The 57,016-nt window shown below is 70.4% G+C and carries 48 protein-coding genes and 1 pseudogene (2 of these 49 cut by a window edge); 30 read left to right on the forward strand and 19 right to left on the reverse strand.

What is annotated here, in order from left to right; translation table 11 throughout:
* On the reverse strand, positions 1-491 hold the 5' end (the start) of the coding sequence (locus OOK40_RS22800) for an acyl-CoA synthetase (RefSeq protein ID WP_266485045.1). It extends 1,132 nt beyond the left edge of the window; the window shows 491 of its 1,623 coding nt (coding positions 1-491); its start codon is at positions 489-491; its stop codon lies off the left edge, out of view.
* 166 nt (positions 492-657) lie between these two features.
* Between OOK40_RS22800 and OOK40_RS22805 the strand changes: the two genes are divergently transcribed.
* The 8 genes from OOK40_RS22805 (at position 658) to OOK40_RS22840 (ending at position 9,476) form a co-directional block, all read left to right on the forward strand.
* A complete protein-coding gene (locus OOK40_RS22805) occupies positions 658-1,467 on the forward strand; it encodes a crotonase/enoyl-CoA hydratase family protein (RefSeq protein WP_266485048.1) in 810 nt (269 codons plus the stop codon).
* A gap of 341 nt (positions 1,468-1,808) precedes the next feature.
* Positions 1,809-2,768, forward strand: a complete 960-nt coding sequence (locus tag OOK40_RS22810; RefSeq protein ID WP_266485051.1) for a Zn-ribbon domain-containing OB-fold protein — start codon at positions 1,809-1,811, stop codon at positions 2,766-2,768.
* On the forward strand, positions 2,768-3,829 hold the full coding sequence (locus OOK40_RS22815) for a thiolase domain-containing protein (RefSeq protein WP_266485054.1): 1,062 nt from the start codon (positions 2,768-2,770) through the stop codon (positions 3,827-3,829). The genes OOK40_RS22810 and OOK40_RS22815 overlap by 1 nt, the downstream gene beginning before the upstream one ends.
* The gene (locus OOK40_RS22820) at positions 3,822-4,988 is read left to right on the forward strand and encodes a thiolase domain-containing protein (RefSeq protein ID WP_266485057.1); all 1,167 of its coding nucleotides are present in this window, start codon (positions 3,822-3,824) and stop codon (positions 4,986-4,988) included. The genes OOK40_RS22815 and OOK40_RS22820 overlap by 8 nt, the downstream gene beginning before the upstream one ends.
* A 117-nt stretch (positions 4,989-5,105) precedes the next feature.
* Positions 5,106-5,348, forward strand: a complete 243-nt coding sequence (locus tag OOK40_RS22825) for a DUF397 domain-containing protein (protein ID WP_266485060.1) — start codon at positions 5,106-5,108, stop codon at positions 5,346-5,348.
* 143 nt (positions 5,349-5,491) lie between these two features.
* A complete protein-coding gene (locus OOK40_RS22830; protein ID WP_266485062.1) occupies positions 5,492-5,836 on the forward strand; it encodes a hypothetical protein in 345 nt (114 codons plus the stop codon).
* A gap of 144 nt (positions 5,837-5,980) precedes the next feature.
* The gene (locus OOK40_RS22835) at positions 5,981-8,908 is read left to right on the forward strand and encodes an AAA family ATPase (protein WP_266485064.1); all 2,928 of its coding nucleotides are present in this window, start codon (positions 5,981-5,983) and stop codon (positions 8,906-8,908) included.
* A 67-nt stretch (positions 8,909-8,975) separates the two neighbouring features.
* Entirely contained in the window at positions 8,976-9,476 is a 501-nt protein-coding gene (locus tag OOK40_RS22840) for a hypothetical protein (RefSeq protein ID WP_266485066.1), read from the forward strand.
* A gap of 98 nt (positions 9,477-9,574) precedes the next feature.
* Here OOK40_RS22840 and OOK40_RS22845 read toward each other — a convergent pair whose 3' ends face one another.
* Both OOK40_RS22845 and OOK40_RS22850 read right to left on the reverse strand, forming a co-directional pair.
* Positions 9,575-11,662, reverse strand: coding sequence for an N-acetylmuramoyl-L-alanine amidase (locus OOK40_RS22845; protein WP_266485068.1), 2,088 nt, complete (start codon positions 11,660-11,662; stop codon positions 9,575-9,577).
* A 397-nt stretch (positions 11,663-12,059) separates the two neighbouring features.
* Entirely contained in the window at positions 12,060-13,184 is a 1,125-nt protein-coding gene (locus tag OOK40_RS22850) for an aminoglycoside phosphotransferase family protein (protein ID WP_266485070.1), read from the reverse strand.
* Between the two features lie 232 nt (positions 13,185-13,416).
* On the opposite strand from OOK40_RS22850, the gene OOK40_RS22855 reads away from it, so the two are divergent.
* A complete protein-coding gene (locus tag OOK40_RS22855; protein WP_266485073.1) occupies positions 13,417-14,910 on the forward strand; it encodes a hypothetical protein in 1,494 nt (497 codons plus the stop codon).
* An 87-nt stretch (positions 14,911-14,997) separates the two neighbouring features.
* Here OOK40_RS22855 and OOK40_RS22860 read toward each other — a convergent pair whose 3' ends face one another.
* A complete protein-coding gene (locus OOK40_RS22860; RefSeq protein ID WP_266485075.1) occupies positions 14,998-16,440 on the reverse strand; it encodes a PP2C family protein-serine/threonine phosphatase in 1,443 nt (480 codons plus the stop codon).
* Positions 16,441-16,682: 242 nt separating this feature from the next.
* Here OOK40_RS22860 and OOK40_RS22865 point away from each other — a divergent pair, with 242 nt between their 5' ends.
* On the forward strand, positions 16,683-17,054 hold the full coding sequence (locus OOK40_RS22865) for a DUF4440 domain-containing protein (protein ID WP_266485077.1): 372 nt from the start codon (positions 16,683-16,685) through the stop codon (positions 17,052-17,054).
* Between the two features lie 76 nt (positions 17,055-17,130).
* Positions 17,131-19,248, forward strand: a complete 2,118-nt coding sequence (gene ligA, locus OOK40_RS22870) for an NAD-dependent DNA ligase LigA (protein ID WP_266485079.1) — start codon at positions 17,131-17,133, stop codon at positions 19,246-19,248.
* 13 nt (positions 19,249-19,261) lie between these two features.
* On the opposite strand, the gene OOK40_RS22875 is transcribed toward ligA, so the two are convergent.
* Positions 19,262-19,873, reverse strand: coding sequence for a GNAT family N-acetyltransferase (locus tag OOK40_RS22875; protein ID WP_266485081.1), 612 nt, complete (start codon positions 19,871-19,873; stop codon positions 19,262-19,264).
* Positions 19,863-21,938 (reverse strand): penicillin acylase family protein, encoded by a 2,076-nt coding sequence (locus OOK40_RS22880; RefSeq protein ID WP_266485083.1) that lies wholly within the window; start codon positions 21,936-21,938, stop codon positions 19,863-19,865. Before OOK40_RS22880 ends, OOK40_RS22875 begins: the two co-directional genes overlap by 11 nt.
* A gap of 88 nt (positions 21,939-22,026) precedes the next feature.
* Here OOK40_RS22880 and OOK40_RS22885 point away from each other — a divergent pair, with 88 nt between their 5' ends.
* A complete protein-coding gene (locus tag OOK40_RS22885; RefSeq protein WP_266485085.1) occupies positions 22,027-22,752 on the forward strand; it encodes a siderophore-interacting protein in 726 nt (241 codons plus the stop codon).
* Between the two features lie 82 nt (positions 22,753-22,834).
* Here the strand turns inward: OOK40_RS22885 and OOK40_RS22890 are convergent, their stop codons facing one another.
* Positions 22,835-24,019: an alpha/beta hydrolase gene (locus OOK40_RS22890; RefSeq protein ID WP_266485087.1), complete on the reverse strand. Its 1,185-nt coding sequence runs from the start codon at positions 24,017-24,019 to the stop codon at positions 22,835-22,837.
* A 207-nt stretch (positions 24,020-24,226) separates the two neighbouring features.
* Here OOK40_RS22890 and OOK40_RS22895 point away from each other — a divergent pair, with 207 nt between their 5' ends.
* The 5 genes from OOK40_RS22895 to OOK40_RS22915 all read left to right on the forward strand — a co-directional run bounded on the left by OOK40_RS22895 (position 24,227) and on the right by OOK40_RS22915 (position 28,413).
* Positions 24,227-24,715, forward strand: coding sequence for a GNAT family N-acetyltransferase (locus OOK40_RS22895; RefSeq protein WP_266485089.1), 489 nt, complete (start codon positions 24,227-24,229; stop codon positions 24,713-24,715).
* A 244-nt stretch (positions 24,716-24,959) separates the two neighbouring features.
* The gene (locus tag OOK40_RS22900) at positions 24,960-25,727 is read left to right on the forward strand and encodes an ABC transporter substrate-binding protein (RefSeq protein ID WP_266486523.1); all 768 of its coding nucleotides are present in this window, start codon (positions 24,960-24,962) and stop codon (positions 25,725-25,727) included.
* Positions 25,694-26,524, forward strand: a complete 831-nt coding sequence (locus tag OOK40_RS22905; protein WP_266485091.1) for an amino acid ABC transporter permease — start codon at positions 25,694-25,696, stop codon at positions 26,522-26,524. The genes OOK40_RS22900 and OOK40_RS22905 overlap by 34 nt, the downstream gene beginning before the upstream one ends.
* Positions 26,525-26,533: 9 nt before the next feature.
* Positions 26,534-27,382 carry an amino acid ABC transporter ATP-binding protein gene (locus tag OOK40_RS22910; protein WP_323136095.1) on the forward strand — a complete coding sequence of 283 codons (849 nt, stop codon included), beginning with the start codon at positions 26,534-26,536 and terminating at the stop codon, positions 27,380-27,382.
* Between the two features lie 248 nt (positions 27,383-27,630).
* A complete protein-coding gene (locus OOK40_RS22915) occupies positions 27,631-28,413 on the forward strand; it encodes a uracil-DNA glycosylase (RefSeq protein ID WP_266485093.1) in 783 nt (260 codons plus the stop codon).
* Positions 28,414-28,465: 52 nt separating this feature from the next.
* Here the strand turns inward: OOK40_RS22915 and OOK40_RS22920 are convergent, their stop codons facing one another.
* The 4 genes from OOK40_RS22920 to OOK40_RS22935 all read right to left on the reverse strand — a co-directional run bounded on the left by OOK40_RS22920 (position 28,466) and on the right by OOK40_RS22935 (position 31,781).
* Positions 28,466-29,365: a hypothetical protein gene (locus OOK40_RS22920; RefSeq protein ID WP_266485094.1), complete on the reverse strand. Its 900-nt coding sequence runs from the start codon at positions 29,363-29,365 to the stop codon at positions 28,466-28,468.
* Positions 29,362-30,372: an SPFH domain-containing protein gene (locus OOK40_RS22925; protein WP_266485096.1), complete on the reverse strand. Its 1,011-nt coding sequence runs from the start codon at positions 30,370-30,372 to the stop codon at positions 29,362-29,364. The genes OOK40_RS22920 and OOK40_RS22925 overlap by 4 nt, the downstream gene beginning before the upstream one ends.
* Positions 30,373-30,442: 70 nt before the next feature.
* Positions 30,443-31,402 carry an endonuclease/exonuclease/phosphatase family protein gene (locus OOK40_RS22930; protein WP_266485098.1) on the reverse strand — a complete coding sequence of 320 codons (960 nt, stop codon included), beginning with the start codon at positions 31,400-31,402 and terminating at the stop codon, positions 30,443-30,445.
* A gap of 82 nt (positions 31,403-31,484) precedes the next feature.
* Positions 31,485-31,781, reverse strand: a complete 297-nt coding sequence (locus tag OOK40_RS22935; protein WP_266485100.1) for a hypothetical protein — start codon at positions 31,779-31,781, stop codon at positions 31,485-31,487.
* 270 nt (positions 31,782-32,051) lie between these two features.
* Between OOK40_RS22935 and OOK40_RS22940 the strand changes: the two genes are divergently transcribed.
* Both OOK40_RS22940 and OOK40_RS22945 read left to right on the forward strand, forming a co-directional pair.
* Entirely contained in the window at positions 32,052-32,579 is a 528-nt protein-coding gene (locus OOK40_RS22940; protein WP_266485102.1) for an N-acetyltransferase, read from the forward strand.
* 183 nt (positions 32,580-32,762) lie between these two features.
* Positions 32,763-33,911, forward strand: coding sequence for a S1 family peptidase (locus OOK40_RS22945; RefSeq protein ID WP_266485105.1), 1,149 nt, complete (start codon positions 32,763-32,765; stop codon positions 33,909-33,911).
* Between the two features lie 425 nt (positions 33,912-34,336).
* Here OOK40_RS22945 and OOK40_RS22950 read toward each other — a convergent pair whose 3' ends face one another.
* A complete protein-coding gene (locus tag OOK40_RS22950; protein WP_266485107.1) occupies positions 34,337-34,633 on the reverse strand; it encodes a DUF1876 domain-containing protein in 297 nt (98 codons plus the stop codon).
* Between the two features lie 238 nt (positions 34,634-34,871).
* Between OOK40_RS22950 and OOK40_RS22955 the strand changes: the two genes are divergently transcribed.
* Positions 34,872-35,486, forward strand: a complete 615-nt coding sequence (locus OOK40_RS22955) for a hypothetical protein (protein WP_266485109.1) — start codon at positions 34,872-34,874, stop codon at positions 35,484-35,486.
* A gap of 57 nt (positions 35,487-35,543) precedes the next feature.
* Here OOK40_RS22955 and OOK40_RS22960 read toward each other — a convergent pair whose 3' ends face one another.
* On the reverse strand, positions 35,544-36,806 hold the full coding sequence (locus tag OOK40_RS22960) for a Tm-1-like ATP-binding domain-containing protein (RefSeq protein WP_266485112.1): 1,263 nt from the start codon (positions 36,804-36,806) through the stop codon (positions 35,544-35,546).
* Positions 36,807-37,094: 288 nt separating this feature from the next.
* Here OOK40_RS22960 and OOK40_RS22965 point away from each other — a divergent pair, with 288 nt between their 5' ends.
* From OOK40_RS22965 to tgmB, 3 genes are all read left to right on the forward strand, one after another.
* Positions 37,095-37,550, forward strand: a complete 456-nt coding sequence (locus OOK40_RS22965) for a lamin tail domain-containing protein (RefSeq protein WP_266485114.1) — start codon at positions 37,095-37,097, stop codon at positions 37,548-37,550.
* Positions 37,551-37,821: 271 nt separating this feature from the next.
* On the forward strand, positions 37,822-38,013 hold the full coding sequence (tgmA, locus tag OOK40_RS22970; protein WP_266485116.1) for a putative ATP-grasp-modified RiPP: 192 nt from the start codon (positions 37,822-37,824) through the stop codon (positions 38,011-38,013).
* A 16-nt stretch (positions 38,014-38,029) separates the two neighbouring features.
* Entirely contained in the window at positions 38,030-39,019 is a 990-nt protein-coding gene (tgmB, locus tag OOK40_RS22975) for an ATP-grasp ribosomal peptide maturase (protein WP_266485118.1), read from the forward strand.
* Positions 39,020-39,128: 109 nt separating this feature from the next.
* Here the strand turns inward: tgmB and OOK40_RS22980 are convergent, their stop codons facing one another.
* The 5 genes from OOK40_RS22980 to OOK40_RS23000 form a co-directional block, all read right to left on the reverse strand.
* The gene (locus tag OOK40_RS22980; RefSeq protein ID WP_266485120.1) at positions 39,129-40,061 is read right to left on the reverse strand and encodes a carbohydrate ABC transporter permease; all 933 of its coding nucleotides are present in this window, start codon (positions 40,059-40,061) and stop codon (positions 39,129-39,131) included.
* Entirely contained in the window at positions 40,058-41,398 is a 1,341-nt protein-coding gene (locus tag OOK40_RS22985; RefSeq protein WP_266485122.1) for a carbohydrate ABC transporter permease, read from the reverse strand. Before OOK40_RS22985 ends, OOK40_RS22980 begins: the two co-directional genes overlap by 4 nt.
* Before the next feature lie 12 nt (positions 41,399-41,410).
* Positions 41,411-42,742: an ABC transporter substrate-binding protein gene (locus OOK40_RS22990; protein WP_266485124.1), complete on the reverse strand. Its 1,332-nt coding sequence runs from the start codon at positions 42,740-42,742 to the stop codon at positions 41,411-41,413.
* A gap of 30 nt (positions 42,743-42,772) precedes the next feature.
* The gene (locus OOK40_RS22995) at positions 42,773-44,446 is read right to left on the reverse strand and encodes a glycoside hydrolase family 13 protein (RefSeq protein WP_266485127.1); all 1,674 of its coding nucleotides are present in this window, start codon (positions 44,444-44,446) and stop codon (positions 42,773-42,775) included.
* Between the two features lie 202 nt (positions 44,447-44,648).
* Positions 44,649-45,920 carry an ABC transporter substrate-binding protein gene (locus tag OOK40_RS23000; protein ID WP_266485130.1) on the reverse strand — a complete coding sequence of 424 codons (1,272 nt, stop codon included), beginning with the start codon at positions 45,918-45,920 and terminating at the stop codon, positions 44,649-44,651.
* A 167-nt stretch (positions 45,921-46,087) separates the two neighbouring features.
* Between OOK40_RS23000 and OOK40_RS23005 the strand changes: the two genes are divergently transcribed.
* From OOK40_RS23005 to OOK40_RS23035, 7 genes and pseudogenes are all read left to right on the forward strand, one after another.
* Positions 46,088-46,594 (forward strand): PadR family transcriptional regulator, encoded by a 507-nt coding sequence (locus OOK40_RS23005; RefSeq protein ID WP_266485133.1) that lies wholly within the window; start codon positions 46,088-46,090, stop codon positions 46,592-46,594.
* Complete coding sequence (locus OOK40_RS23010; RefSeq protein ID WP_266485135.1) at positions 46,591-47,382, forward strand: ABC transporter ATP-binding protein; 792 nt, start codon at positions 46,591-46,593, stop codon at positions 47,380-47,382. Before OOK40_RS23005 ends, OOK40_RS23010 begins: the two co-directional genes overlap by 4 nt.
* Before the next feature lie 2 nt (positions 47,383-47,384).
* The gene (locus tag OOK40_RS23015) at positions 47,385-49,694 is read left to right on the forward strand and encodes an FtsX-like permease family protein (RefSeq protein WP_266485138.1); all 2,310 of its coding nucleotides are present in this window, start codon (positions 47,385-47,387) and stop codon (positions 49,692-49,694) included.
* 238 nt (positions 49,695-49,932) lie between these two features.
* Positions 49,933-53,310, forward strand: a complete 3,378-nt coding sequence (locus tag OOK40_RS23020; protein ID WP_266485141.1) for a pyruvate carboxylase — start codon at positions 49,933-49,935, stop codon at positions 53,308-53,310.
* Between the two features lie 137 nt (positions 53,311-53,447).
* Positions 53,448-54,383 (forward strand): NADP-dependent oxidoreductase, encoded by a 936-nt coding sequence (locus OOK40_RS23025; RefSeq protein ID WP_266485143.1) that lies wholly within the window; start codon positions 53,448-53,450, stop codon positions 54,381-54,383.
* Positions 54,384-54,422: 39 nt separating this feature from the next.
* A complete protein-coding gene (locus OOK40_RS23030; protein ID WP_266485146.1) occupies positions 54,423-55,454 on the forward strand; it encodes an aldo/keto reductase in 1,032 nt (343 codons plus the stop codon).
* A gap of 103 nt (positions 55,455-55,557) precedes the next feature.
* A pseudogene (locus OOK40_RS23035) lies at positions 55,558-55,837 on the forward strand (DUF2087 domain-containing protein).
* A gap of 29 nt (positions 55,838-55,866) precedes the next feature.
* On the opposite strand, the gene OOK40_RS23040 reads toward OOK40_RS23035, so the two are convergent.
* Positions 55,867-57,016, reverse strand: the 3' portion of a protein-coding gene (locus OOK40_RS23040) for a YncE family protein (protein ID WP_266486527.1). It continues 71 nt past the right edge of the window; the window shows 1,150 of its 1,221 coding nt (coding positions 72-1,221); its start codon lies off the right edge, out of view; the stop codon is at positions 55,867-55,869.

Raw genomic sequence — 57,016 nt, forward strand, 5'->3', positions numbered from 1 at the left:
CCGCGCTCCGGTGAGGCGGCCGCCTCGGCCTCGGTGAAGGGGACGGCGTCCAGCTGCGGCGCATCGTCCGGGGGTGTGCCCACCCGTACCAGATGCCGGAGCTTGTCCGTCTGCGGCAGCGCGGCCGCGACCCGCTGCGTGAACTCCGCGTCGAAGACGAGCGCCGCGAGATCCGCGTCCCGGTAGAGATAGACCAACTCCTCCTCGACGTACCGGTAGTTGACATTGACCGGTACGACCCGGGCCTTGAGGCAGCCGAGCACGGACTGGAGATATTCGACGCCGTTGTAGAGGTGCAGGCCGAGATGTTCGCCGGGCTTGAGGCCGGCGTCGATGAGGTGGTGCGCGACACGGTTGGCGGCCGCGTCCAGTTCCGCATAAGTGAGCCGGCGCTCCGCGCCCGTGCCGGGATGGTCGATGTACACAAGCGCCTCGCGGTCGGGGACCACGTCGACGACCGACTCGAACAGGTCGGCAAGGTTGTACTCCACCGTTCCTCCTGACCCCGGCGAACTTCGGCCCGGCGGTCATTAGAGCGCCGGTGGGCACAACTGGGAAGGGCTGCCGCAGAAGAAATCTGACTGACTGTCAGAAAACTATTGAACTGGACCCCGGCCTCCTGCAACCTGTTCTAGGTCTTGAGACGGAGGTCCGCACATGGAACGACGTGGTGGTACCGAACACCTCACCGTGGAGCGCCAAGGCGCCACGCTGGTGCTCACCCTGAACAGGCCCGAGGCCAAGAACGCGCTCTCGCTCCCGATGCTGGTCGGCCTGTACGACGGCTGGCTGGAGGCGGACGAGGACGAGGAGATCCGCTCCGTCGTACTGACCGGAGCCTCAGGCTCCTTCTGCGCCGGAATGGATCTGAAGGCCCTTGCGGGCAAAGGCATGGAAGGAGAGCAGTACCGGGACCGGCTCAAGGCCGACCCCGACCTGCACTGGAAGGCGATGCTGCGCCACCACCGCCCGCGCAAACCGGTGATCGCCGCCGTGGAGGGGTACTGCGTGGCCGGAGGGACCGAGATCCTCCAGGGCACGGACATCCGGGTTGCGGGCGAGAGCGCCACTTTCGGCCTCTTCGAGGTCAAGCGCGGCCTCTTCCCGATCGGCGGCTCGACCGTACGGCTCCCGCGCCAGATCCCGCGCACGCACGCGCTGGAAATGCTGCTCACCGGCCGCCCCTACAGCGCGGCCGAGGCAAGGGACATCGGGCTCGTCGGCCATGTCGTCCCCGACACGACCGCGCTGGAGAAGGCGCTCGCCATCGCCGAACAGATCAACGCGTGCGGGCCGCTCGCCGTGGAGGCGGTGAAGGCGTCGGTCTACGAGACGGCGGAGATGACCGAGAGGGAGGGGCTGGCGGCGGAACTGGCGCGGGGGTGGCCGGTGTTCGACACGGCGGACGCGAAGGAGGGGGCGCGGGCGTTCGCGGAGAAGAGGGCGCCGGTGTATCGGCGGGGGTGAGTGTTCCCCACCCCGCCCTCCCCCTACGGCCTGGCGGCCGTGGGAGGTACCCCCATCCCGAACTGGGGGCAAGCCCCCAGACCCCGACGGGGCTTCACCCCGGACCCCGTATGCGACCTTCGGCCGCATGTCCTCAAACGCCGGACGGGCTGAATAATTCAGCCCCGTGGGGGTCCCCCCGGACGAAGTCTGGGGGAGTTTGAGGAGCGGGGGTCCGGGGGCAGCGCCCCCGCCGCGCGGCGGAGCCGCAAATCGATACAGCGGGAAGGGGCGGGGTGGGGTGAAGCCCGCCGCAGGCGTCCCCGCCGCACCCACCTCGACCCCCAGAAGAAGGAGCCCCCATGTCCCCCACCCCCGCCGCGCACATCCTCACCGCCCCCCTCATCGTCGAGTTCCCCTTCACCCGTTCCCTCGGCCCCGTCCAGTCCGCTTTCCTCACCGGGCTGCGTGAGCGCACCGTCCTCGGGGTGAAGGCCGCCGACGGCACCGTGCTCGTGCCGCCCGTCGAGTACGACCCCGTCACCGCCGAGGAGATACGCGACCTCGTCGAGGTCGCAGACACCGGCACCGTCACCACCTGGGCCTGGAATCCCGCCTCGCGCCGCGACCAGCCGCTGGCCGAACCCTTCGCCTGGGTGCTCGTCCGGCTCGACGGAGCCGACACCTCGCTCCTCCATGTCCTCGACGCCCCCGGCCCCGAGGCCGTACGCACCGGCATGCGCGTCCGTATCCGCTGGGCCGGGGAGCGCACCGGAGCGATCACCGACATCGCCTGCTTCGAGCCGTACGACAGCGAACCCACCACCCAACCGACCACACACAGCGGTGAGTTCGCCGACGCCGTGACCGGCATCGTCGCCCCCGCCCGGCTGGATTACACCTACTCTCCCGGCCGCGCCCAGACCGCGTACATCAACGCACTGGCCGGACGCAGGACCGTCGGCGAGCGGTGCCCGCAGTGCCGCAAGGTGTACGTCCCGCCCCGCGGCGCCTGCCCCACCTGCGGGGTCGCCACCGACGAACAGGTCGAGGTCGGCCCCCGCGGGACCGTCACCACGTACTGCATCGTCAACATCAAGGCGAAGAACCTCGACATCGAAGTGCCGTACGTCTACGCGCACATCGCCCTCGACGGAGCCGACCTCGCACTCCACGGCCGTATCGGTGGAATTCCCTACGACCAGGTGCGCATGGGCCTGCGCGTCGAATCCGTGTGGACGGACGGCAGCCGCCACCCCGACCACTACCGGCCCACCGGTGAGCCCGACGCCGACTACGACGCCTACAAGGAGCTCCTGTGATGCGATACGCCAGGGACGTGGCCATCGTCGCCTTCGCGCAGAGCGACCATACGCGGCGCAGCGACGAGCTGTCCGAGGTCGAGATGGTGATGCCGGTCCTGCACGAGGTGCTGCGCCAGACAGGCCTGCAGACCAGCGACATCGGCTTCACCTGCTCGGGCTCCAGCGACTATCTCGCCGGCCGGGCCTTCTCCTTCACCATGACCCTCGACGGAGTCGGCGCATGGCCGCCGATCTCCGAGTCCCATGTGGAGATGGACGGCGCCTGGGCGCTCTACGAGGCCTGGGTGAAGCTGCTCACCGGCGAGGCCGACACCGCGCTCGTCTACGCGTACGGCAAATCGTCGCCGGGTGAGGTCCGCGATGTGCTGACCCGACAGCTCGACCCGTACTACCTCGCCCCGCTCTGGCCCGACTCGGTGGCGCTCGCCGCGCTCCAGGCGCAGGCCCTGATCGACGCCGGACTCGCCGATGAACCCGCCCTGGCGGGGATCGCCGCCCGCAGCCGCGCCGCCGCCACGGACAACCCGCACGCCCAGCTGAAGGGTTCGATCCCGTCGGGAGAGTACGTCGTCCAGCCGCTGCGGACCGGGGACTGCCCGCCGGTCGGCGACGGCGTGGCGGCCGTGATCCTCGCCGCCGGCGTGCGGGCCCGCGAGCTGTGCGAACGCCCCGCCTGGATCCGCGGCATCGACCACCGTATCGAGGCCCACAGCCTCGGCGTCCGCGATCTCACCGACTCGCCCTCCACCCGGCTCGCCGCCGAACGGGCCGGTGCCTTCGAGCGGCCCGTCGACACCGCCGAACTTCATGCCCCCTTCAGCTCGCAGGAAGTCGTCCTGCGCCGGGCCCTCAACCTCGACGACAGGGTGAGGGTCAACCCGTCCGGCGGAGCTCTCGCCGCCAACCCGGTCATGGCCGCCGGCCTCATCAGGCTCGGCGAGGCTGCCGCCCGTATCCACCGCGGCGAGTCCGACCGGGCCCTCGCCCACGCCACCTCAGGCCCCTGCCTGCAGCAGAACCTCGTCGCCGTACTCGAAGGAGATGCCTCCGATGCCTAAGGAGCCCGTGGCCGTCGTCGGCATCGGCCAGACCAAACATGTCGCCGCCCGCCGGGACGTCTCTCTCGCGGGCCTCGTCCGGGAAGCGGCGGGGCGAGCCCTGGACGACGCCGAGCTGACCTGGGCGGACATCGACGCCGTCGTCATCGGCAAGGCCCCCGACTTCTTCGAGGGCCTGATGATGCCCGAGCTCTATCTCGCCGACGCGCTCGGCGCGGTCGGCAAACCGATGCTGCGCGTCCACACCGCGGGCTCGGTCGGCGGCTCCACCGCGCTGGTCGCCTCGAACCTGGTGGCATCGCGCGTGCACGGCACCGTCCTGACCCTCGCCTTCGAGAAGCAGTCCGAATCCAACGCCATGTGGGGCCTGTCTCTGCCGATCCCGTTCCAGCAGCCCCTGCTGGCGGGCGCGGGCGGCTTCTTCGCCCCGCACGTCCGGGCGTACATGCGCCGCACCGGCGCCCCTGACACGGTCGGCTCCCTCGTCGCCTACAAGGACCGCCGCAACGCCCTGAAGAATCCGTACGCCCATCTCCACGAGCACGGCATCACCCTGGAGAAGGTCCAGGCGTCCCCGATGCTGTGGGACCCGATCCGCTACTCGGAGACCTGCCCGTCCTCCGACGGCGCGTGTGCGATGATCCTCACCGACCGTGCGGGCGCCGCCCGTTCACCGGGGCCGCCCGCGTGGATGCACGGCGGTGCGATGCGCAGCGAGCCCACCATGTTCGCGGGCAAGGACTTCGTGTCACCCCAGGCGGGCAAGGACTGCGCCGCCGATGTCTACCGGCAGGCGGGCATCGCCGATCCGCGCCGCGAGATCGACGCGGTGGAGATGTATGTTCCGTTCTCCTGGTACGAGCCGATGTGGCTGGAGAACCTGGGCTTCGCCGCCGAGGGCGAGGGCTGGAAGCTCACCGAGTCCGGGGTCACCGAACTCGACGGCGATCTGCCCGTCAACCCGTCCGGCGGGGTGCTGTCCACCAACCCCATCGGGGCCTCCGGCATGATCCGCTTCGCAGAGGCGGCCCTCCAGGTGCGCGGTCGGGCGGGCGAGCACCAGGTGGAGGGGGCTCGCAGAGCACTGGGGCACGCCTATGGCGGCGGGGCACAGTTCTTCTCCATGTGGCTGGTCGGCGCCGAACCGCCCGCCACCTGACCGCCGGGCGCCGGGCGCATCACCGAGGTCAGGCCGCGGTCCTGCTTCCGTGGCCTGTCCCGGGCCGGAGACGATCGCTAGTCTGAGGCGCGGAGACGACCCGGGAGGAGCACGGACGTGGCCGAGAGCACGACCACCACGCAGAGGTTTTCGGGCTGGGACAAGCCGGAACTGGATCTCAGCAATGCCGACTGGCAGTCCAGCAGTCAGGGAACGGGAGACGTCCAGATCGCCTTCGTCGAGGGCTTCATCGCGATGCGCAACGGCGGCCGGCCGGAGAGCCCGTCGCTCATCTTCACTCCTGCCGAGTGGCGCGCCTTCGTCCTGAACGCCCGCGAGGGGGAGTTCGACCTCACCTAGGTTGGGACTTCGCTGCCCCGGGGACGCAGTTGATCCGGGACTGAACACGCGGCGGGCGTTTCCCGTATCACTCTGCGCACCCCCGAATCCGGGGTACGCAGAGTTCCCGCGAGGATTCCGTTCCGAGACCGTGAGGACAGCCCATGAACGACTCCGTCATTCCTCCCCTCCAAGCCATGCCGGACGGGGAGGCCGAACTCCGCCTGGTCGTCCGCCTGCAGTGGGAAGATCTCGCGGCACTCGGGCAGGAGGCGAGCCGGCTGGCCGCCCAGATGCAGCGCCCCGTGAGCCTGGACGAGGCCGCCAGCCATCGGCTGCGTACGCGGTCGGCCGGCCACGCGAGGCCCGCGGAGCGGAGCCAGGTCGCCGCGCCCTCCTCCGTGTCGTCGCTGACCGGGCGCACCCCCGGTGAGCACGCACGGCAGGCGATAGAGAAGATCAACGGTGCGGCCGCACCCGGGATGGGTCCCACCCAGACGTCGGCCTGATTGCCCACCTGGGATTCGCATAAACGCATTTGTCAAGGCCGCTCCCCACGTGGCCTCGCGGGCGTACCCTGAGGTGCCTTGAGGACGTCCGTCCGGCAGCCCCTTCATCGCGCCGGGCGTACGCCCCGGCCGTGGGGGTGCACCATGACGCGACGCGCCGGCAGAACCAGGCGTCGACTCTACGAGCGTGAAGCCGAATTGGCTGCCGTGGACGAGGCGTTGGGCGAGCTGACGGGCCTCAGCACGGACGACCTGGACCCGCCGGAGCGCCCGGGCGGTGCTCTGCTCGCCTTCGCGGGCCACGCCGGCCTCGGCAAGACGACCCTGCTCACCGAGGTGCGCCGCCGTGCCGCGGCGAAGGGCTGCACCATCCTCTCCGCGCGCGGCGGCGACCAGGAGCAGCAGGTCGCCTTCCATGTCGCACGCCAGTTGCTCCAGCCACAGCTCGCCGGTTCGTCGGACGCCGCCCTGCGGCTCCAGCTGGGGAGTTGGTACGCGATCGTGGGACCCGCACTCGGCCTGTGCACCGCCGAGGCGGGCGCCCCGCCCGACCCCCAGGGCCTGCGTGACGGCCTCGACTGGGTCCTCACCCATCTCGCCGTCCAGCGTGCCCCGGTCGTCCTCGTACTCGACGATGCCCACTGGGCGGACCCGGAGTCGCTCAGCTGGCTCGCCGCCTTCGCGCCCCGGGCCGAACAGCTGCCCATGCTGCTCGTCGTCGCCTACCGTCCCGAGGAACTGCCCGACCACGCACGGCAGTTCCGCGGTCTTCCCGGCCGGGCCGGACAGCGCCCCATCGACCTCGAACCGCTCACGGCGCCCGCCGTGGGCCGACTGGTGCGCGAACAGCTCGGCGCACACGCCGCCGACGCCTTCTGCCGCGAATGCTGGGCCGTCACCGCGGGCAACCCGTTCGAGGCCGTCGAACTCACCGCCAAGATCAGCGACCGCGGACTCGAACCCAACGAGTCGGGCGCCCACCTCCTGCGCGATCTGGCAACCGCCGTCAAGGGCAGCGGACTGATCGCCCGCCTCGAACGCCTCGGCACCTCCAGCGTGCGCCTCGCCTGGGCCGGTGCCGTACTCGGCACCGAGATCCGGCCCGACCTCGCCGCCGACGTCGCGGGCCTGGGCAGGGAAGAGGCCGCCGAGGCCGTCGACCGGCTGCGCGACGCCCGTATCCTCACCGGTCCCCAGGCCGCCGACGGCACTCTCGAATTCGTCCACCCGCTGATCGCCACCGCCGTCTACCGGGCCATCCCCGACGCCGTACGCGTCGCCCTGCACGGCCAGGCCGCCTGGTCCGTCGTCGACGCCGGACTCGGCTCCACGGCTGCCGCCCGCCATCTCATGGAGACCCACCCCGAGGGCGACCCGTGGGTGGTCCACCATCTGCGCCAGGCCGCGCGCGAGACGCTGCGCGCCGGAGCCCCCGACGCCGCCCGCCGTCATCTCGCCCGCGCCCTGCGCGAACCTCCGGCCTATGACGACCGGGCCGCCGTCCTGTACGAACTGGGCTGCGCATCGCTGCTCACCGAGCCCGCCACCACCGTCAACCACCTGCGCGCCGCCCTCGAAGAGCCCGTCGCCGACCCGGCCCTGCGCCAGGGCATCGTCTACCGGCTCTCCCAGGTACTGGCGCACTCCGACCGCCTCGGCGAAGCCTCCGACACCCTCGCCCGCGAGGCCCGCCTCACCAGCGATCCGCGCACCCGGCTGCGGATGCAGTCCGAGAAGTTCATGTGGGACGCCTTCCGCGCCGACGAGCCCGACTCGCCCGCCCGCTCCCGCCGCCTGGCCCGGCTCGCCGACCGGCTCACCGGACGCGACCTCACCGAGCGGTACATCATCGGGCTGCGCGCCTGGGACGCCATGCTGCGCGCCGAACCCGCGGGCGTCGCGCTGGCCCACGCCGAACGGGCCCTGCAGGGCGGCCTCAGCTGGGCCGTCGAGGACCGCGGCTTCGAAGTCCCCGTGCTGGTCGCGCTCACCTTCATGTACGGCGACCGGCCGGGCCGTGCCGAAGAGCTCTTCGCCGCCGGGACCGCGGAGTTCGAGCGCCAGGGCTGGCGCGGCGCCCATCTCTCCTTCGCCTACACCCTGCTCGCGTACATACGCTTCCGGCGCGGGCGTCTCGCCGAGGCGGAGGACTTCGTACGCGCCGGGCTGCGGCTCGCCGAACGTGTCGGGCCGCGCACCCCCGTCGAGTGGTACGCGCTGGGCACCCTCGTGGAGGTCCTGCTGGCCAGAGGGCGTGCGGACGAGGCGGTACAGATCGCCGAGGACCACGACTTCGGCGAACCCTTCCCCGCGGCCGTGACCTTCCCCGATTCCCAGACCGTGTACGGCGAGCTCCTGCTGGCCCGCGGCCGTACCAAAGAAGCGGCCGTCGAACTCGCCGCGGCGGGCAGGCGGCTCGACCCGCGCGGAATGCGCAACCCCGCCTGGTGCCCCTGGCAGCTCCATCTCGCCCTCGCCGAGGTGCACGACGCGCCGGAACGGGCCCGCGCGACCGCCCTGGAGGCGGTGCAGCGCGCCCGCCGCTTCGCCACCGCCTCCGGCGTCGGCCAGGCCCTGCGCGTGGCTGCCGAAGTCTGCGGTGGCACCGAAAGGACCACCTTCCTCGAAGAGGCGGTCACCCATCTGGAGCGCTCACCGGCCGCGTACGAACTCGCCCGGGCCCTCGTCGACCTCGGCGCCCAGCTGCGCCGCACGGGCCGCTCGAAGGACGCCGCCGAGTATCTCTACCGCGGCCTGGAGGCCGCCGGACAGTGCGGCGCCGACGGGCTCGCCGACACCGCCCGCCACGAGCTGGCGGCAGCCGGCTTGCGCCCGCGCAGATTGCGTGCCATCGAAACCGACGCGCTGACCACCCGCGAGCGGAGCGCCGCCGTCCTCACCGCCCAGGGCCTCGACAGGGCCTCCGTCGCCGCCGCCCTCCATGTCGACGAGCAGACCGTGACCAGGCTGCTCTCGGCCGTCTACCGCAAGGCGGGCACCGACGAGGCGGGCTTGGCGGACGCCATCGGCAAGGGCCCGGCCGAGGGGCTGGACGGCGGCCGTGGACGGTGACCGGCGGCGTCCCAGAGGCTTCGGGCCCCGGCTCGGCCGGGCCCGCCCGGACACGTACCATGGCGGTATGTCCTTCCTCCGCCGCCGCAGCGCCGCCACCCCCGCGGGCCCGGACTTCGACGTCCTGGCCATGGATCCGGGCGACTGGCCCGGCAATCTCGGCGCCGGTCTGCTGCCCGCCCCCGACGGAACCTGCCAGGGCGTCTTCCTGCGGTACGACCTCTTCGGCGGCCGCGGCCCCGCGATGATCATCGGCAATCTGCCGGAAGGCTCGCCGGCCCGTGAGCTCGAAGAGGGACAGATCCCCTTCGAGGTGGCCCAGCTGCTGCTGGCACTGGAGAACGACGAACCCGTCGACGTCGTGGGTGTCGAGGACACGCCGGTAATGCAGGGTGACAACCTGCTGATCGTGCGCCGCGTCAAGCTCTCCGAAAGCCGTATCTCCTGCGTGCAGTTCGACCGCAGCGACAATGTCCTCGTCACGATCGCCAGCTGGGACCGGCCGATCACCGACGATCTGTACGCGCTGCTCAAGCCGCTGCCCGCGGAGCTCTTCCAGCAGGGCTGACCCCTTCCGGGGCCAACGATGTCAGCACATCCGCGCCCATGAAGCGTGGGCGGTGCGCCACCGGACCCCACGAACGGTGGCGCACCGCGGCTCGCGTACTACCGCACCAGGGTCACGTCGGCGGCCTTCACGAAGGCGACCCGGTGCCCGAACTGGATCTCGTAGTACGGCTCCTGGCCGCGCACCACCGTGTGTCCGGCGGTGTCGAACGTCGTCGCGTACAGATACTCACCGGGTGTCCTGTCGCCCACCACATACTTCTGACCGGCGAGGAGCTTGTACGGCAGCGGCGAGATCGCCTGCACGGGGACACCGGCCGGGTACGCCGCCGCCTCCGGGTAGGCACGCCCGTACACCGGGATCTGTGGCGCGCCCGGCTTCGGTGTGAGCAGCACGCCCCGGGCGCCCACCGCCGTCGGCCGTGAGCGCGGGTTGTGGAACCACGCCTTCTGACCCAGGTACCAGATCGCCGTCCAGTCGCCCTCGCGACCGGCGACCGCGTACTGCTGGCCCGTCGAGGCCCGGGCGCCCGTGTCGTTGACGCCGGTGGTGGAGTCCTCGCCGCCGGGGCGCAGGCCGATGTCCTTGACCAGCGGGGCGTCCTCGGCGGGTGCGGTGTGCAGCCGTACCGCCCCCGAGCCGTGCGGCACGCAGGCGTCGGCGGGCTTCACACAGCCCGTGTACACCGGCTGGTTGCGCGCGTAGTCCGGGCGGATCGTGACCACATCGCTGCCCGGTCCCGCGGTCGGCGTGAACGGGCGGCCCAGCAGCCGGAAGTAGTGCGACCAGTCCCAGTACGGGCCCGGATCGGTGTGCATCCCGCGGATCGTCGCGGCCGTCGTGCCCGGCACATTGTCGTGCCCAAGAATGTGTCGGCGGTCCAGCGGGATGCCGTACCTCTTCGCGAGATACCTCACCAGCCGGGCCGACGAGCGGTACATCGCCTCCGTGTACCAGGCGTCCGGCGAGACCAGGAAGCCCTCGTGCTCCAGACCCACCGACTTGGCGTTGACGTACCAGTTGCCTGCGTGCCAGGCCACGTCCTTGACGGGTACGTGCTGGGCGATGTGCCCGTCCGAGGAGCGCAGCGTGTACTGCCAGGAGACATACGCCGGGTCCTGGACCAGCTTGAGCGTGGTGTCCCAGGAGCCTTCGGTGTCGTGGATGACGATGTACTTCACCGACTGGGACGCGGGCCGGTCCGCCAGATCGTGATTGCCGTAGTCGTGATCGCCGAACTCCTCGTACGGCGCGGGAATCCACTCGCAGGCCACCGTCGGCGGGCACTCCGTTCTCCGCGCGTCCGCCGTCCGCAGCCCGAGGCCGGCCGCCTGCGCCGGATCGGTGGCCACGGCCGGGTCGGCCGCGAGCGCGACCCGCTGACCGCTGTCCGTGATCCGCGACTCGCCGCTGCGGATCACGTCGAAAACGTCGTTGGCGTACGTCGTCGCGGTAGCGATGTCGTCGGCGCCGGAGAAACGTGCCACCGCGCCGTACCAGTCCGCCGGGTCCTCGCTCAGCGGGCGGCCCAGCCTCTTCTGCGCGTCCGCGAGCAGGGCCGCGCCACCGCTCACATTGGCGGCAGGATTGTCCCGAAGCCGCTCGGCGGAGTAACCCGACAGCTCTGCCGCGCGGTCCAGAGTGCTTAGGTCCTGTCCGGCCGATCTTGCCGGGCTCGCGTGCCCTGGCACGGCACCTCGCTGCGTTGTCGTCAGTCGCCTACGCTCCGCGTGGGCTCCATCCTCCGCCTTGCGATGCACCACGCCAGACCCCGCTCCCTGATCCGGCCTGATCGACCGGACAGGACCTGGCCGGGCGGGGAGTTCGGACACCTCCGGAAGCTCCGCCCCGGCGGTCAACGGCGCCGGGCGGGCGTCGTCGCCGCGCGCGTCCTCGCCGCCGTGCGAGTGGTGCGGCGCCTCGGCCAGTGCGGTCCTGGCATCCGTCAGGTGCATCGGCCCGTAGCCGCCTGTGACGCTCGCGGCGCCGCCGTGCGTGTCCCAGCGGGACTGCAGATACGAGACGCCGAGCAGCACGCTCTGCGGCACCCGGTACTTCGCGGCGGCCGCGGCGAAGTCGCTCTGCAGCCCGTCGACGGCGCGCTGCTCGGCGGTGGCCGATGGACCGGCCGAGACCAGTGGCAGCAGCAGGGCGGCGGACGCCACCGCGCCCCCCGCTCTCAGCATGCGTCGGCGGACGCTTCTCACTAGTACGGGGGCGGATCCTTGCAAGGCGGCCTCCAGGGACGGATGGTGCGCGACGAGCCTGCCGGGTCGGGTTCGTCTACAGGCGTATCGACTCCCGGACGATCCGTCAATCTTGGCTCGCGGTAAGGATTTCGCACGTCAGCACGCATGTCGCCGAGTTTCGGCGGGATGGCGCCCGGGCCTGCGGCGCGTCAGTGGCGTGGACCAATGTCCGTATACGGAAGGCACGTTCGAGTGTCCGGCAATGCGGTCGGGCGCGGGCAGCGCAGCGCGCGGCGCGCCCAGTGTGTCGGCACTGGGCGGGCAGCGCAGCGCGCGGCGCGCCCAGTGTGTCGGCACTGGGCGCGCGGCGCGTTTCCCCCTCTGTGGCGGTCGGTCAGCGAGTGCCGACCGCCGCACGCACGGCCCGGCGGGCCATTGCGCAATCGTCGTGCAGCCGCCGGAGCAGCAGCCGCTGCTCCTCACCGGCCGACAGTCCGCCGGGCGGAATCTGGGCGCCGCCCGCGGGTGGCGCGTCCCGCATCGTGCGCTGGACGGCAGTCTCGTAGGTACGGATCTCCCGGGTCAGCACCATCATCAGATTCACCAGGAACGCGTCCCGCGCGGCCGGTCCCGCCTGCTGTGCCAGCTGACTGATCTGACGGCGCGCCACCGGCGCGTCCCCCAGCACCGACCACAGCGTCGCCAGGTCGTAGCCGGGCAGATACCAGCCGGCGTGCTCCCAGTCGACAAGCACCGGACCCGTGGGCGACAGCAGGATGTTGGAGAGCAGAGCGTCGCCGTGACAGAACTGGCCCATGCCCTGCCGCCCGCCGGCGTGCGCCAGACCGTGCAGCAGCTTCTGCAGGTCCCCGAGGTCGCGGTCGGTGAACAGCCCCAGCTCGTGGTAGCGCGAGATGCGCGCCGCATAGTCGAGCGGGGCGTCGAACATCCCGGTCGGCGGGCGCCAGGAGTTGAGTCGCGCGATCGCGCCGAGGGCGGCCCGTACATCGGCACGGGGCGGAGCCTCGGCCGGGTGCCGTGCAAGGGCCGCCGCCCGGCCCGGCATCCGCTCGATCACCAGTGTGCAGTTGTCGGGATCCGCGGCGATGAGCCGCGGAACCCGCACTGGTGGGCGGTGCCGGACGAAGGCGCGATATGCAGCTATTTCGTGGCGGAGCCGCTCGGCCCAGACGGGCGAGTGATCCAGTAAGCACTTGGCGACCGCCGTCGTCCGTCCGGTGGTGCCGACGATCAGTACCGAACGTCCGCTGCGGCGCAGCACCTGCACCGGATGGAACTCCGGGCAGATCCGGTGCACCGACGCGACAGCCATGCGCAGCTGTGCGCCCTGAGGGCCGGACAAGTCGATTCTCCCGCTGAGGGGTTGGCCGACGGCTCCCGCCGGCCGTCGAGCCCGGCCGGCGTGGATCGGGTCGAGATACGGCCCGGTGCCGACGGCCGGGACAGCGGTCCGCTGCGGCCGGTGAGGGACGGACACGGAGGACGATGCTGTGTACATGGGGTGACAGATCCCTTCGTGTGCCGACAAGTTGCGTACGCGGCCCCGCCCCGGCAGCCGGGCAACACCCTGGGGAATGCCTCCGGCTGCCGAGCCGAGGTGGCGCGTTCCTACGTCACACCCCGTCGCGGGTGGCACACCATCTGGCGCACCCTGGCGAACCGTGGCGAATAGTCGCCAGCCCTATGACAGAGGGTTAGTGTCAACTCAGCCGAGAACCTGGGGGCTTGACGTGACCGGAGAACCCAACACCCGCCTCTGCGACCTGTTCGGCCTGGCCGGCTGGTCAAAGGGCGAACTCGCGAGACTCGTGAACCGGCAGGCGGCGGCCATGGGCCACCCCCAGCTGGCAACCGACACCTCACGGGTGCGGCGTTGGATCGACATGGGGGAGACCCCGCGCGATCCCGTGCCACGAGTGCTGGCAGCTCTGTTCACCGAGCGACTCGGTCGTGTCGTGACCATCGAGGACCTCGGGTTCGTACGAGTCGGGCGAGCGGGTAGACGGCGGGACGTCAAGGGAGCAGGCAACCCTGACGGCCTTCCGTGGGCGCCCGAGCGGACGGCGGCGGTCCTCACCGAATTCACGGGAATGGACCTCATGCTCAACCGACGCGGCTTGGTGGGTGCGGGCGCCGCGCTCGCCGCAGGCTCAGCACTCAGCGGCGCCATGCACGACTGGCTGCACACCGACCCCGCACTTGCCCAGGACGCTCCCCGTACCGACCATCCCCTGCGCGCCGACCCCGCTGGGTTCGACCGCTATGAGGCCGCCCCCATCGGGTCGCAGGAGATCGAGGCACTGGAGCGTTCCGTCGAAGTGTTCCGCGCCTGGGACGCCGCCCGCGGCGGCGGGCTCCAGCGCAAGGCAGTCGTGGGGCAGCTCAACGAAGTGGGCGGCATGCTCGCCTACCATCACCCCGACCATCTCCAGCGGCGCCTGTGGGGCGTCGCCGCCAACCTCGCCGTCCTCGCCGGCTGGATGTCCCACGACGTCGGCCTCGAACCCACCGCCCAGAAGTACTTCGTCATCGCCGCCCATGCGGCACGCGAGGGCGGCGACCGTCCGCGCGCCGGCGAAGCGCTCTCCAGGGCCGCCCGGCAGATGGTCCATCTGGGCCGGCCCGACGATGCCCTGGACCTGATGAAGCTCGCCAAGTCCGGCTCGGGTGAACAGGTCCTGCCGCGCACCCAGGCGATGCTGCACACCATCGAGGCCTGGGCACAGGCGTCCATGGGCCGCGGCCAGGCCATGCGCCGCACGCTCGGTGAGGCGGAGGACCTCTTCGTCTCCGACAAGAGTGATGTGCCACCGCCGAGCTGGATGCAGATGTTCGACGAGGCGGATCTGCACGGCATGCAGGCACTCGCGTACCGCACCCTCGCCGAACACGACCCGTCCGCCGCGGCCACCGCGCAGAACCACGCCAAAATGGCGCTGGAGCTGCGCGAGGGCGGCCGTCAGCGCTCGAAGATCTTCGACTACATCTCACTGGCCTCGGCGTGCTTCATCGCCGACGACCCCGAACAGGCCGACCGCTACGCAAGGCTGGCACTCGTCTCGATGGGGGAGACCTCCTCGCACCGGACGTGGGACAGGCTGCGGGAGATGTACCGGCTGACCGGACACTACTCCGGCTATCCGAGGATCCAGGATCTTCGCGAGGAGATCCAGCTGGCCCTGCCCAACAGCCCCTCGAAGAAGCCGAGGAGTGCGGAAATCTAGTCCAGTCCAGCGCGGTACGCGCCCCAGGACCCGACCCCACTACTGACCTCTACCGACCCACTGGGCGAGCCTGCCCACGCGGGCCTTCTACACGCCGATCCTCGCGACCATCACGCAGGCGTCGTGCTCACGGCCGTCCTCACCGAAGGTCTCGACGACCGTCCGTACGCATTCCTGGGCGTCGCGGGCCTCGGCGAACCGCGGCGCGAGCGCGAGCAGCCGGTCGGTGTCGCCCTCCTCGGCAGCGTTCCTGCGCGTCAGGCCGTCGGTGTGCAGGATGAGCAGATCGCCGGGGAGCAGCCGCACTTCGGCCTGCTCGTACTCGGCGCCGGACGTCGCACCGAGCAGCACCCCGTCGGGCGGCGTCAGGGCGCGCCCCGTCCCGTTGCGGAACAGCAGCGGGGCGGGGTGGCCCGCCTGCGCCCAGGACAGGGTCCGGCTCGCCGGGTCGTAGCGGCAACAGACCGCACTGCCCAGGGCGGGCTGCACCGAGGTCTCCAGAAGCTGGTTGAGATGCGCCATGAGTGGTCCGGGCCTGATCCCCGCAACGGCCATTCCGCGCAGGGCGCCCAGCAGCATCGCCATCGCCGAAGTCGCGGTCACGCCGTGGCCGGTCAGGTCTCCGACGCTCAACAGTGACTCGCCGCAGGGCAGTTGGAGCGCGTCGTACCAGTCGCCGCCGATCAACGCGCTGTTGGCGGACGGCAGATAGTGCGCCGCGACATCCAGCGCGGTCGGCCCGTCGCCGTCGAGCGGGAACTGCAAGGACCCCCGCCAGGGCGGAAGTACGGCCTCCTGCAGCTCGACGGCGAGCCGGTGCTCCGTCTGCGCGAAGTGCTGCCGGCGCTGAAGGGAATCGCGGGTCTCGCGGACCGCGCGCTGGCTGCGGCGCAATTCGCTGACGTCCCGCAGCACCGCCCACATGGCGGCGGTCGATCCGTCGGAGTCGAGTACGGGCTCGCCCATCATGTGAACGGTGCGGACCCGGCCGTCGGGGCGCACCATACGGAACTCGCCGTCGATGGGCCGGCCGTCCACCAGACAGTCCGTCACCAGCGCGGTGAGCAGGCCCTGGTCCTCCGCGAAGACGATGGAGGGCAGCTCGTCCAGAGACATGGGGCCGCTCTGCGGGGAGCGCCCGAGGATCTGGTACAGCTCGTCGGACCAGCTCACCTCGTCGGTGAGGAGATTCCATTCTGCGCTGCCGACCCGGCTCAGGAGCGATCCGGTGCTCCGGGCGTTGTCCGCCTCGTACTCGGCGAGTTCGTCCTCGAAGGCGTCGAGCGGCTCCTGCGGCAGGCCTTCCTTGAGCTGTCCCAGGTGTGAGCCGAGGTCGTCGAGATGGTGAACGGCGAGGTCGCACAGTGCCCGCTGCCAGCGCCCCTGCGGGTCGTCCTCGTCCGTCGCGGCGTCCCGGCGGACGGCGTCCACGTCGCCGCGCAGCCGGCGCGTCCGGGTGATCAGCGCGTCGACGGTGCCGCGCTCGGGCGGCTGCGGGGCGGGACGGTCCGCGAACACATGGGACGGCATGTCGTACTCCGATACAGGCGCGGCCACAGCCAGGTCTCAACAAATGGACCGGTTACGACTGTTGCACAGGGAGCGATGGCCCGTAAGGGATTTGGCAACACTCGATACGGTGGTGCCTCTGCCATATGCCAATGGCCGCCCGGGCGGGTCTGCGACGGCGTCGTGTACGCCTTCGAGGCGACACTGCCCGCCGCGCCCGTTCTCCGCTTGACGGACACCTCTGACGGTACAAGGCTCGCGCCATGTATGACGAGGCGGAACAATCGGTCGACGCGGCGGTCGAGGGGGAACTGCACCTGCTCGATCCGGTGGTGCGAGCCTCGCCGGACGAGGTCCTGGAGCTGCTGGACCCGGAGTTCTTCGAGTTCGGGGCATCGGGGCAGCGCTGGGACCGTACGACGATTCTGAGCACGACGACACCGGTTCCGGGCGAGCCGGTGAAGCCCGTCGCCGTCAGTGACCTGCATGGCACGCTGCTGGCTCCCGGGCTCGTTCAGGTGACGTACGTGTCCGACGAGAGCGGTCGCAGGGCCCGCCGCAGCTCCCTGTGGCGCAGGAACCCCGAGGGCTGGCGTCTGTACTTCCATCAGGGGACGCCGATCGGCTCGGAGTAGGCGGGGCCGAGTCGACGGCCGGGCGCGGGAGCGCGGGCCGGGGCCGTTGTCAGTGGTGGGCGGCACTATGAGAGCCATGACGACTTCAACTCCCGCGCATGCCGCTGCCGCGACTCTCGAAGACTCCGCTGCCTACGCCGAGGCGGTCGAGACCGCGACGAAGGCCGCCGCCGCGTACTACGCGACGGGCGAGAGCAACCTCGACGACGATGCGTACGACCGGCTGGTGCGCGGCATCGCCGCTTACGAGCAGGCGCATCCGGACGAGACGGCGGACCGGTCGCCGACCGGGAAGGTGGCCGCAGGCGTGGCCGTGGGGGATGTGCCGCACACGGTGCCGATGCTGTCCCTGGACAATGTCTTCTCCGCCGAGCAGTTGCAGTCGTGGGCCGCCTCGCTGGAGCGCCGGATCGGCCGGCCGGTCGAGCAGTGGAGCGTCGAGCCCAAGCTGGACGGCCTGGCGATAGCCGCTCGCTACGAGCACGGGCGGCTCGTCCGGCTCATCACCCGGGGTGACGGCAGCGCGGGCGAGGACGTCTCGCATGCGATCGGCACCATCACGGGCCTGCCGTACCGGCTGGCAGAGCCGGTCACCCTGGAGGTGCGCGGCGAAGTGCTCATGACCAACGAGCAGTTCGAGCAGGCCAACACGGCGCGAACCGAGCACGGCGGTGCCCCTTTCGCCAACCCGCGCAACGGCGCGGCGGGCACGCTGCGCGCCAAGGATCGCGAGTACCGGGTGGAGATGACGTTCTTCGGCTACGGCGCGTTGGCGCTCGCCGACTCCGGCGAGGTCCTAGCTGAGCAGTTGGGGGAGTGGCCGCACGGCGCTCTCATGACATACGTCGCGGGCCTCGGTGTGCACACCGCCGAGACCACCGCCGAGACCACCGCCGTCGCGCCTCGCACCCTGAGCACCGTCGAGGAGATTCAGGCGCGCGTCGGTGAGATAGGGGCGCTGCGTCCTCAGTTGCCGTTCGGTATCGACGGCATCGTCATCAAGGCCGACCTCGCCGCCGACCAGACCGCGGCGGGCAACGGTTCGCGTGCCCCGCGATGGGCCATCGCGTACAAGCTGCCCGCCGTGGAGAAGGTGACGACCCTGCTCGGAGTGGAGTGGAATGTCGGTCGCACCGGCATCATTGCGCCCCGCGCCGTCCTTGAGCCGGTGGAGATCGACGGATCGACCGTCACCTATGCCACCCTCCACAACCCCGCCGACATCACCCGCCGCGATCTGCGCATCGGCGACCGCGTGATGGTCTACAAGGCGGGCGACATCATCCCGCGCATCGAGGCGCCGGTCGCCCATCTGCGTACCGGGGACGAGCAGCCGATCGGCTTTCCCGAGGCGTGCCCGCAGTGCGGCTCGGAGATCGACACCTCCGAGCAGCGCTGGCGGTGCGTGCGAGGGCGCGACTGCCGGCTGGTGGCCTCCGTCTCGTACGCCGCGGGGCGCGACCAGCTCGACATCGAGGGCCTCGGTACGACGCGCGTCGTCCAGCTCGTCGAGGCGGGCCTGGTCAGCGACTTCGCCGGTCTGTTCTCGCTCACCAGGGAGCAGCTGCTCGGCCTGGAGAGGATGGGGGAGACGAGTACCGACAATCTCCTGGCCGCCATCGGGGCGGCGAAGGAGAGGCCGCTGTCCCGGGTCTTCTGCGCGCTCGGCGTCCGCGGCACCGGCCGCTCGATGTCGCGCCGCATCGCGCGCCACTTCGCGACGATGGAGTACATACGAGCCGCCGATGCCGAAGCCCTGCAGCGGGTCGACGGCATCGGCGTGGAGAAGGCCACGATGGTGGTGGCCGAACTCGCCGAGCTGGGACCGCTCATCGACCGGCTGGCCGCGGCGGGCGTCAATATGACCGAGCCCGGTGCGACCCCGCCGGTCGAGGCCGAGGAGGACGGGGGCGAGGCGGCCGCCGCCGACGCGGGCCCGCTGGCCGGGATGACCGTCGTGGTCAGTGGCGCGATGACGGGCGTCCTGGAGAAGCTCTCCCGCAACCAGATGAACGAACTCGTCGAGCGAGCCGGCGGCAAGTCCTCCTCCAGCGTCTCCAAGCGCACTTCACTGCTTGTCGCCGGTGAAAACGCGGGATCCAAGCGGGAGAAGGCCGAGCAGCTGGGCACCCGGGTCGTCGGCCCGGACGAGTTCGCCGAGCTGGTTGCCGACTTCCTCGACCGGACCGGGTGACGGGCACGGGCGCTCAGCCGCGGCGCGCCATCGCGTCGCGGCTGAGAAAGGCCAGCCGGGCCCGCTTCTCCGGCTTGTCGATCTCGGGTCCGAGCACGAAACCGGCCCGCACCATGCGCTCGATGGCCTTAGTGTTGCGGGCGTCCGGCTCGACGACGATCCGCCGGTGTGCCGGGTCGGAGAGTGCGTAGGCGATGAAGGCGCCGAGCAGCTCGCCGGTGAAGCCTTGCTGCGGGGCGCCGTTGGCGGGGCCGATCAGGAGGTGGACCCCGAGGTCGCCGGGCTGCACGTCGTAGCACTCGCCGACCGGGTCGGCGTCCGGTTCGTACGTCTGGAAGAGCGCGACCGGCTCACCGTCCCGCTCGACGAGAAAGGCATGGTGGGTGGTGAGCGAGTCCAGGTACTCGTATATCTCCAGCACCTGCTCGCGGCTGTGGTCGGTCATTCCCCAGTAGCGGGCGCGTTCCTCGGTGACCCAGCCGTGTATCAGACCGGCGTCGGCCGCGGGATCCACCGGGACGATGCGTACAGTCCCGAAGCCGTCGACGACCTTCTCGAACACGGCGTCGCGGGGCCGGGCGGCGTCCTGGCGGGCGGGGGACTGCGCGGTGGATTCAGACGTCATGGCTCTCCTCGGTGAGTCGGTTCCAGTCGGTGACGACGGGGGCGAGTTCTCCGCGCAGCCACAGCGGCAGTTGGTCGCGGTGATGGGCGTCGCCGGGTATCCCGGACGCGCCGAAGGGGACCACCCAGAGGCTGTCGTCGCGGCACCCCAGGTCCCACACATAGCGAGCCGCCGGTCCTCGCATGCCGTGGTCCGTGATGCCCGGCACGCTCGACGTGGACAGCACGCAGTCGTGGTCGCCGGACAGCCCCGGCCACACTTCGGGCTCGGCGTCCGGCTCCGCGTCGGGCAGTGCCTGCCACGGTGCGAGCCGGTGCCGCTCACCCCAGGGCGTGGGCGTTCGGACCGTGCCCGCGACCTCCTCCAGCGCGGCGCGTACGACATCCGCGCGATTCAGGCCGGGCAGTGCAGCGGTCGTCAGCAGTCCCTCCAGTGCGAAGGCGACGCGGGGGACGAGCGCCAGCCAGGGCCGGAACAGCTCGGGATACGGCGCGGACTCGACCCGTGTGGCCAGTTCCTCCAGTTCCGGATGGTCCGCGATGCGCCGCACCACCGCGGACCGCACCTCCGTATAGGCGGTCGCGTCCACGCTGTCCGCGTCCATCCGGAGGTCCCAGCCCAGCAGCTGGTCCCGTAGGACCGCGGCGTCCGCGCTCAGCCCGCCGAGCGTGGCGATCAGCTCCAACAGGGGCTTGGCGGAGGCGAGTCGAGTGTCCGTGTGGACGGTGGCCATGCCTTTGGCGGTCCAGGTGTGCGACTCCTCGAGCAGGGCCCGTATGCGTTCGGCCCGGTGCGGTGGTGCGAACTCGACTCCGAGGGGCGCGGCCAGACCTCGCTGGTTCGCCATCACCGCGACGCCTTCCACCCTCTCGCGGGGCAGCGGTTCGCTCCGGCCGCGCCAGTTGTGCGCGGCCTCCCAGGCGGGCACGACACGCAGCCGGTTGTCCGGGTGCCGCAGGGGCACCTCGCCGGCGACTCGGTGCAGCAGTCCGCCCGCGGTGTCCGCAGCCTGTACGACATTGACGGGCTCCGACCAGTGGTCGAAGGCCCGGTCCACATCGGAGACCGTCCGCGCCCGCAGCAGCGCGGGAAGCGCGCCGAAGCCGAGGTCCCCGCTCACCCGAGGAGGAACGCGCAGGCTGATCGCCACTTCCTCGTCGGGGCCGCCGATCACGACCGGCCCGCGCGCGGTCTCGATCACCTCGACCACGACCGGGTCACCGCCCCCGACGTCGACGGTCTCCCGGTGCGCGGAGGCAGGACGCCAGCCGTCCGGGCCGAGTGCCTCCACGTCCGCGCCACGTCTTCGCAGCCGCTCCCGGTAGAGGTCCTGGTAGTCAGCCATGGCATTGGTGATCGCCCAGGCCACGCTCCCGGTGTGCCCGAAGTGCGCGATTCCGGGGACGCCCGGCACAGCAAGACCCACCACGTCGAACTCCGGGCAGGCCAGGCGGATCTGCTGATAGATCCCCGGGTCCTCGATGAACCGGTGCGGGTCGCCCGCGATCAACGGCGCCCCGCCGGCCGTGCGCTCGCCGGTGACGAGCCAGCCGTTGCTTCCCGACGTGCCGTTCATGTCGGTGGCGAACAGCTCGATCGCCTCGTCGCCGAGGGCGCGGGCGACCTCCTCGCGCCACAGCTTGGTGGGGAAGCCCGCGAAGAGAATGTGGGTGGAGAGCCAGATCCCCAGCGGCGTCCAGGGGTGCCAGTGTCCGGGGGCCAGTCCGGCGGCCGCGAACTGAGTTCCCCGGCGGGCGCCCTCGTCGAGACCGGCATTGACCCCGTCGACGTACCGCGTGATCCACGAGGCGGTGTCCGCGTCGAGGGTGCCGAAGCAGCGCCGGGCGGTGTCGTCGAGCCGCGCCCGGCGGGCGAAGACGTCCCACCCGACGCTGCTTCGGCCCAGGAACGCGGCGGTGGTTCCCTGTGACCGGTGCCGCTCGACCTCGATCTGCCAGGCTCGGTCCAGCGCGGCATTGCGCCCCTGGGCGAAGGCGAGTTCGCTCGTGCTGTCCGCCCGCAGGTGCGGGATTCCCAAGGCGTCCCGGTAGATCCTTGTGCTCACTCTGTTTCCCTGACTCTTTAGGTTAGGCTGGCCTAACTTAAAGCACGGGTGTTCGGGTGACAAACCCGGCCCAGGGGAGGAGACCGCTGTGGGGCATGGCTGGGAGGGCGTCGTCCTCAAACTGATGCGCGGCAAGGACTTCGAGTTCACCGTGACCGGCGCCGAGGAGGTCACCGACCACTTCCGCAGGGTGCACTTCACCGACGGCGGCATGCTCGCGCTGACCGGCGTACACCCCACCATGTGGGTCCGTATCTGGTTCGACGACGGCGGCAAGCCGCATCAGCGCGCCTACACCCTGGTCGACGCGGACCCGGCCGCCGGGACCTTCAGCCTGGAGTTCGCACTCCACGACGGCTGCGCCAGCGACTGGGCGCGCAAGGCCCAGCCCGGTGACACGATCGAGGCCACCCTCCAGGGAACCGGTTTCACCGCCCCCGACCCGTTGCCGGCCCGGCTCTTCGTCATCGGCGACCCCGCCTCGCTCCCCGCGATCAACTCCCTGCTCGACGCGCTGCCGCGAGTACCGGCGACGATCTGGTTCGAGACGACGCACGATTCGGACAAGGACCTGCCGCTGCGCCTGGACCCGACGCACCACGATCTCCAGCAGGTCCCGCGCCGCGACGCGGGCGCCCACCTCGTCGACGAAGTGAAGGCGGCACTGCCCGGCCTGCTCGACGACCCGGCGGGCGCGTACGTATGGATCGCCTGCGACACCGCGACGACCCGGGCGCTGACCACCTACGTACGCAAGGACCTTGGGCTGCCCAAGGACCGCGTCAACGCCCTGGGGTACTGGCGCGCGGCGTGAGGGGGGTGGCGCGCCGGCCGGCCGCGGCGAGCGGCCGGCCGGTCCGGGAGGAGTTACGACTGACGCCCGCCCCCGCAGCGGATCAGGGGTTGTGCAGCTTCACCTCCGGGTTCTGCGGCGAAGGCCCGTCGAGCAGCGGCTGGGGGATGCCCCGAAGATGCAGGTCGTAGAAGGCGCCCACATAGCCGAGGGTGATCTCGCCCGCGCGCTGCCCCGGCAGCGGCTCCGCCGGATCGCTCATCCCCAACTGCGCGCCGAGCACCGGCAGATCGGTGAAGGCGAAGTGCCCGGAACCGGCGACCGTCACCCAGCGCTTCCAGCCGTCGAGACGGCGCCAGGCCCGGTCCCAGGTGGGGTCGCTGCTGCCGCCCGGGCTGTGGCCCGCCTCCGTACCGAGCAGCATGAAGGGACGTCCGCCGAGCCCGGCCGCGGTGGGCGCGGTGGCGAAGCCGCCGTCCATGTTCACACCGGCGCGGATCCGCCGGTCGAGAGCCATCGTCGAGGCGGTGCTGGCGCCCCCGATGGAGTGCCCGCCCATCCCGATCCGCTTCGGGTCGATCAGGCGCGCATACCGCCAGGCCGGGTGACGTCCCGTCAATCTGTCCAGTACGAAGGAGAGATCCTTGGCCCGCCTGTTGGCGATCGCTTCGTGATCGGCCTCGTCTTGGGCGAGTTCACATGCCGTGCAGGGCAGGGTCCGGCCGCCGGGGAACGGCACTCCCACCGCTTCGTAGGCATGGTCGACGGTGGCGACGACATAGCCGCGGCTCGTCAGTTCCTCCGCGAGGGCGCTGATCGTCGTACGCGGAGCGGTGAAGCCGGGAGAGAGGACCACCAGCGGGAAGCGGCCGTGCGCGGGCCGCGCGCCGGTGGCCGAGTGGGTGCGGGTGCCGCTGAGAACCTCGGCGGGGACGAGCTTGTCGAGGTCCTGGTACTCCAGCAGGAGCCGGGCCGACTCGGTGGTCATGTACGGGGCTTGTGTGCCGGTTCCCGGCCGCGCCGGGTAGTACATCGACACCATCAGCTCACGGGCGCCCGCCTCTGGCACCCAGTGGTCGGTGCGGGAGGTGTCGACGAGGTGCAGGGTTTCGCGTCCTACGGCGTACGGCCCGGTCGGGCGCGGCAGGGAGAGCCGAACCTCCTTGGCGTCCGAGGACGCGGGCGCGGCGACGGCGGGACCGTGCTGAGGAGCGGCTAACGCCGTCCCGGTGCCGGCCAGTGAGAGCACCAGCGCGGCGGCGACGGCGGCATGACGGACTTGGGGCATCGAGGAGGTCCCTTCTCCCGTTGGCCGCGCAGGGGGCGACGGCTTCATGAAGGGGGAGCCTAGGAAGCGCCCGAGGGCGCGGCGTCACTCCACGGGGCCAACTCGCGCTACCGCTCACGGTGGACAGGCGTCCGGAAATGTCCGCCGTCAGGTGGGGCAACATGTGCAGGCCCGCGGCTGTCGGCCGTGGCAGGTAATACTCTCTGCATGAGTGCGCATATGATCGGTGCCGCCCGCGGGGCGCGCGCGGAGGCTGTCCGGATCAGACGAGCCACCGTCCGCGACGCCAAGAGGCTCACCAAGCTCGTACGCGACTCCCGCGCCTACCAGGGCCCGTACGCCCCGATGATCGCCGGATACCGGGTGGGTCCCGACTACATCGAGACCCACGACGTCTTCGTGGCACTCGGCGCCGACGACAGAGTGCTCGGCTTCTACGCTCTCCTCCTCGCCCCCGCGGAGCTGGACCTGATGTTCGTCGCCGATGCCGCCCAGGGACTCGGCGTCGGCCGCCTGCTCATCGAGCACATGATCGGCGCGGCGCATGACGCCGGGATCTCAGCCGTACGCATCGTCTCGCACCCGCCCGCCGAAGGCTTCTACCTCAGCGTGGGCGCGCGGCGGATCGGCACCGTGCCGGCGAATCCGCCCGCTGTGATGTGGGACCGTCCCGAGCTGATGATCCAGGTCATTTAGCTCCTGTCCGGCACATTGGGCCGGACAGGACCTGCCGCGCTACGCCGTCCCACATGCTGGTACACATCGTGGACAGGCACCTCACCCCACGCGTCCGGTGCCTTACGATCTCCGACGGGCGGCCCGCCATGACGGCCGCCCACCACACACCTATGGAGGTCAACCCGTGTTCTGGACGGCCAGCGGATCGCGCAATCACACCGGTATCCGTGCCCGCGCCACCGTCGGAGCCGTTGCGGCGGGGATGTTCCTCGCCGTGGGCTGTTCCTCCGGTGGCGACGGAGCGGGTGAGGCGGCGGGCGGCGTCCCCGTGGTCCACAAGGGACAGCTGACCACCTGCACCCACCTGCCGTACCCGCCGTTCCAGTTCGAACAGAACGGCAAAGTCGTCGGCTTCGACGTGTCCCTGATCGACCTGGTGGCGAAGAACCTCAAGGTCGAGCAGAAGGTCCGGGACACGCCGTTCGAGAACTTCAAGACCGGCGCCTTCCTCAACTCCGGCGAGTGCGACCTGGCCGCCGCGGGCATGACGATAACCGCCGAGCGCAAGAAGAACGTGGACTTCTCGGTCCCGTACTTCGACGCCACGCAGGCGCTGCTCGCGAGCAAGAAGAGCGGCGTGAAGTCCCTGGCGGACATCAAGGCCAAGGACAAGAAGCTCGGCGCGCAGGCGGAGACCACCGGCGAGAGCTACGCCAAGGACCAGGGCTTCGACCCGGTCGCCTTCGAGAGCTCGGACGCGGTCCTCAACGGACTGCGCACCGGCCAGGTCGACGCCGTCGTCATCGACTACCCGGTCGTCCAGGGCTGGCTCAAGGACAAGGCCAACGCCGCCGAGTTCGTCCTCGGGGACAACATCACGACCGGTGAGCAGTACGGCATCTCGGTGAAGAAGGGCAACAAGAAGCTCCTCGACGCCATCAACAAGGCGATATCGGACGCCCGCGCGGACGGCACGTACAAGAAGCTGTACGAGCAGTGGATCGGCCCGCTGCCCCAGGCCACGTCGTGACCTCTCGGCTGACCAGGCGCCAGCGGCGCCGCGTATCGCAGGGCATCCAGTACGCCGTATTCGTCGCGGCGATAGTCGCGATCGGCTTCCTGGCCGACTGGGACCGGCTGCAGAACCAGTTCGCGCAGAAGGACCTGGCCAAGGAGCTCTTCCCGGAGATCATCACCACCGCGCTGCGCAACACGGTGGTCTACACGCTCTCCGGCTTTGCCTTCGGCCTGGTGCTCGGCCTGATCGTGGCGCTGATGCGGCTCTCTTCGGTCGCTCCCTACCGGTGGGTCGCCACCGTCTACATCGAGTTCTTCCGGGGCCTGCCCGCTCTGCTGATCTTCATCTTCGTGGGCGTGGCGGTGCCGCTCGCGTTCCCCGGGACGCAGATTCCCGGCGGTACGTACGGCAAGGTCGCGCTCGGTCTCGGACTGGTCGCCGCGGCCTATATGGCAGAAACGATTCGGGCGGGCATCCAGGCGGTGCCCAAGGGGCAGATGGAGGCCGCCCGATCGCTGGGCTTCTCGCACGCCCGGGCCATGGTGTCGGTGATCATCCCGCAGGCCTTCCGCATCGTCATCCCGCCGCTGACCAACGAGCTCGTCCTGCTGTTCAAGGACTCCTCGCTGGTGCTGTTCCTCGGCGTCACACTGGAGGAGCGGGAGCTGACCAAGTTCGGCAGGGACCTGGCCAGCCAGACCGCCAACTCCACCCCGATCCTGGTCGCCGGGCTCTGCTACCTCCTCGTGACCGTGCCGCTGAGCTTCGTGGTGCGCCGCCTTGAGGCGCGCGCCGAGAAGGCCAAGTGAGGAATCCAGATGTCACAGCAGACGGAGACGGTGGACAGCATGGGTGAAGGCCGCGCGGAGATCGAGATCCGCGGCCTGCACAAGTCGTTCGGGGACAACGAAGTGCTACGCGGCATCGACCTGGAGGTTGCCCGGGGCGAGGTCGTGTGTGTCATCGGCCCCTCGGGCTCGGGCAAGTCGACGCTGCTGCGCTGTGTGAACCTGCTGGAGGAGCCCACCTCCGGCAAGGTCTTTGTCGGTGGCACGGAAGTCACCGACCTCGATGTGGACATCGACGCGGTACGCCGCCGAATCGGCATGGTCTTCCAGCAGTTCAACCTGTTCCCGCACGTGAATGTGACCGAGAACCTCACGCTGCCGCAGCGCCGCGTGCTGGGCCGGGACAGGGCGAAGGCCGCCGCCGTGGCCAAGGAGAACCTGGGCCGGGTGGGGCTCGCCGACAAGGCCGAGGCCTTTCCGGCGCAGCTGTCCGGCGGGCAGCAGCAGCGGGTGGCGATCGCCCGGGCACTGTCGATGGGCCCGGAGGTGATGCTCTTCGACGAGCCGACCTCGGCGCTCGACCCCGAGCTGGTCGGCGATGTGCTCTCGGTGATGCGGCTGCTGGCCGCCGAGGGAATGACGATGATGGTCGTCACGCACGAGATGAGCTTCGCCCGCGAGGTCGCCGACCGGGTCGTGTTCATGGACGAGGGCGTGATCGTCGAACAGGGTCCGGCGGAGCAGGTCGTGGGCGATCCGCAGCACGAGCGGACCAGGAACTTCCTCATGCGGATCCTGGACCCGGCGGCGGCGGAGGCACCGGCGGAGAAAGCCGGGCCGGATGTGCGCAAGGCGGTTGACGGCCCGTCCGGAGGATGACGGCGGGGTGCGCGGCGGCGGACGGCCGGGGCGCCTGCGGCGGGCCTGTTCCCCACCCCGCCCCTTCCCGCTGTGACATTTTGCGGCTCGGCCGCACATTTCAGCCTCGTGGGGGTCCCCCCGGACGAAGTCTGGGGGAGTTTGAGGCGCGGGGGTCCGGGGCAGCGCCCCCGGTTACGGGAAGGGGCGGGGTGGGGTGAAGCCCCGCGCAGCGGCACCCGCACCCGCACCCGCACTAGCGTGACCTCATGGGAACGCACGAAACAGCGGCTCGACCACCGCACCCCGATGACCGCGACTTCCCCGCGCGCCGTGCACCAGGCTGCCCCGGACTCGCCGAGCTGGACGCTGCCGTGACCCAGTGCCGCGCGTGCCCGAGGCTGGTGGCCTGGCGCGAGGACGTCGCCGTCACCAAGCGCCGGGCGTTCCAGGACTGGGAGTACTGGGGCAGGCCGGTCCCGGGCTTCGGTCCCCCGGACGCGGCGCTGGTGGTGGTCGGTCTCGCGCCCGCGGCGCACGGCGGCAACCGCACGGGCCGGATGTTCACCGGGGACGACTCCGGCGACATCCTCGTCAAGGCGCTCCATGCCGTGGGTCTCGCGTCGCAGCCGACCTCCACACACCGCGGCGACGGCCTGGAACTGCGCGGCGTGCGGCTCGCCGCACCCGTCCACTGCGCTCCGCCGCAGAACAAGCCCACGCCCGGTGAACGGGACACCTGCCGGCCGTGGCTGGCGAGAGAGTTGGAGCTGCTGAGCCCTGCCCTGCGCGCAGTGGTCGTCCTGGGAGCCTTCGGCTGGCAGGCGGTGCTGCCGGTGCTGAGTCATGCGGGGTGGCAACTGCCGCGGCCCCGCCCGGTGTTCGGGCACGGTGCCCAGGTGACGCTGCCCAGCGCCGGCACCGGACGGGAACTGCACCTGCTCGGCTGCTACCACCCGAGCCGGCAGAACACCTTCACGGGGCGGCTGACCCTGCCCATGCTCGTCGATGTCTTCCAGCACGCGGCCGACGTCGCGGGCCTCAATCCGTAAGCAGCACCCGCAGCTTGCGCAGTCCCTTGCCTCGGAGGGCGGAGCCTCGCGGTCAGAGCAGCAGACGCAGCGTGGTGTCCGCGACACCGAGCCGTACCGTCTGACCCCAGGTCAGTTCCAGCGCGTCGCTCTCGATGCCGTCGCCGAACACGACCAGTTGGTCGGACTCGACGACGAGCCTGAGCTGCTCGGCGCGTCGCAGTGTTCCCTCCACGAGCGACGTGCCGGTGGTGGGGGAGGGCCACGCCTCGCGTACGAACCAGATGAGCCGCGGATCGGCAGGGCTGGGCAGCGTCAGCGCGCTGGCCCGCTCCTGCCACAGCGAGCGCAGCCACCCGGTCGCGCCGGTGCCGGTGCCGACCAGGACGCCCGAGGATGCCTGCGCCTCGGCGGGTGCCGCCTCGTCGTCGTTCCCGATGCGGTAACGCGCCGTCTGATGGCCCCGCGCGCCGAGATAGATCTCGTTGAGTGCCAGCAGCCGCTGGGTGTCGTCGGCCACCGCCTCCACCATGGTGAGCTCGTCCGTCGCGCAGCTCGGGGACGCGGCGGCGGGGAGCAGTTTGGCCGCGTCGCCCGCCCGGTGGCGGACCAGGACGCCCGGGTTGCGGCCCGGATCGGCGTCGATCCCGATCACGGGCTGGCCGGACAGATACTTGGCCGCGTTGGCGACCAGCCCGTCCTGCCCGACCACCACAACCACGTCCTCGGGGGCGAACAGAAAGCGGTCGAGGTCCCTACGCTCAACCCGTGCCTGCCGCCACTGAAGCGGAACCGCCGCCGTCACCTGCGCGAGGGTGCGCCGCGCACGGTGGTGGCGCTCGGCCACCTCCTCGATGCCGCGGCCTCGCGAGGAGAGGAAGAAGCCGGCCTGGCCGTGCGTGCCGTGGCGGGCGAGCAACTCCTCGTACTCGGTGGTCCGATGCACGAGCACCGCCCGCGGCGCGAGGCTCATCCCCGGTCCCCGTCGGGGCGGCCGAGCCTGGCCAGCAGGCCGGTCAGGACGTCGGGCGAAACGGTGAGGCTCTCGATATGGGGCAGGTTCTCGGCGAGCCGGGTGGCGGTCAGGGCGTGCAGCGTGGCGGCGTCGACGTCGGCGTGCACCCGCAGCCAGGCGGCCTGCGCCTGAGCCCGTGCCTCGCCGACCTCGCGTGCCGCTTCGGCCTCGGCCTTGGCCAGCCGTACCGTGCGGGCGGCCTCCGCCTCGGCCCGTACACCGTCGGCCGCCGCGCTCTCCCCGGCTTCGCGGCGGGCATTGGTGCCGCGCTGCTCGACCAACTGCTCCTCGCGGCGGGCCAGTTCGATCTTGCTGGCGAGCTCGTTCTCCGCGATGGTGCGCTCCCGCTCGACCGCCACGGCCCGTCGTTCGTACGTCGCGCGGTCGGCCTCCTGCTGGATCTGCTCCCGCGCCGGCGTGCGCAGTGCGCGTTCGACCTCGGGCTCGGGACGCAGAGCGACGACGCGCACGGCGACCACCGCGATGCCGGTGGCCTCCAGCCGCGGCTCCGCCGCCAGTCCCTCGGCGATGCGCCCCCGCACGGACGCGACGCCGTCGACCAGTGCCGCGGCCAGCGGGGTACGGGCCAGCACATCGAGCGCGTGCTGCTGGGCGGTCTCGGTGAGCAGGGTGGAGATCTGCTCCAGCGGAGCGCTGCGCCAGACGCCGGTGTCCGGGTCGATCGAGAAGTCCAGCCGGGCGGCCGCGGTGGCCGGATCGCCGATCCGGTACGTCACTGTCGCCTGCACCGTGACGTCCTGGAAGTCGGACGTTCGGGCGTGGAAGGCCATGGCCAGTTCCCGGTCGTCGACGGGCACTTCGCACAGCGCCGCCGCCAGCGCTCGGTACCAGAAGCTCAGCCCCGGCCCGTCGTGGACGAGCCGGCCCCGCCGGTGGTGGCGGACGTGGGCGGTGGGCGCTGAGCGAAGATGACGCCAGCCGAAGCGCCTGATGATGTCGGCCATGACAACCTCCCCTTATCGTCAATACGACGAAATGCGCGCGACCGCAGCTGCTGCTCATTCGGTACCGCACTCAGGACCGCAGCCGGATCCAGACAGGCGCGTGGTCGGAGCCCGCTGCGTCGCGGCGCTCGGCGGGGGATTCGTCGACAGAGGGCAGCGGCTGCGGGGTGGGCGTCCCACTGAGCCCCGTACCGGCTGATTCCACCCGGTCCAGGAGCCGGTGGCTGACGAGTATGTGGTCTATCAGTTCGGGCCGTCCCGAGTGGATGCGGGAGAACCGCCGGTCCTGCGGGATCAGCGGTGCCACATTCCACAGCCGATGGGCGTCGCCCTTGTCCGGCCGTTCGAAGCCGGGCGTACCGATCTCGGAACCCGGCGGCCCCTGAAGGAGCTGGGTGGTGGCTGCGCCCACCTCGTCGTTGAGATCGCCCAGGACGACCACGGCGCGCTGCTTGCCCTGACCATCGAGCAGGGTGTCGGCCAGCGCGCGCAGGGTGGTCGCCTCGGCGGCGCGCCGGAACAGGGCGTAGGCGCCGTAGCGGGCGCGTTCACCCTCGTCGCGTGGCTGGAACCGGCCGCCAGGGTAGCTCAGCAGTTTCGACTTCAGGTGGCAGACGGCGGCGACGATCTCCGGCCCCTGGTCCGGCTCGACGCGTACGGCCAGCGCGCCGCGGCCCATCCGCGCGGCCGGATCGGCGTGGTCGTCACTCTGGACGGCATGCAGTTGCCCTGGAAACGCGTCAGTGTCGGCGATGACGGTGAGCGGATGGCGGCTGAGGAAACCGACCCGGATGCCCCGGCTGTCCGCGTGCTCGGACAGCGCCGTGTGCCACGTGCCGCCGAGCACGCTGGTGAGCTCGGCCAGCGCCTGCGGGTCACCGACCTCCTGGACTCCCAGCAGACCCGGATCGAGCGCCGTGACGGTTTCGGCGAGTGCGGCAAGCTTCGCCTCGTACGAGGCCTTGTCGCTGGGGCCGAAGGGTCCGCCCGGCAGGTAGAGGTTCTCGAGATTCCACGTCCCCAAGAGCATGGCCTGGCTCCGTCCTGAGACTGGGACTTGCCCGGACTGTCATCGTGACAGGGCCACGGCAAGGGAGCCAGGTGTCTGCCGTTCAGGCCGGCGGAGCCGCACCGTGGGCGGCGGTGACGGGGACTTCGGTTCCATCTCGCACGGCGTCGACGATGGCCTGGTGGAGGGTACGGCTGGCCTCCTCGGAGGGGCACGGCACAGGGCTGCCCGACATGGTGAACCAGTCCGAGGCACCGCTGTACTGAACGGCGATCTGAGCCTGGCCGTCCGACCAGGTGGTGTGGACGGTCACGTCTCCTTTGATCACGCCGACTTCCTCGGTGAGAACGCCGCCGGGTCCCGCGTAGATTCCGGTGGTGGTCCACGATGCCCAGGTCATGGCGCATGCCTTACTGACGGTGGGAGAAGGTGAAAGGACACGGCTGCCTCCGAGCGCAGCTCTGCGAAACGCCGTCCTTCGAGTCTGACACCTGCGCGACAGGTGCGCGCGGTGGTGTCGGGGCGCGGTTCCATAACAGGGTGCGTGGCGGCTCCTCGCCGCTGTCAACATTGCGTGACGACCACTGTGCGTCACGAGGACGCTCGACTCGTTACAGCAAGGAGCCGCGCGGCATTCGGGGTGCCCGAAGCCCTCGATAGGGTGCGGCGCATGATCCTCGAAGAGCTGGCGGTCGCCCGTGGCGAGCACGGCGCTCCTGACATCTCGGGCGAGCTGCTCACCGAGATCGCCGAACTCTATGCGTCCAACCAGGAATTCTTTGCGCTGAGCGGCGACTTCGCCGACCCGTACGACATCAGGATCGAGCAGGTCGCGAAGGCGCTCGCCGACGAGCTGGCGCACGAGGGGGCGCAGGTGCTGCTCGCCCGGTCGCGCGGCGAACTGGTGGGCCTTGCCGTGACGTTGGACCATCACCCGACAGATCCGGACGACCAGGATCCATGGATCGGGCTGCTGATGATCGACCGGCGTCGGCAGCGTTCGGGATTCGGCCGACGCCTGGCCGGCCTGGTCGAAGACCGTTTCCGCCGGGCGGGCCGTACGGGCTCCCGCCTCGCCGTCCTGGAGAACAATCCGAAGGCGCTCTCCTTCTGGACCTCCCTCGGATACACCGAGCTCCGCCGCGCCAACGACCGCGAGCTGAACCGCCCGAGCATCGTCCTGCGCAAACCTCTCTAGGCGGCTCCGGAACGCCGACCGGGACCGGGGCGGTAATCGGCCAACCGCCTTGCTGCTTGGGCCCGTTGGTATGGACCTCTCCCTTGCCTTCGGTTACTGTCCGCCCGGGAGCGCTCTGAGAGCGCTCTCGCCTGCTCGCTGTTCCATCCCCCACGACGCTGGAACAACTGAAGGGTCAAGGCCTTGAGACGCACGACAGCTATAGGTACCGGACTGTCCGCACTCCTCCTCCTGGGCGCCTCGGTAACCGCCGGGTCCGCCCCGGCCGCCGCCGCGGCGCCCACCCCCGCTCCCGAGCCCGCCGCCTCCGCCGGTCTGCTCACCGCTATGCAGAAGGACCTGGGTCTGACGAAGAGCCAGGTGCAGGCTCGGCTGACTGCCGAGAAGACGGCAGCCGCCGTCGAAACAAACGCGCAGCGCGCCGCCGGATCCTCCTACGGTGGATCCTGGTTCGACGCGAAGAGTGGAAAGCTGACCGTGGCCGTCACCGATGGCCGCAAGGCCGGAGCCGTACGCGCGACGGGTGCCGCGGTCCGGCTGGTGACGCACAGCGCGCAGCAGCTCGACGCGGCGAAGAAGAAGATCGACGCGCTCGACGCGCCCGCCGGGGTCAGCAGCTGGCACGTCGACCCGAAGGCCAACCGGGTCGTGGTGAACGTCGTCGCCTCCGAGCGAGGTGACAACGATGTCGCCACGTTCGTCGCCCGCGCCCGTCAAACCGGCCCGGTCCAGATCAAGGAGACCACCGAGGCCCCGAAGACCTTCGCCGCCGGCACCGTGGGCGGCGACCCGTACTACACCGGCAACGTCCGCTGCTCCATCGGCTTCTCGGTGTACGGAGGCTTCGTCACCGCCGGGCACTGCGGCCGGCCGGGCATGGGCGTCCGAGGCTGGGACGGCTCCTACATCGGGAACTTCCAGGGATCGTCGTTCCCCGACAACGACTACGCCTGGGTCAACGTCGGCAGCGGCTGGTGGACCGTCCCCGTGGTGCTCGGCTGGGGAACAGTCTCCGACCAGCTGGTCCGCGGCTCGCGCGAGGCTCCCGTCGGCGCATCGATCTGCCGCTCGGGCTCCACGACGCACTGGCACTGCGGCAATGTCCTGGCCAAGAACGAGACCGTCAACTACAGCCAGGGCGCGGTCCATCAGATGACAAAGACCAGCGTCTGCGCCGAGCCCGGTGACTCGGGCGGGTCCTTCATCAGCGGTGACCAGGCGCAGGGGGTGACCTCCGGTGGCTGGGGCAACTGCAGCGGCGGAGGCGAGACCTGGTACCAGCCGATCAACGAAATCCTCGGCCGGTACGGTCTGACCCTGCACACGACGTAACCCCCCACGGGTGGAGCCCGTCGCGACGTGATCAAGGGCCGCTCCGGCCCTGCGCCGCGACGGGTTTTCCGTACGCGGGGGCATGGCGTCGGGAAGGACCCTATCCGCTTCTCGCGGATCCTGATTGCGCGGTGCGCGGCTGTGAGCCGCTCCTCCGCGTCGTCCTCGGGTCCTTCCCGGCCATTACATGGAATCACCGGGGCCGCTCCAAGGCCAGGGGTCATGCAGGGCCGTACCTGACGGGCGCCCTAGGCCGTGTCTGACAAATAGCGCCGTCCGCCCGCAGGGCGGGGTGCGCGGCGTCCGGTGCGTGCAATCGCAAGGCGGAGGATCATCCTCGTACTGGACGTACTTGGATGACTCCGACAACGCAGCGAGTGTGCGTGCCGGGCGTCGCGCGCCAGGCGAGATTTGTCAGACAAGGCCTAGAGCGCCGTCGTCCAGGCGTACGGAGGTGCGAGCCGTTCACCGCCACCGGCGCCCACGCTCTCCAGGTCGCGGTCCGCGATCCGCGTCAGCTGTGCCGCGAGGTCCTTGAAGGCCCTGCCTGCCGCGAGCTCGTCTCCGATCTCGGGCACGTCCGGGTCCTCGGCGCTGCATCGGGCGGTCCCGTGGCCCGTGAGGGTCGAGGTGCCGGTGTCCAGCACCACCCGCGCCTTTGTCGTCCCGTCCTCCTCGAACAGGTACAGGCCGACCTTCCACTCCAGAGTCCGTGTCGTCATGGCCTACCTCCTCGACGGCATACGGCGCGCAGCGGGCCGCCGCTGCGTTGCCGCTGCACTGTCCTGTCTTCAGGGTCCACCCATCCGGCGCCCGCCGTGAATTTCTCTCGGGCCGAGGGGGCCGACCGGCTGTCGGACGAGGGCCGCTGGGCCCATGCTGGAGGTGGGACAAATCAGTCACCGTGGGCACCGGGCGAGCGGACGCCGGCTCGGTCCTTCGAGTGAGCGAGGTCAGGCCATGACTGCACATCTGCCCGGCTGGGGGCGGGGCACGCATTCGGAGCCGGAGCGCGGAACACCGCGCGGAAATCCTCTGCGCCGCAGGTCGGACCGTGTGCAGCGGTGGGCCGGAGCCTTCGCGGTGGTGCTTTCCCTCGGGGCCGTGCCTGGGGTGGCCACCGGGGTGGGGCTCGCCGTCCACCGGGCAGAGATGCACAAGGTCCAGGACGCTGTCGGCTCGTACATGGTCGAGGCGCGCCTGGTCGCCGACGCGGGTCTGCGCAAGGCGGCCCGGGGGGACGACCCCGTGGCAGCACAGGTCCAGTGGAAGCAGCGCGACGGCGTGGTGCACACGGCGCGGGTCAGGGTGGACCCGGGCACCCCCGTCGGCTCCGCGGTCCAGATATGGGCGCGCCCCGACGGCACCGCGACCAGGGTGCCGCCGACGACCCCTTCGGAGGCGGTTCTCGCGGGCTGGCTGACGGCGATTGTCACCGGCGCCGGGGCGAGCGGAGTCTGCTACGTGTCGTGGATGGGTTTCGTCCACCTGATGGACCGCAGAAGGTACGCGCAGTGGGAGCGCGAGTGGGCGGAAGCGGAACCGGGCATGTCCGGCCGGACACATGACCTGTGAACCTCAGGCCCCTGAGCCTGCCGGGGCGGTCACGGCCGTGACCGCCCCGGCAGGGATTCAGGCCGTCGCGGCGGTCGTCACCGACTGCTGGTCGATCATCCGGTGCAGCCGCTCGGCGGCCGCCCGCCCGAAGGCCGGGTCGTTGATGTGCGTGTCGAATGTCCGGAACTCGACGTCGGAGTCGCTCAGCCCCGCGCTGAGTTCGGCGACCAGGGCGGCGTCCGCACGGGGGTCGTGGTACGGGCCGCTCAGGACGCCGAGGGTCGACAGCCCGCGCAGGGGAGCGAGGACGGCGGTGGGGCCGGTCGCGGTCCGCAGTTTCGCGGTGATACGGCGCCCCAGCTCGGCGCACTCCTGCGCCGTCGTGCGGACCACGGTGATCGACGGATTGTGGACGCGGATCATCCGGTCACGGAACCGGCGGGGGAGGGTGTCGAGCGGTCCGAACTTCACCATGTCCAGCGCCCCCAGGCTCACCACCTGAGGAACACCGGCCCGGCCCGCGGCCTCCAGGCGGTCCGGTCCGGCCGTCAGGATCCCCCCGACCAGGTCGTCGGCGAGTTCGCTCAGGGTCAGGTCGAGGACACCGGCGAACAGGCCCTGTCCGGCGAGCGCTTCCAGCGACCGGCCACCGGTACCGCTGGCATGGAACACCAGTACCTCGTAGCCGAGTTGTGTCAGCCGCTCGCGTGCCGCGTCGACGCCGGGAGTGGTCACGCCCGCCATGGACGCCGCCACCAGCGGCCTGCCATCGGCGAGGAGATCCTCCGCCCGTACCGCGTGTGGGGTGCGGGCGAAACCCTCGGCCATTCCCGCCATGGCGTCGGCGGCGTTGGCGAGCAGCGGGGCCGAGATCCGGTTGACTCCGGCGATGTCGACGACGCTGTACATCATGGTGATGTCCGAGGCGCCGACGTACGGGGCGACATTGCCCGACGCCATCGAGGAGACCATCAGCTTGGGAACGCCGATGGGCAGGGCGCGCATCACCTGGGTCGCCATCGAGGTCCCGCCGCTGCCTCCGAGGGCCAGTACGCCGTGGAGGCGGCCCGCGGCATACAGGTCCAGGGCTATGGCCGTGGCGCCGCGCGCCATGGCCGTGACAGCTGCACCGCGATCCTGTTCCCGCAGGTGACGCAGGTCGTCCCCGGCGGCACGAGCCACGTCGGAGTGCGTGATGTCCGGGCGCACCAGTGGCTCTCCGATGACGCCGGTGTCGATGAGGATGGTCTCGATGCCGTGCCGGTGCAGGTGATCCCGCAGTCGGCCGTACTCCGTTCCTTTGGTGTCCAGCGTGCCCACCAGTGCAACGATTGCCATGACAAGTCATGTTCATGGCTTATGGCGTGGGGGACAAGGCGGCATCCCGGCAATCGGACCATCCCGCAAGGGCGTTGAGGCCACGTCTGGGGCAACTCGGCAGCCGGCTAACGCAGCCCCCCGGGCCGTTACAGCCCGGCCCGCGAGTGCCGCGCCGTACACCCGGGGCCTTGTGGGGTTTGTGCCGGGTTCTTCAACTCCTGCCCCGGCCTGTGTGGTTAGTCCCTATTCTGGGCGTCTCGCCGGGCCCGATATTGGGGGGTGCCCGGCCTGAGTCGAGGGACACTCATGATCCGCACCCGCTCCATCGCGGCCGCCGCTGTCGCGGCGTCGCTCACCGGGCTGACCCTGCTGCCGTCACAGGCGCAGGCAGCGACCGGTTCGGTCCACCTGTACAAGATCTACTACGACAGCCCGGGATCGGACCGGGGCTCCAACGCGAGCCTCAATGCCGAGTTCGTGCAGATACGCAACACCACGGCGAGGGCCGTCAGCCTCAAGGGCTGGACGCTCGTCGACGCGTCGAACCACAAGTACGTGTTCGGCGCCTACACCCTGGCCAGGGGAAAGATGGTGACGGTCCGTACGGGCAAGGGGACGAACACCGCCACCAACCGTTATCAGGGGCGCGCCTGGTACGTGTGGAACAACGACAAGGACACCGCCACGCTCAAGACGTCCACGGGCAGCAGGGTCGACACCTGCTCCTACAACTCGACCAGGGTCGACTACAAAATGTGCTGAGCTCCTGATCACAACGTGACGAGCGCCCACCCCGGGAGGGGTGGGCGCTCGTCTGTGTTCCGGCTCCGGATGTGAGAAAGGTCGGCGGGTGGAACGCTCCCTGCCCGCAAGCACGTCAGACATAGGGGACCGACCGCTGCCGCGGCCGGCCTCTGTGTGACGTCCTTCACTTCCTTATGGAGGCGATGTGACGGAACGTAGTGAGACCCCTACATCATCTACACGTACTGTTACGTGTGGCACCGCCACATCGTGAGCAACAAGGAGACTCATGCGACCGTTCGTGCTGAACTACGCGCTCCCCGCTGAGAATTCAGCGGTCACCATCCCCTACACGTACGACTCCAACCTGCAACTGAACGTCCTGCCCAACGGCCGTCCCGCCATATCCGACCGGGCTGTGATCCTCGCGACCGGTACGACGACGTCAACGGCCGGCTCACAGACGCACTTCGACGACTGACCGGCCCGACACACCGATGACTGTGCTGATCCTGACCTGCCAGCAGGATGTGACGACGGACATGGTGGTGGCCAAGCTGCATGAACGGGGCGTCCCGTTGGTGCGCTTCGACCCCGCCGACCTGCCCGGTGAGGCCGACATGTCGGCCGAGTACGTCCGCGGCGACTTCGAGGGCTACCTGTCGACCGACGGGCGCCTGCTCAGCATGAGCGGGCTGCGCTCCATCTGGGTGCGCAGGCCGGGCGAGCCCGCGGCGCATGCCGAGGAGCCGTCGGAGTGGCTGAGCGCCGAGTCCGGGCAGGCGCTGTACGGGATGCTGTACTCCACCACGGCGCGCTGGATGAACCATCCCTGCGTCGCGGCGCAGGCCCGGTGCAAGCCGTGGCAGTTGCGTGTCGCCCACCGCAGCGGTTTTGCCGTGCCGCCCACGCTCATCACCACCTTCCCGCGCGTGGCCCGGCAGTTCGCGGAGCAGTACAAGGAAATCGTGGTGAAGTCCGCCTCCGGCCCGCCGTCCACCGATCCCCCCGTCGCCCTGCCCACGACCCGCATCGGGCCCGACGCCGATTTCTCCGGTGTCGCGGCCGGGCCCACCCTGCTTCAGCAGTACGTTCCCAAACTGGCCGACATCCGGCTGACGTTCGTCGGCGGGAGGATGTTCGCTGCGCGGAAGGACTCCGCATCCGGACAGGTGGACGGGCGCTATGGCACCTCCGGCCACGCCTGGGAGCCGACGGACGTACCCGACCGGGTGGCGCGGGCCGTGCGTGAGTACGCCGATCTGTCCGGAATCGCTTACGGCGCCTTCGACTTCGCCGAGGACGCCGATGACGTCTGGTGGTTCCTGGAGTGCAATCAGGGCGGCCAGTTCGGCTTCATCGAACTGGAGACCGGTCAGCCCATCGCCGAGGCGGTCGCGACCTGGCTGGCCGCCACGCCGCCGTCGACCGCGCGCGCTCCCTGGGCGAGCTACGGCTGGGTGCGCGATGTGGACGCCGGCGCGTAGAGCGCCGATGCCAGGACGACTCCGAGCAGGCCGCCCGGACCCCGAAAGCGGCCGGCGGTGCCGGACCGTCGGGAGTCCGGCACCGCCAGCGACCTGGCCCGCGCATCCGCTACTTGACGGAGCCCGCCATCACCCCCTGGACGAAGTGCCGTTGGAAGGCGAAGAAGACCACCAGCGGCACCACCAGGGAGAGGAAGGCCCCCGGCGCCAGGACTCCGATATTGCTGCCGAACTGCCGCATCTCGGACTGGAGGGCGACGGTGAGCGGCTGGGACTCGCTGTCGGCGAAGAGCAGCGCGACCAGCATGTCGTTCCAGACCCAGAGGAACTGGAAGATCGCCAGACTGGCCAGTGCAGGCCGTCCCAGAGGCAGGATCAGCTGGTAGAAGATCCGCCACTCCCCGCCGCCGTCCATCCGCGCCGCCTCCAGCATTTCGCGCGGGATTTCGGCGAAGTAGTTACGGAGAAGGAAGATCGCGAAGGGCAGCCCGTAGGCGACATGGAAGAGGATCACGCCCGGGATCGTGCCGAACAGGCCGATGGCGCCGAAGAGTTTGGCCACCGGCAGCAGCCCGATCTGGACGGGCACCACCAACAGACCCACGACCACGAGGAAGATCGCGTTGCGGCCGGGGAACTCCAGCCAGGCGAAGGCGTATCCGGCCAGTGCCGCGATGCCGACGACCAGCGCGGTGGCGGGCACCGAGATCAGGACGGTGTTCCAGAAGGACTGCGTGATGCCGGAGTCCTCGAACAGGGCGGTGTAGTTGTCCAGGGACAGCTGCCCCGGATCGGTCAGTGCCGTCCACCAGCCCTTGGCCGCGTTGTCCTGCTCGGAGCGCATCGAGGACAGGAACAGACCGGCGAGCGGAGTGATCCAGACGAGTGCGACGACGAGCAGGACTGCCTGGACCACTCCGTTGCTGAGCCACGTGGTCAGCCGGCTCACGAGCCCCGGACGCGGCGGCAGGACGGGAGCGCGGTCGGAGTTCTTGGCGACCGGCAGGGACGCACCGCGGTCGATGGTGCTGTGGCCGCTCATGCTCCGCTCCTTCGGAAGCGCCGGACGTTGAAGATCATGGCGGGCACGACGAGAAGCAGCAGCAGCACGCTGAGGGCGCTGCCGAGCCCCTGGTTGTTGCCGCCGCCGAAGGACACCAGCCACATCCGGGTCGCCAGCACATTGGCTTCTTCCTGGACCGGCCCCGGCGCGATGATGTAGACGAGGTCGAAGACCTTCATCACATTGATCACCAGGGTCACGAAGACCACCGTCAGTACTGGTGCCAGGAGCGGCACCGTGATCTTCCGGAAGATCTGCCACTCATTGGCGCCGTCCATCCGGGCCGCCTCCAGAGCGTCCCGGGGGATGGCGGCGAGTCCCGCGGCGATGAGCACCATCGAGAAGCCGGTCCAGATCCACAGATAGGCACCGATGATCGCCGGGGTGACCAGGGCGGGGCCCAGCCAGGAAATGCCCTGGTAGGGGGCGGCGAAGTTCTCCGCCGGGAGCCTGACGGTGTACGAACCCGCCTCCAGGCCGCGGAAGTTGAACGAGCCGTCCGCGGCGGTGGTGGCTTTCGCGGCCACCTTTCCGTCCCGTACCGCCTCGACCGACATCCCCGGCAGACCCTTCTCGGCCGGGTCGACCTTGCCCGGAGTGCCTCCGCCGCCCGGGGTGAAGTCGAGATAGACGACGCCCCTGACCTCGTCGGCGCCGGGCGCGGCGGCAGATGCGGCCCCGGCGGGCCGGGCCTCGGACGGCATCTTGTCCGGTGCCACTCCGACGAAGCCGAGGCTTATGGACGTGCCCGGGCTGACCGCCTCGGTCGTACGGTAGTCGCCGCCCGGATTCCCGGTCAGGTTCTGGCCCTGCCGGGCCCTGGCGGTGGGGTAGGCGGAGCTGTCGTCGAAGGCGTCGTGGACGCCGACGGTGACGGCGTTGAGCACGCCGCGGTTCGGGTCCTCCTCGTACGCGAGCCGGAAGATGATGCCGGCGGCCAGGAACGAGACCGCCATCGGCAGGAAGAGCACCAGCTTGAACGCGGTTGCCCAGCGCACCTTCTCGGTGAGTACCGCGAGCACGAGGCCGAGACCGGTCAGCAGCACCGGAGCCACGACAACCCAGATGGTGCTGTTGCGGATCGCCTTGAGCGTGGCCGGATCGCTGAATATCTCTGCGTAGTTCTCGCCGCCGACGAAGCGGTCACCGCTCGCGTCGAAGAGGCTTCGCCCGGCGGAGAACAGCACCGGATAGACGACCAGGGCGCCGAGGAGCAGCAGCGCGGGGAGGACGAACACCACCGCGATGTTGCGCCTTCTGCGCTGGGCCCGCCGCCGCGGATTCGCGGCGGCGGGGGATGGGGTGAGTACAGCCATGAGTGCGGGGCCTCAGCTCTTGTAGGCCTTGGCGGCCGCGGCCTCGAGCTTGGCCGCGGTGGCCGTGGGGTTCGAGGGGTCGCGCAGGAAGTCCTGGAGGAGCTTCCACTCGCCCGCGCCCTTGGTTCCGCCGAACGCGGCCGGGGCCTGGTCGGACATGTCGAAGCGGACCGTGTCACCGGCATCCACCAGCGACTTGGCAGTCGCGCGAGTGGTGTCGTCGGCGTACGAGGCGAGGTCGACGTCCTTGTTGGGGGAGATGAAGCCGCCCGCGCCCGCCCACACGGCGGCCGCTTCGGGCGTGGCCAGGAACTCCAGCAGCCGCTGCGCGGCCTTCTTGTTCTTGCCGTCCTTGAGGACCACGGCCGCGTCACCGCCGCTGACCACCGGTGCCTTGCCGCTGTCCACGGCGGGGAAGGGGAAGAACTTGGCGTCCTCGCCGAGCTTTTTGCCGAAGTCGTCCTTGGCCATGCCGCCGACGAAGTCGCCCTCGTAGACCATGCCGGCCTTGGGCTTGGGGCCGAAGACCTGCTCGATGGAGCCCGGGAAGTCGGTGTTCAGCGCGGCGCTCGAGCCTCCGGCGACGAGCTGCTTGTCCTTGAAGACCTCGCCCAGGGTGGTCAGCGCCTTGACCACGCTGGCGTCGGTCCAGGGCAGGGTGTGGGCGGCCAGCTGGTCGTACTTCTCGGGTCCGGCCTGGGAGAGGTAGATGTTCTCGAACCAGTCGGTCAGCGTCCAGCCGTCCTCACCGGCGACGGAGAAGGCCGGAAGTCCGGAATCGGCGATCGTGCGTCCGGACTTGAGCATGTCCGCGAAGCTCTTGGGCTCGGAGACCCCGGCCTGCTCGAACGCGCTCGGGCTGTACCAGACGGTCGACTTGTGCGCCGCCTTGAAGTAGAGGCCGTAGTAGGTCTTGTCGACGGTGCCGTAGTTCTTCCACACCTCGGCGAGGTTGGCGCCGGCGGTCGTGGCGGCCTTCTGCGAAAGCGGTTCCAGCCAGCCCTCCTTGGCGAACTGCTGGAGCACGCCGACCTGGGGCACCATCGCCACGTCGGGGGCGTTGCCGCCCTCGATCTTGCTGCCGACGAAGGTGGAGACGTTGTCACCGGTGGGCACGAAGACCGTCTTGGCGCCGGTCTGCTCGGTGAAGGCGTCCAGCACCTTGCGGAAGTTCTTCTGCTCGCTGCCGGTCCACACTCCGGCCACGGTCACGGTCTGGCCCTTGAGGTCCTTGCCGCCGCTCGCCGGCTCCGTCGACCCGTCGCAGGCGCTCGCGCCGAGGGCGAGGGCGAGCACGGTGGATGCGGCCGCGGCCGTCCGGATGCTGGTCGTGATTCGTCGCATGATGATGGTCCTTTCGAAAAGAGGGTGAGTTCAGGGGGTGGGGCAGTCGCCCGTCCACCACGCGGCGGTCGCTCCGGGGAGCACGCCGTCGGGACATGGCCCGCTGGAGAGGAGCGGGGTGCCCGCGACCGGGGCCGGTACGGGCTCGGTGCCGAAGTTGACCGCGCAGATCAGCCCTTCACCGCGGGCCATGGCCAGGACCTGCGGGGGTGCCTCCAGCCAGCGCAGGCTGCCTTCGCCCAACTGAGGCAGGCTGCGCCGCAGTTGAAGGCCCTCGCGGTAGAGGTGCCAGAAGGAGCGGGTGTCGGCCAGGGCCCGGTCGGTGGCGTGTTCGGCGAACCACTCGGGCTGCGGCAGCCAGGGACGCGCGCCGGCCGCGCCCTGGCTGAAGCCGAACGGTGAGGCGTGGCCGGACCAGGGCAGCGGCACCCGGCAGCCGTCGCGGATGCGCGCCCGGCTGCCGGTGCGGCGGAAGATCGGGTCGGTGAGTACCTCGTCCGGCAGATCCAGGACTTCGGGGAGGCCGAGCTCCTCGCCCTGGTAGACATACGCGGCGCCGGGCAGGGCCAGCATCAGCAGGGCGGCGGCGCGGGCACGAGCCGCACCCAGACCGCTGGCCTCCACGCCGGGCTCGCCCGCGTACCGGGTGACCGTGCGCACCTGGTCGTGGTTGTTGAGCACCCACGTGACGGTGGAGCCCGTCCCGGCGATGTCGCGTATCGCCTCCGTGATGGTCGCCTGGAAGGCGTCGGCGTCCCAGGGGGCGCTGAGCAGGTCGAAGAAGAAGGCCTGGTGCAGTTCGTCCTGCCGCACGTACTTGGCGTGCTCGATTGCCGTGGGCACGGAGACCTCGCCGACCAGGAGCCGTTCGGTGCCGTCCAGGGCCGCGTACTCCTCGCACACCGACCGCCAGCGGCGCCACACCTGGTGGACTTCCGGCTGGTTCCAGGCCAGCGGGTTCACCGAGTCCCGGGCGCGCTCGTCGGCGCAGGGGTCGGCGGAGTCGGGCAGCTCGGGGTGCTTGAAGAGTCCGGCGGCCACATCGATGCGAAAGCCGTCGACGCCCCGGTCGAGCCAGAAGCGGAGCACCCGCTCGAAGGAGTCGCCGACTTCGGAGTTGCGCCAGTTCAGGTCGGGCTGCTGCGGGGTGAACAGGTGCAGGTACCACTGGCCCGGGGTGCCGTCGGATTCGGTGATCCGGCTCCAGGCGGGCCCGCCGAACATCGCCCGCCAGTTGTTGGGCGGCTCGTCGCCGTCCGGGCCGCGACCGTCGGCGAAGTGGAACCGGGAGCGGGCCACGCTGCCGGGTGCGGCGGCGAGTGCCTCGCCGAACCACGGGTGATCGCTGGAGCAGTGGTTGGGGACGATGTCGAGCAGCAGCTTGAGTCCGAGCCTGCGGGCGTCGGCCATCAGCAGGTCGAACTCGGCCAGGTCGCCGTAGACGGGGTCTACGTCGCAGTAGTCGGCGACGTCGTAGCCGTGGTCGTGCTGCGGTGAGGGAAAGAACGGGCTGAGCCAGATGCCGTCGACACCGAGCTTCCTCAGATACGGCAGTCCGGCCCGTACGCCGGCCAGGTCACCGATGCCGTCCCCCGTGCTGTCGAGGAAGCTGCGCACGTAGACCTGGTAGATCACCGCGTCGCGCCACCAGGAGGTGGCGGTGCGGGAGGAGTGGCCGATGGCGGCCGGGAGAGCAGTGAGCATCTCGCGTTGACCCGTTCCTGCTGGATGCGAGAGCGCCCCAGAGCGGGTGCGCTGTTATGCATGCATGTTAAGTAGCGGTGACGGGAGGGTGTCAACGATGCTGCGCGAACCGGCCCTAGTATGTCCAGATTTTTGCGGGTATGCCAGACGAGCTTGCTACTTAACATGTAAGTAGCAAGCTCGTGGAGGAGACGGAGAGGGCTCAGCCCTTGCGGGAGATCGATCCCAGCTCGCGCGACAGGCGCCCGACGGCTGCCTGCGGTGTCTGGCGCAATGCCATGACGTCCTGAACGACCGCCTGCACGGCAAGGCTCACCTGGTCGTAGCGAGGGCTCTTGGGGCGCGGCTCGGCCGCCAGCACGCTCTGGCGCAGGGTGGGCAGATACGGATAGGCGCGCACCAGCGCGGGATCCTCGTACAGCGCTGCCCGCACGGGAGGCAGTGAGCCTGCGGTGAGCACCTTGCGCTGGACACGCTCGCTGGTGAGATAGGCGATCAGATCGGCCGCCGACTCCGGATGCCGGGAGCGGCTGCTGACCGCGAGATTGGAACCGCCGAGCACGCTCGTGCCCGGTCCGTCCGGCCCGGGCAGCGGCACCGCGCCGAACCTGCCGGCCACCTTCGACCCCGGCGCATTGGCCATCGCGTACACATAGGGCCAGTTCCGCAGGAAGAGCAGCCGGCCGTCCTGGAAGGCCTGCCGGGACTCCTCCTCCTTGTAGTCACGGGCACCGGGGGAGATCCAGCCGTCCCGTACCCCGCCCGCAAGGAACTCCAGCCCCTTGCGGGCCGAGACCGAGTCCACCGTCACCCGGGCGCCGTCGTCCCGCAGGATCGACCCGCCCGCCGAATGGACCGCCTCGGTGGCGTTGACGGTCAGTCCCTCGTACGGCAGGAACTGACCGGCATAGCCGTCCATCTTGTACTTCGGCGCCAGGGTCTTCGCCTGCCGCGCCAGCTCCTCCCAGGTGCGTGGCGGCCGTTCGCCCGCCCGCTCCAGAATGTCCTTGCGGTAGTACAGCAGCCCGGCGTTGGTGACATACGGGACGGCGTACAGGCGGCCGTCGAAGGTGGCCGTGTCCACCACGGGGGCGAGGAAGGTGTGCAGCGGGAACGCGTCCCGCTCCAGCGGGGAGATCCAGCCCGCCGCCGCGAACTCGGAGGTCCAGGCCACGTCGATGTTCAGTACGTCGAACCGGTCGCTGCCCGAGCGCAGTTCGCTGATCATCTGGGCCCGGGTCTCGTCCGCGGAGTCGGGCAGCTCGACGAGAGTGACCTTCTCCTGCGGGTGACCGCGGTTCCAGTCGTCCAGCAGCGGACCGAGATAGTCGGTGAGATCGCCCGCCGTCACCAGGGTCATCGGACCGCGGCCCTTGGGGGCCGCCGCACTCGGCTGGCTGTCGAAGCCGGCGTACCCTGCGAAGATCACGGCAGCAGCGAGGAGCCCCCTACCCGCGGCATGCATCCACCGCATAGGTTCCTCCCAGTGCACCGACCCGGCCGCGTTGCCGTCCAATGTGGCCTATGTATACCTGTTAGGCATGGGGGATACTAGACGTCCAGGCGGAGAAGGCGGGTGGCGCGAACCACAGCCCGTATCCGAGTGAACTGTCAAGTACGGAGCGGGAGGGAGGGGAGCGCGTGCGGCTGCCGCTCCTGGCACTCCTCACCCGTGGCCCGGCGCACGGTTACGAGCTCAAGCAGGACCTTGAGAAGCTCCTGGGCGCCGCGTACCCTCAGCCGAATGTCGGCCAGATCTATGTCACTCTCGGACGGCTGGAAAAGGCCGGCCTGATCGCCGGCGAGGATGTCGAGCAGTCCGGCCGACCCAATAAGCGGACATACCGTCTCACCGACGCCGGGCACGAGGCGGTACTCGCCTGGTTCGACGAGACCACGGACGAGCCGCGGGTCCGGGACGAGTTCTTCATGAAGATCGCCCTCGCACCCGAGTCCGGTCTCGCCGACCCGATCACGCTGATCAACAAGCAGCGGCGGCAGTATCTGAACACCATGCGCGATCTGTCGAAGCTGGCCGCGGCCGAGGACCGGGACAACAGGGTCTCCCAGCTGTTGATCGAGGGCGCGATGCTGCATCTGCAGGCCGACCTCGACTGGCTGGAACGCTGTCAGGAGGAGCTGGAATGAGCGACGACACCGCTCCCGTCGCGCTGGGCGCTCCCGGCCCGCAGGGCAAAGTGCCGATCGTGCGCGCCGAGGGTCTGACCAAGACCCATCACGGCGAAGGCGCGCCGGTTCAGGCCGTACGCGGAGTGGATCTGACCGTTCAGCCCGGGGAGTTCGTTGCCGTCACCGGCCCATCCGGCGCCGGAAAGTCCACCCTTCTCCATCTCATAGGCGGGCTCCAGCGGCCCGACAGCGGCTCACTGTGGCTGGACGGCCGCCGCGTGGACGCCTATCGCGAGGCCCGCTGGGCGGTGCTGCGCCGCCGGAGCATCGGCATCGTCTTCCAGTTCTTCAACCTGGTCTCCGACCTCACTGTCGCCGACAACGTCGAACTGCCCGCGCTGCTCGCGGGCGCATCGCCCAAGGCCGCCCGCGACAGCCGGGCAGAACTCCTCGCCGAACTCGGCCTCGAAGGCCGGGAACGCTCGATGCCCGGCGAACTCTCCGGCGGCGAGCAGCAGCGTGTCGCCCTGGCCAGGGCCCTGGTGAACCATCCCGCGCTGCTGCTCGCCGACGAGCCGGCCGGGAGCCTCGACAGCAAGGGCACCAGGGAAGTGCTCCGGCTGCTCTCCCGTTTCCACCAGCGCGGCCAGACGATCCTGCTGGTCACCCATGACGCACGGATGGCCAGCGCGGCCGACCGGGTCATCAGCTTCTTCGACGGGCGCATAGCCGACGACGCGACTCTCGACGCGGGGTCCCGCACCACGGGCCGCGGCGTCTCCGGCGTACTCGAACTGAAGGAGTGACCGTGCGGGCCACTCTGCGCTGGGCACACGCCGACCTGCGGGCACACCGCGGACAGTCGGCCTTCGTCGTCCTTGCCAGCGCCGGCATCATCGCCTCACTGCTGCTGGCCGTGGCCCTGTTCAGCTATGCCGCCAACCCCTGGCAGCGGATCTTCACCCAGTCCCAGGGCGCCCATGTCTGGCTCCACACGCGGGCCGCCGCGGACACCGGGAAACTGTCCGAGCTGGACGGCATCGACGGCATCGCGGGGCCCTACCGCACCGGGCAGGTCACCGTGGAGTCCCGCGGGGCGAGGGCGAGCGTGTCCCTGCGCGCGGCCGACACCCGGCCCCCCGAGATCGCCCGGCCGCTCGTCACCGGAGGCGACTGGCTCGACAAGCAGCCCGGGGGAGTCGTACTGGAGAGCTCCCTCGCCCGCGTCCTGTGGGCGGAGCCCGGCGACACCCTGACCGTGGCGGGACCGGACGGCACCGCACACACCCTCCGCGTGGCCGGTGTCGCCGAAGCCGCGGAACCCCGCTACCGGCCGGGCGGCGAGTCCGGCATCGGCTGGGTGCTGCCCCGTACGCTCAACCGCGTCGCGGCGGGAAGCACCGGACAGAGCGTGGGGCTGCGTCTGAAGGATCCGGCCGACCTCGACTTCACCATCCAGCAGGCCGTCACCCAGCTCGGCGCCGACCGGGTCGCCCAGGTCACCAAATGGCAGCAGGCGCGGGCGGAGGCGGGCAGCGACGACCGGTTGCTCGGGCAGCTCTTCGCCGTGTTCGGTCTCGGGGCTCTGCTGGCCGCCGCGCTCGCCGCCTCCGGGGCCATCAGTGCCCGAATCCGCGGACAGCTACGGGACATCTCCATCCTCAAGGCGATCGGGTTCACCCCCGGCCAGGTGGTACGCGGCTTCCTCGCCCAGCACCTCGCCTTCGCGCTGCTCGGGGTCACCCTGGGCACCGCGGCGATCGCGTTCCTCGGCGCGCGGATACCCGGCCGGATCGGGGAGGCGGCCGGGGTCTGGCAGGACCTGCCCGGGCACACCGCCCTGATGATCGGCGTCCCGAGCGGCGCGGTGCTGCTGATCGCCACCGCCACCGGACTCGCCGCCTGGCGCGCCGGAAGGGTCCCTCCCGTTCCCGTCGCCCGGGCCGCGCTTCCCTCGGCCGCGCCGATGACCGGCCTCGGCCGTCGGGCGCTCGGCATGCGGGTCCCGCCCGCACTGGTCCTCGGCTGGCGGGCGGCGTTCCCCCGACGGCCACGCACCCTGATCACCGTGGCCCGGCTGGCACTGCCGCTCCTCATGATCACGGTGGCACTCGTCGCCTGGTCCACGCTGGACATGTTCCGCAGCCGCCCCGCCGAGATGGGCGTGCCCGCGGCGCTGTCCGTACGGGCCGAGCAGCCCGGGAGCCTCAGCGGCCAGGACCTTCAGCGCGCGCTGACCGCGCCCCCGGACGTCTTCGCCGTCCACCCGGGTGTGGAGGTCGCCGCGCTGGTGCCCGGCCAGACCGGCACCATCACCCTGCGCGGGCTCGGCACGGCAGGCACCCCGTACCCCTTCACCGTGGTGGAGGGGCGCCCGGCCGACGGCCCCGACGAGGCGGTCGCCGGCCAGGGACTGCTCGACCTGCTGGATGTGCGGGTCGGTGACTGGGTGCGGATGACGGTGGAAGGCCGGCCGCAGATCCTGCACATCGTCGGACGCAGCATCGAACCCGAAGCCGGCGGCCGGGTGATCTCGACGACCGTCGACACGCTCCAGGAACGCGACCCCGCGCTGCGGCCGGACTTCTACCACCTTGTCCTGCGGCCGGGCGCGGATCCCCGGGCGGTGAGCAGCGAACTCGCCGACAAGGCCGGAGGCGCCCTGGAGATCCGCGAGACCCCCAACCCGGGGGACCGGCTGGAACCGGCGCGGGGCGTGATCGCGGCCCTGATCGGGGTGCTGGCCCTGATCGGGCTCACCGAACTGCTGACCCTCATCGGTACGTCGGTCCGCGACCGCGGCCGCGATCTGCTCGCGCTCAAGGCGATCGGTCTGACGCCTCGCCAGATCAGCTCGGCGATCGTGGCGGCCGCGGGCTTCACGGCTCTGCTCGCCGCCGCGATCGGCACGGGACTCGGGGTGCTGTCCGGCAGGTGGCTGGTGGACATCCAGGGCCGCTCCAGTGGAATGGGCGCGGGCATCGCCCATGTCCCGCCCACGCTGCTGCTGGCTTCGGTCGCCGTCGGTGCCGTGCTGGGCGCCGTCGCGGCCGCGGCGCTGCCCGCGGCCCGGACGGCACGCCGCCGACTGGCGGATTCACTGGCCGAGACTCTCTGAGCGCTGCGCCTGTGAACTGCCGTTATACCGCTTCACTATCCGGTCGCCGGGCGTGACGTAACTCATCGTCTTCGCTCGCGATCCGTCCGAAGTCCTCGGGTACGGTGACCAACGCTCCGTACTGCTCAGCACACTCATCGACACTGTCCACGAGGACACCGGACGCCCATGTTCCGGCGCCGGTTGCGACATCCCTAGACCCTTGGGCCGCCGGCCCGCGACATGACAGGGGAGTTTGATGTTCCGCAAGGTTTTGGTCGCCAACCGAGGTGAGATCGCGATCCGCGCATTCCGCGCAGCGTTCGAACTCGGTATCTCCACGGTGGCGGTGTTCCCTCATGAGGACCGCAACTCATTGCACCGCGCCAAGGCGGACGAGGCGTACCAAATCGGTGAACCGGGCCATCCCGTACGGGCGTACCTGTCCGTCGACGAGGTGATCAGGGCCGCGCGCAAGGCGGGTGCCGATGCGATCTACCCCGGCTACGGATTCCTGTCGGAGAACCCGGACCTCGCCGCGGCCTGTGCGGACGCGGGGATCACTTTCGTGGGACCGCCCGCCTCCGTACTGCTTCTGACGGGCAACAAGTCCCGGGCGGTCGCGGCGGCACGGGAAGCCGGAGTTCCGGTCCTCAAGTCCTCGCAGCCTTCCACCGATGTCGACGCGCTGCTGGAGGCCGCGGAGGACATCGGTTTCCCTCTGTTCGTCAAGGCGGTCGCGGGCGGCGGCGGCCGGGGCATGCGCCGGGTGGCCGAGCCCGGCGAACTGCGGGAGGCGGCCGACGCGGCGATGCGCGAGGCGCAGTCCGCGTTCGGCGACGCGACGGTCTTTCTGGAGCAGGCCGTCATCAACCCCCGCCATATCGAAGTACAGATCCTCGCCGATGCCCACGGCAATGTCGTGCACCTCTACGAGCGGGACTGCTCGGTGCAGCGGCGCCACCAGAAGGTCGTCGAGATCGCGCCCGCGCCCAACCTGGACCCGGATCTGCGCGAGCGGATCTGCGCCGACGCCGTCGCCTTCGCCCGTCACATCGGATACGTCAACGCGGGAACCGTGGAGTTCCTCGTCGACGAGCGCGGCAACCACGTCTTCATCGAGATGAACCCCCGTATCCAGGTCGAGCACACGGTCACCGAGCAGGTCACCGGCCGCGACCTGGTCATCGGGCAACTGCGCATCGCCGCCGGCAGGTCCCTGCCCGAACTGCGCCTGACCCAGGACGACATCGTCCTGAACGGCACCGCGCTGCAGTGCCGTATCACCACCGAGGACCCCGCCAACGGCTTCCGGCCCGACGTGGGCACCATCTCCGCCTACCGCTCACCGGGCGGGCCCGGCGTCCGGCTCGACGGCGGCACGGTGCACACCGGCGCGGAGGTGTCGGCGCACTTCGACTCGATGCTGGTCAAGCTCACCTGCCACGGGCACGACTTCGCCAACGCCGCCCGCCGCGCGCGCCGGGCCATCGCCGAATTCCGGATCCGCGGAGTGGCCACCAACCTGCCCTTCCTCGGTGCCGTACTCGACCATCCCGAATTCCGGGCCGGCCGGATCACGACGAGCTTCATCGGCGAGCATCCGGAGCTGATGCGGGCCAGCCCCTCGGCCGACCGCGGCAGCCGCATGCTCACCTACCTCGCCGAGACGACCGTCAACCGGCCGCACGGCCCGCGCCCGCGCGTCATCGAGCCCAGCCACAAGCTGCCTGCCACATCGCTCGCCGCGTCGCCGCCCGACGGCTCGCGCCAGCGCCTCGCGGCGCTGGGCCCGGACGCCTTCGCCGCGGAACTGCGCGGCCAGTCGGCAGTCGCCGTCACGGACACCACGTTCCGCGACGCGCACCAGTCCCTGCTCGCCACCCGTGTGCGCACCCGCGATCTGCTCGCCGTGGCCCCGCACGTCGCGCGCACTGCGCCGCAGTTGCTGAGCCTGGAGTGCTGGGGCGGTGCGACCTACGACGTGGCGCTGCGCTTCCTCGCCGAGGACCCCTGGGAGCGTCTGGCGGCGCTGCGCGAGGCGGTGCCCAATGTCTGTACGCAGATGCTGCTGCGCGGGCGCAACACCGTTGGCTACACGCCCTATCCGACCGAGGTGACGGAAGCGTTCGTCGCCGAGGCGGCAGCCACGGGCATGGACATCTTCCGGATCTTCGACGCGCTCAACGACGTCTCCCAGATGCGCCCGGCGATCGACGCGGTGCGCTCCACGGGCACGGCACTGGCCGAGGTCGCCCTCTGCTACACCGCGGACCTGTCCGACCCCGGCGAGAAGCTCTACACGCTGGACTACTACCTGCGCCTGGCCGAGCAGATCGTCGAGGCGGGCGCGCATGTGCTCGCGATCAAGGACATGGCCGGGCTGCTGCGCCCGCCGGCCGCCCGCACGCTGGTGACCGCGCTGCGTGAGCGCTTCGACCTGCCGGTGCACCTGCACACCCACGACACGGCGGGCGGACAGCTCGCGACGCTGATGGCCGCGATCGACGCGGGTGTCGACGCCGTCGACGCCGCCGTCGCCTCGATGGCCGGGACCACCAGCCAGCCGCCGCTGTCGGCCCTGGTCGCGGCCACCGACCACACGGAGCGGGCAACCGGGCTCTCGCTGCAGGCCGTCGGCGATCTGGAGCCGTACTGGGAGGCCATGCGCAAGGTGTACGCGCCGTTCGAGTCCGGCCTCGCCTCGCCCACCGGGCGGATCTACCACCACGAGATCCCCGGCGGTCAGCTGTCGAACCTGCGCCAGCAGGCCATCGCGCTCGGCCTCGGCGACCGCTTCGAGCTGATCGAGGACTGCTACGCGGCGGCGGACCGAATGCTCGGCCGCCTGGTGAAGGTCACTCCGTCGTCGAAGGTGGTGGGCGACCTCGCGCTGCATCTGGTCGGCGCCGGGGTTGAGGCCGCGGACTTCGAGTCCGACCCCGGCAAGTTCGACGTCCCGGACTCGGTGATCGGCTTCCTGCGCGGCGAGTTGGGCGACCCGCCCGGTGGCTGGCCCGAGCCGTTCCGCACCCGGGCCCTCAAGGGCCGTCCGGCGAAGGCGGAGGCGCCCACGCTGTCGGACGAGGACCTGCGAGGTCTGCGCGACACACGCCGGGCCACCCTGAACCGGCTGCTGTTCCCCGGCCCGACCAAGGAATTCGACGCCCACCGTGAAGCCTACGGAGACACCTCCGTACTGCCCACGCAGGACTTCTTCTACGGCCTGGAGCCGGAGAGGGAGCACACGGTCACCCTCGATCCGGGCGTCACGCTGCTGATCGAGCTGGAGGCCATTTCCGATGCCGACGAGCGGGGCTTCCGCACGGTCCTGGCCACGCTGAACGGGCAGCTGCGGCCGGTGTCCGTACGCGACAAGTCCATCGCCACCGAGGTCAAGGCGGCGGAGAAGGCCGAGCGCGGCAACGAGCGCCATGTCGCCGCACCTTTCGCCGGGGTGGTCACGCTGCAGGTGGACGAGGGCGACGCGGTGTCCGCGGGCCAGACGGTGGCCACGATCGAGGCGATGAAGATGGAGGCCTCCATCACGGCGCAGTCCGCGGGAACGGTCGGCCGGCTCGCCATCGGCAAGATCCAGCAGGTCGAGGCGGGCGACCTGCTGATCGAGATCAACTGACGCTCCCGCGTCCACGACGTCGCGGTTCGGGGGGCCCTCTGGGCCCCTCGTTCGGCGGCTCGTACGGTCGGGCTCCTCGCTTGGGCAGGTCCGACCCCGTAAAAGGGAGGCACCCACATCTCGTCAGGGAGCCGCCCGTGAAAGCCCTCGTCGCCTCCGAATACACGCCGCTGGACCGGATCAGCGTCACCCAGCACCCCACGCCCACCCCGGAGGCGGGCCAGGTGCTGATCAAGGTCGAGGCAGCGGCGCTCAATCCGCTCGACCTGATGCTGATCACGGGCGCGGCGAAGGAGAGCTATCCGGCTGCCCACCCGCTGGTGGTCGGAATGGACGCCGCTGGCACCGTTGCCGAGGTGGGGGAGGGCGTGTCCGGATACGCGCCGGGTGATCCTGTGCTCGCCTTCACCGGACAGGCCGGCGCCGTCGCCGAGTACACGGTGGCGTCACCCGGACCCCTGCTCGCCCGGCGGCCCGCGGGCCTGGACAGCGCGCACGCGGCCGCCATCCCCGAATCGGGGCTCACCGCCGTCTGCCTGCTGCGCGCCGTCGCGCTCGCGGAGGGTGAGAGCGTGCTGGTCGTCGGGGCCACCGGCGGCATCGGGCTGTACGCCGTGCAGTTGGCCGCGGCACTCGGAGCCCGGGTGGTCGCCACGGCGACCGAGGAGGACGAGGAGTATCTGCGCGGCCTCGGCGCCGCCCACACCGTCGACTACAAGAGAGGCGACGTGGTGGACGAGACCTTGCGCCTGGTCCCCGGCGGGGTCGATGTGGTCGTCGACGTGGTCAACATGGGCGAGCGGCTCACCGACACCGCGCGTGCCGTGCGTCCGGGCGGCCGGCTGGTGTCGCCGCTCTTCGGGCCCGCCGAGCTGGGACGCGATGTCTCGCCGGTCTACATCGGCCGGTTCCAGGCGCAGCCTGGCGATCTGGAGGACCTGGCAGCCCGGGCCGCGGACGGGAGGCTGCACGTGGAGATCGGCGCACGCTACCCCTTGGACAGCGCCGTACAGGCCGTCGCCGACTTCGCCGGGAAGCACATCCGGGGCAAGGTTGTCATCACCACCGCATGAGCGACGGCGTGCACGAGACACACGGAAGGGGTGGCTCCCATGAAGCGCAGAATCCTCGGCGGCACGGGAATCTCGGTCAGCGAGTACGCGCTGGGCGCCATGATGTTCGGCGCCTGGGGCAACGCCGACCCGCACGAGTCGGTCCGTATGATCCACCACGCGCTGGACGCCGGGATCAACGTCGTGGACACGGCCGACGTCTACAGCATGGGTGAGTCGGAGGAGATCGTCGGCAAGGCCCTCAAGGGCCGCCGGGACGATGTCGTACTCGCCACCAAAGGCAGCAGCTCGATGGGCGGCGACCCCAACCACAGCGGAAACTCACGGCGTTGGCTCACCCGCGCCGTGGAGAACAGCCTTCGCCGCCTGGGCACCGACTACATCGACCTCTACCAGGTGCACCGGCCCGACGCGGACACCGACATCGACGAGACGCTGTCCGTCCTGTCCGATCTCGTACGGGCGGGCAAGGTGCGCGTGATCGGCCACTCCACCTTCCCGGCGGAGCAGATCGTCGAGGCCCAGTGGACGGCCGAGCGTCACGGTCACATCCGGTTCCGCACCGAGCAACCGCCGTACTCCATCCTGGCCAGGGGCGTCGAGGCGGCCGTGCTGCCGACCGCCCAGCGCTACGGTCTGGGGGTGCTGACCTGGGGCCCGCTCAGCGCGGGCTGGCTGTCCGGCAAGTACGCCAGGCCGACGGACATCAACCTCACGGAGGGGAGCGGGCGTGCAGCCCTCGAGCGGCACAAGTTCGACCCGTCGATTCCTGGCAACGCCCGCAAGCTGGAGGCCCTCGGCGAACTGACGAAGCTGGCCGACGAGGCGGGCCTGAAGCTCCCGCACCTGGCGATCGCGTTCGTACGCGCCCACCCCGCTGTCACTTCGGTGATCATCGGCCCACGGACGAGCGAGCACCTGGAGGACCTGCTGGCGGGCGTGTACGTCGAGTTGAGCACGGACATCCTGGACCGGATCGACGAGATCGTGCCTCCGGGCACGGACTTGAACAGGAACGACTTCTACTACACGCCGCCCGCGCTCGTTGACGCGTCACGGCGACGCCGCTGACGCTGCGAAGCCGCCGTCCCGGCCCTGCCTTGGCGCGGCCCTGCCGTGGCGCGGCCCCGAAAATGCGTTGCCCGGTCATCGGCCCACTGCGAGGCTTCCGGTCATGTCTGAGAACGGATCCAGCAGTTCGCCCGGCGTTGCCAGTCTCTTGTCGCACGGGCGGCTGACGGCGATCCCACGCAAGGCGGCGCGCCGCGAGCAGTTGCTCGTGCACGCACCTCACGCAGACGCTGTTCGAGCGGGACCGGGCCTACAGCGAGCGTGAGGTCAACGAAGCGCTGCTCACGGTGCACGAGGACTTTTCGGCGCTGCGCCGCTACCTGGTCGTGGCGAGTCTGCTGGACCGGACGAAGGACGGCAGCAGCTACCGGCGGGTCCGGTAGCGGTCACGGCGCGGCAGGCCTGGTGGCGGTCAGCGCGCGGCAGGCCCGGTCCAGTCGGCCGCCACATGAGCGATCCGTACACGCTGCGGGTGGTCCCCGACCGCGACGGACGCGACCTTCCTGCCGGTGGCGAAGTCGATCGCGGTGACGCGGTCGGCGCCGCTCTCGGAGATGACGCAGGATCCGCCGTCGCCGCTGACGGTCGCCCAGTACGGCTTCGAGGCAGCCACCAGCGGCCCCTCCTGGAGCGATGCCCTGTCGACGATGGTCGCGTAGTCGTCCATCGTCCCCGCGATGCACAGCTTGTCGCCCGTGGCGTTCATCGACATGCCATGGTGGCGCGAGTCGTTGACCCAGGTGGTGCGGTCCTCGCTGGTCGCGGGATTCTTCGGCAGTGTCTTCGCCCGGGTGATCTTGTCGGAGGCGAGGTCGTACTCGAGGAAGCCGTTGAAGAACGAGACTTGGAAGTAGAGCTTCGACTCGTCCGGGGTGAAGGCGACGGGCCGTACCGCGTCGGACAGGTCCTTGCGGCCGAAGGCGTCGAGGCGGGCGCGCATGTCGATGACCCTGACCTCCTTGAAGGTGGTGGCATCGACGACGGTGATGCGGCGGTCGCCCTTCGTCCAGTCCCACGCGGGATCGTCGAGGGCGGTGTTGACCTCGCCGATCGACATGTTCCACAGATACCTGCCGCCGTCGGTGAAGACGTTCTCGTGCGGTTTGTCGCCGGTCTTGAACGAGCCGAGCTGCTTGCCGGTCCGGATGTCGAGTACATGCACCGTGTTGGAGGTCGAGGCCGACACCGCGACGCGCGTGCCGTCGGGCGAGACCGTCATGTGGTCGGAGCGGTAACCGGACACGGGGAAGCGCCAGTTGATCCGGCCCGAGGCGAGATCGATCGACACGACGTCGGCGAAGCTCGGGCGGGAGACGACCATGGCCGTGCCGTCGGGCGTGGAGTACATGTCGTCGACGAACTGGTCGTGTCCTTCGCCGGGGCCGTTGCGGATGCCGAGGAAGTAGATGAGCTTGATCGGGTTGAGGTAGATCTCGGTGAGCCGCTGGTCCTTGTCCGGTATGACGTTGATGCGGCCGATCTTTGCGAAGTCGCCGCGGGAGTTGATGACGTCGGCGGTGCCGTCCCAGTTGTTGCCCACGAACATCACCTCCCTGAGACCG

This window comes from Streptomyces sp. NBC_01481 (assembly GCF_026339995.1).
Lineage (GTDB): Bacteria > Actinomycetota > Actinomycetes > Streptomycetales > Streptomycetaceae > Streptomyces.

What these genes read in the sequence shown, in the direction of transcription:
- OOK40_RS22805 (WP_266485048.1), top strand. Translation starts at nt 658, where the DNA reads ATGGAACGACGTGGTGGTACCGAACACCTCACCGTGGAGCGCCAAGGC.
- OOK40_RS22810 (WP_266485051.1), top strand. Translation starts at nt 1,809, where the DNA reads ATGTCCCCCACCCCCGCCGCGCACATCCTCACCGCCCCCCTCATCGTC.
- OOK40_RS22815 (WP_266485054.1), top strand. Translation starts at nt 2,768, where the DNA reads ATGCGATACGCCAGGGACGTGGCCATCGTCGCCTTCGCGCAGAGCGAC.
- OOK40_RS22820 (WP_266485057.1), top strand. Translation starts at nt 3,822, where the DNA reads ATGCCTAAGGAGCCCGTGGCCGTCGTCGGCATCGGCCAGACCAAACAT.
- OOK40_RS22830 (WP_266485062.1), top strand. Translation starts at nt 5,492, where the DNA reads ATGAACGACTCCGTCATTCCTCCCCTCCAAGCCATGCCGGACGGGGAG.
- OOK40_RS22835 (WP_266485064.1), top strand. Translation starts at nt 5,981, where the DNA reads ATGACGCGACGCGCCGGCAGAACCAGGCGTCGACTCTACGAGCGTGAA.
- OOK40_RS22840 (WP_266485066.1), top strand. Translation starts at nt 8,976, where the DNA reads ATGTCCTTCCTCCGCCGCCGCAGCGCCGCCACCCCCGCGGGCCCGGAC.
- OOK40_RS22845 (WP_266485068.1), bottom strand. Translation starts at nt 11,662, where the DNA reads ATGCTGAGAGCGGGGGGCGCGGTGGCGTCCGCCGCCCTGCTGCTGCCA.
- OOK40_RS22850 (WP_266485070.1), bottom strand. Translation starts at nt 13,184, where the DNA reads ATGTACACAGCATCGTCCTCCGTGTCCGTCCCTCACCGGCCGCAGCGG.
- OOK40_RS22860 (WP_266485075.1), bottom strand. Translation starts at nt 16,440, where the DNA reads ATGCCGTCCCATGTGTTCGCGGACCGTCCCGCCCCGCAGCCGCCCGAG.
- OOK40_RS22865 (WP_266485077.1), top strand. Translation starts at nt 16,683, where the DNA reads ATGTATGACGAGGCGGAACAATCGGTCGACGCGGCGGTCGAGGGGGAA.
- ligA (WP_266485079.1), top strand. Translation starts at nt 17,131, where the DNA reads ATGACGACTTCAACTCCCGCGCATGCCGCTGCCGCGACTCTCGAAGAC.
- OOK40_RS22875 (WP_266485081.1), bottom strand. Translation starts at nt 19,873, where the DNA reads ATGACGTCTGAATCCACCGCGCAGTCCCCCGCCCGCCAGGACGCCGCC.
- OOK40_RS22890 (WP_266485087.1), bottom strand. Translation starts at nt 24,019, where the DNA reads ATGCCCCAAGTCCGTCATGCCGCCGTCGCCGCCGCGCTGGTGCTCTCA.
- OOK40_RS22895 (WP_266485089.1), top strand. Translation starts at nt 24,227, where the DNA reads ATGAGTGCGCATATGATCGGTGCCGCCCGCGGGGCGCGCGCGGAGGCT.
- OOK40_RS22900 (WP_266486523.1), top strand. Translation starts at nt 24,960, where the DNA reads ATGTTCCTCGCCGTGGGCTGTTCCTCCGGTGGCGACGGAGCGGGTGAG.
- OOK40_RS22910 (WP_323136095.1), top strand. Translation starts at nt 26,534, where the DNA reads ATGTCACAGCAGACGGAGACGGTGGACAGCATGGGTGAAGGCCGCGCG.
- OOK40_RS22915 (WP_266485093.1), top strand. Translation starts at nt 27,631, where the DNA reads ATGGGAACGCACGAAACAGCGGCTCGACCACCGCACCCCGATGACCGC.
- OOK40_RS22920 (WP_266485094.1), bottom strand. Translation starts at nt 29,365, where the DNA reads ATGAGCCTCGCGCCGCGGGCGGTGCTCGTGCATCGGACCACCGAGTAC.
- OOK40_RS22925 (WP_266485096.1), bottom strand. Translation starts at nt 30,372, where the DNA reads ATGGCCGACATCATCAGGCGCTTCGGCTGGCGTCATCTTCGCTCAGCG.
- OOK40_RS22930 (WP_266485098.1), bottom strand. Translation starts at nt 31,402, where the DNA reads ATGCTCTTGGGGACGTGGAATCTCGAGAACCTCTACCTGCCGGGCGGA.
- OOK40_RS22935 (WP_266485100.1), bottom strand. Translation starts at nt 31,781, where the DNA reads ATGACCTGGGCATCGTGGACCACCACCGGAATCTACGCGGGACCCGGC.
- OOK40_RS22940 (WP_266485102.1), top strand. Translation starts at nt 32,052, where the DNA reads ATGATCCTCGAAGAGCTGGCGGTCGCCCGTGGCGAGCACGGCGCTCCT.
- OOK40_RS22950 (WP_266485107.1), bottom strand. Translation starts at nt 34,633, where the DNA reads ATGACGACACGGACTCTGGAGTGGAAGGTCGGCCTGTACCTGTTCGAG.
- OOK40_RS22955 (WP_266485109.1), top strand. Translation starts at nt 34,872, where the DNA reads ATGACTGCACATCTGCCCGGCTGGGGGCGGGGCACGCATTCGGAGCCG.
- OOK40_RS22960 (WP_266485112.1), bottom strand. Translation starts at nt 36,806, where the DNA reads ATGGCAATCGTTGCACTGGTGGGCACGCTGGACACCAAAGGAACGGAG.
- OOK40_RS22965 (WP_266485114.1), top strand. Translation starts at nt 37,095, where the DNA reads ATGATCCGCACCCGCTCCATCGCGGCCGCCGCTGTCGCGGCGTCGCTC.
- tgmA (WP_266485116.1), top strand. Translation starts at nt 37,822, where the DNA reads ATGCGACCGTTCGTGCTGAACTACGCGCTCCCCGCTGAGAATTCAGCG.
- tgmB (WP_266485118.1), top strand. Translation starts at nt 38,030, where the DNA reads ATGACTGTGCTGATCCTGACCTGCCAGCAGGATGTGACGACGGACATG.
- OOK40_RS22980 (WP_266485120.1), bottom strand. Translation starts at nt 40,061, where the DNA reads ATGAGCGGCCACAGCACCATCGACCGCGGTGCGTCCCTGCCGGTCGCC.
- OOK40_RS22985 (WP_266485122.1), bottom strand. Translation starts at nt 41,398, where the DNA reads ATGGCTGTACTCACCCCATCCCCCGCCGCCGCGAATCCGCGGCGGCGG.
- OOK40_RS22990 (WP_266485124.1), bottom strand. Translation starts at nt 42,742, where the DNA reads ATGCGACGAATCACGACCAGCATCCGGACGGCCGCGGCCGCATCCACC.
- OOK40_RS22995 (WP_266485127.1), bottom strand. Translation starts at nt 44,446, where the DNA reads ATGCTCACTGCTCTCCCGGCCGCCATCGGCCACTCCTCCCGCACCGCC.
- OOK40_RS23000 (WP_266485130.1), bottom strand. Translation starts at nt 45,920, where the DNA reads ATGCGGTGGATGCATGCCGCGGGTAGGGGGCTCCTCGCTGCTGCCGTG.
- OOK40_RS23010 (WP_266485135.1), top strand. Translation starts at nt 46,591, where the DNA reads ATGAGCGACGACACCGCTCCCGTCGCGCTGGGCGCTCCCGGCCCGCAG.
- OOK40_RS23020 (WP_266485141.1), top strand. Translation starts at nt 49,933, where the DNA reads ATGTTCCGCAAGGTTTTGGTCGCCAACCGAGGTGAGATCGCGATCCGC.
- OOK40_RS23030 (WP_266485146.1), top strand. Translation starts at nt 54,423, where the DNA reads ATGAAGCGCAGAATCCTCGGCGGCACGGGAATCTCGGTCAGCGAGTAC.